Origin of the sequence: Thauera linaloolentis 47Lol = DSM 12138 (genome assembly GCF_000310205.1) — a bacterium.
GTDB classification, from domain to species: domain Bacteria; phylum Pseudomonadota; class Gammaproteobacteria; order Burkholderiales; family Rhodocyclaceae; genus Thauera; species Thauera linaloolentis.
Window position 1 is genome coordinate 1 of sequence record NZ_AMXE01000022.1, and the last position, 47,953, is coordinate 47,953.

At 67.2% G+C, this 47,953-nt stretch carries 39 protein-coding genes; 28 read left to right on the plus strand and 11 right to left on the minus strand.

Annotation, left to right across the window (positions count from 1 at the left end; translation table 11 throughout):
- Positions 1-38: 38 nt before the first annotated feature.
- The 12 genes from C666_RS08020 to C666_RS08075 all read left to right on the plus strand — a co-directional run bounded on the left by C666_RS08020 (position 39) and on the right by C666_RS08075 (position 15,196).
- Positions 39-1,328 carry a YeaH/YhbH family protein gene (locus tag C666_RS08020; RefSeq protein ID WP_004336461.1) on the plus strand — a complete coding sequence of 430 codons (1,290 nt, stop codon included), beginning with the start codon at positions 39-41 and terminating at the stop codon, positions 1,326-1,328.
- Positions 1,325-2,863 (plus strand): SpoVR family protein, encoded by a 1,539-nt coding sequence (locus C666_RS08025; protein ID WP_004336462.1) that lies wholly within the window; start codon positions 1,325-1,327, stop codon positions 2,861-2,863. Before C666_RS08020 ends, C666_RS08025 begins: the two co-directional genes overlap by 4 nt.
- Before the next feature lie 77 nt (positions 2,864-2,940).
- Entirely contained in the window at positions 2,941-3,438 is a 498-nt protein-coding gene (locus C666_RS08030) for a sigma-70 family RNA polymerase sigma factor (RefSeq protein ID WP_004336464.1), read from the plus strand.
- A gap of 12 nt (positions 3,439-3,450) precedes the next feature.
- Complete coding sequence (locus C666_RS08035) at positions 3,451-4,440, plus strand: FecR domain-containing protein (protein WP_004336465.1); 990 nt, start codon at positions 3,451-3,453, stop codon at positions 4,438-4,440.
- 200 nt (positions 4,441-4,640) lie between these two features.
- Complete coding sequence (locus C666_RS08040) at positions 4,641-4,937, plus strand: hypothetical protein (RefSeq protein ID WP_004336466.1); 297 nt, start codon at positions 4,641-4,643, stop codon at positions 4,935-4,937.
- Positions 4,938-5,000: 63 nt separating this feature from the next.
- The gene (gene fumC / locus C666_RS08045; protein ID WP_004336467.1) at positions 5,001-6,383 is read left to right on the plus strand and encodes a class II fumarate hydratase; all 1,383 of its coding nucleotides are present in this window, start codon (positions 5,001-5,003) and stop codon (positions 6,381-6,383) included.
- 158 nt (positions 6,384-6,541) lie between these two features.
- A complete protein-coding gene (locus C666_RS08050; RefSeq protein WP_004336468.1) occupies positions 6,542-9,088 on the plus strand; it encodes a TonB-dependent receptor in 2,547 nt (848 codons plus the stop codon).
- Between the two features lie 10 nt (positions 9,089-9,098).
- A complete protein-coding gene (locus tag C666_RS19310; protein WP_004336469.1) occupies positions 9,099-9,662 on the plus strand; it encodes a hypothetical protein in 564 nt (187 codons plus the stop codon).
- A 13-nt stretch (positions 9,663-9,675) separates the two neighbouring features.
- Positions 9,676-11,187, plus strand: a complete 1,512-nt coding sequence (locus tag C666_RS08060; protein ID WP_004336470.1) for a PepSY-associated TM helix domain-containing protein — start codon at positions 9,676-9,678, stop codon at positions 11,185-11,187.
- Between the two features lie 38 nt (positions 11,188-11,225).
- A complete protein-coding gene (locus C666_RS08065; RefSeq protein WP_004336471.1) occupies positions 11,226-11,735 on the plus strand; it encodes a sigma-70 family RNA polymerase sigma factor in 510 nt (169 codons plus the stop codon).
- Positions 11,728-12,687: a FecR domain-containing protein gene (locus tag C666_RS08070; RefSeq protein WP_004336472.1), complete on the plus strand. Its 960-nt coding sequence runs from the start codon at positions 11,728-11,730 to the stop codon at positions 12,685-12,687. Before C666_RS08065 ends, C666_RS08070 begins: the two co-directional genes overlap by 8 nt.
- A 112-nt stretch (positions 12,688-12,799) precedes the next feature.
- Positions 12,800-15,196, plus strand: a complete 2,397-nt coding sequence (locus tag C666_RS08075; protein ID WP_004336473.1) for a TonB-dependent siderophore receptor — start codon at positions 12,800-12,802, stop codon at positions 15,194-15,196.
- 183 nt (positions 15,197-15,379) lie between these two features.
- Here the strand turns inward: C666_RS08075 and C666_RS08080 are convergent, their stop codons facing one another.
- On the minus strand, positions 15,380-15,769 hold the full coding sequence (locus tag C666_RS08080) for a DUF1090 domain-containing protein (protein ID WP_004336474.1): 390 nt from the start codon (positions 15,767-15,769) through the stop codon (positions 15,380-15,382).
- Between the two features lie 162 nt (positions 15,770-15,931).
- On the opposite strand from C666_RS08080, the gene C666_RS08085 reads away from it, so the two are divergent.
- From C666_RS08085 to C666_RS08095, 3 genes are all read left to right on the plus strand, one after another.
- Positions 15,932-16,522, plus strand: coding sequence for an RNA polymerase sigma factor (locus tag C666_RS08085; protein ID WP_211206727.1), 591 nt, complete (start codon positions 15,932-15,934; stop codon positions 16,520-16,522).
- The gene (locus C666_RS08090; RefSeq protein ID WP_004336478.1) at positions 16,519-17,532 is read left to right on the plus strand and encodes a FecR family protein; all 1,014 of its coding nucleotides are present in this window, start codon (positions 16,519-16,521) and stop codon (positions 17,530-17,532) included. Before C666_RS08085 ends, C666_RS08090 begins: the two co-directional genes overlap by 4 nt.
- Before the next feature lie 123 nt (positions 17,533-17,655).
- The gene (locus C666_RS08095; protein WP_004336480.1) at positions 17,656-20,058 is read left to right on the plus strand and encodes a TonB-dependent siderophore receptor; all 2,403 of its coding nucleotides are present in this window, start codon (positions 17,656-17,658) and stop codon (positions 20,056-20,058) included.
- A 78-nt stretch (positions 20,059-20,136) separates the two neighbouring features.
- On the opposite strand, the gene C666_RS08100 is transcribed toward C666_RS08095, so the two are convergent.
- Positions 20,137-21,945, minus strand: coding sequence for an EAL domain-containing protein (locus tag C666_RS08100; RefSeq protein ID WP_004336481.1), 1,809 nt, complete (start codon positions 21,943-21,945; stop codon positions 20,137-20,139).
- Positions 21,946-22,104: 159 nt separating this feature from the next.
- On the opposite strand from C666_RS08100, the gene C666_RS08105 reads away from it, so the two are divergent.
- Positions 22,105-23,661 (plus strand): bifunctional ADP-dependent NAD(P)H-hydrate dehydratase/NAD(P)H-hydrate epimerase, encoded by a 1,557-nt coding sequence (locus C666_RS08105; protein WP_004336482.1) that lies wholly within the window; start codon positions 22,105-22,107, stop codon positions 23,659-23,661.
- 25 nt (positions 23,662-23,686) lie between these two features.
- On the opposite strand, the gene C666_RS08110 is transcribed toward C666_RS08105, so the two are convergent.
- Positions 23,687-24,577 (minus strand): DMT family transporter, encoded by an 891-nt coding sequence (locus C666_RS08110; RefSeq protein ID WP_004336483.1) that lies wholly within the window; start codon positions 24,575-24,577, stop codon positions 23,687-23,689.
- 199 nt (positions 24,578-24,776) lie between these two features.
- Between C666_RS08110 and nadC the strand changes: the two genes are divergently transcribed.
- Positions 24,777-25,622 (plus strand): carboxylating nicotinate-nucleotide diphosphorylase, encoded by an 846-nt coding sequence (gene nadC / locus C666_RS08115; protein WP_004336484.1) that lies wholly within the window; start codon positions 24,777-24,779, stop codon positions 25,620-25,622.
- An 8-nt stretch (positions 25,623-25,630) separates the two neighbouring features.
- Positions 25,631-26,203 carry a DUF2946 family protein gene (locus C666_RS08120; RefSeq protein WP_004336485.1) on the plus strand — a complete coding sequence of 191 codons (573 nt, stop codon included), beginning with the start codon at positions 25,631-25,633 and terminating at the stop codon, positions 26,201-26,203.
- Positions 26,204-26,289: 86 nt separating this feature from the next.
- Here C666_RS08120 and thrC read toward each other — a convergent pair whose 3' ends face one another.
- Positions 26,290-27,738 (minus strand): threonine synthase, encoded by a 1,449-nt coding sequence (gene thrC / locus C666_RS08125; protein WP_004336486.1) that lies wholly within the window; start codon positions 27,736-27,738, stop codon positions 26,290-26,292.
- Positions 27,739-27,919: 181 nt separating this feature from the next.
- On the opposite strand from thrC, the gene C666_RS08130 reads away from it, so the two are divergent.
- From C666_RS08130 to C666_RS08140, 3 genes are all read left to right on the plus strand, one after another.
- Positions 27,920-28,798 carry a tellurite resistance TerB family protein gene (locus tag C666_RS08130; protein WP_004336487.1) on the plus strand — a complete coding sequence of 293 codons (879 nt, stop codon included), beginning with the start codon at positions 27,920-27,922 and terminating at the stop codon, positions 28,796-28,798.
- A gap of 505 nt (positions 28,799-29,303) precedes the next feature.
- Positions 29,304-32,087 carry an FAD-binding and (Fe-S)-binding domain-containing protein gene (locus tag C666_RS08135; RefSeq protein ID WP_004336488.1) on the plus strand — a complete coding sequence of 928 codons (2,784 nt, stop codon included), beginning with the start codon at positions 29,304-29,306 and terminating at the stop codon, positions 32,085-32,087.
- Positions 32,081-32,482 (plus strand): VOC family protein, encoded by a 402-nt coding sequence (locus C666_RS08140; protein ID WP_028791960.1) that lies wholly within the window; start codon positions 32,081-32,083, stop codon positions 32,480-32,482. Before C666_RS08135 ends, C666_RS08140 begins: the two co-directional genes overlap by 7 nt.
- Before the next feature lie 22 nt (positions 32,483-32,504).
- Here the strand turns inward: C666_RS08140 and C666_RS08145 are convergent, their stop codons facing one another.
- From C666_RS08145 to C666_RS08150, 3 genes are all read right to left on the minus strand, one after another.
- On the minus strand, positions 32,505-32,717 hold the full coding sequence (locus tag C666_RS08145; RefSeq protein WP_004336491.1) for a dodecin: 213 nt from the start codon (positions 32,715-32,717) through the stop codon (positions 32,505-32,507).
- A 39-nt stretch (positions 32,718-32,756) separates the two neighbouring features.
- Positions 32,757-32,894, minus strand: a complete 138-nt coding sequence (locus C666_RS20700; RefSeq protein WP_004336492.1) for a hypothetical protein — start codon at positions 32,892-32,894, stop codon at positions 32,757-32,759.
- 107 nt (positions 32,895-33,001) lie between these two features.
- Positions 33,002-33,664, minus strand: a complete 663-nt coding sequence (locus tag C666_RS08150; protein WP_004336493.1) for an MOSC domain-containing protein — start codon at positions 33,662-33,664, stop codon at positions 33,002-33,004.
- 164 nt (positions 33,665-33,828) lie between these two features.
- On the opposite strand from C666_RS08150, the gene C666_RS08155 reads away from it, so the two are divergent.
- On the plus strand, positions 33,829-35,907 hold the full coding sequence (locus C666_RS08155) for a c-type cytochrome (RefSeq protein WP_004336494.1): 2,079 nt from the start codon (positions 33,829-33,831) through the stop codon (positions 35,905-35,907).
- 65 nt (positions 35,908-35,972) lie between these two features.
- On the opposite strand, the gene C666_RS08160 is transcribed toward C666_RS08155, so the two are convergent.
- The 4 genes from C666_RS08160 to C666_RS08175 all read right to left on the minus strand — a co-directional run bounded on the left by C666_RS08160 (position 35,973) and on the right by C666_RS08175 (position 41,109).
- Entirely contained in the window at positions 35,973-36,614 is a 642-nt protein-coding gene (locus C666_RS08160) for a response regulator transcription factor (RefSeq protein WP_028791961.1), read from the minus strand.
- Positions 36,598-38,415: a sensor histidine kinase gene (locus C666_RS08165; protein WP_245603881.1), complete on the minus strand. Its 1,818-nt coding sequence runs from the start codon at positions 38,413-38,415 to the stop codon at positions 36,598-36,600. The genes C666_RS08160 and C666_RS08165 overlap by 17 nt, the downstream gene beginning before the upstream one ends.
- A gap of 17 nt (positions 38,416-38,432) precedes the next feature.
- Complete coding sequence (locus C666_RS08170) at positions 38,433-39,740, minus strand: homoserine dehydrogenase (protein WP_004336497.1); 1,308 nt, start codon at positions 39,738-39,740, stop codon at positions 38,433-38,435.
- A 64-nt stretch (positions 39,741-39,804) separates the two neighbouring features.
- Positions 39,805-41,109, minus strand: coding sequence for a pyridoxal phosphate-dependent aminotransferase (locus C666_RS08175; protein WP_004336500.1), 1,305 nt, complete (start codon positions 41,107-41,109; stop codon positions 39,805-39,807).
- Positions 41,110-41,243: 134 nt separating this feature from the next.
- Between C666_RS08175 and C666_RS08180 the strand changes: the two genes are divergently transcribed.
- The 6 genes from C666_RS08180 to C666_RS08205 all read left to right on the plus strand — a co-directional run.
- A complete protein-coding gene (locus C666_RS08180; protein WP_004336501.1) occupies positions 41,244-41,633 on the plus strand; it encodes an Mth938-like domain-containing protein in 390 nt (129 codons plus the stop codon).
- A 123-nt stretch (positions 41,634-41,756) separates the two neighbouring features.
- Positions 41,757-42,278 (plus strand): sigma-70 family RNA polymerase sigma factor, encoded by a 522-nt coding sequence (locus tag C666_RS08185; protein WP_004336504.1) that lies wholly within the window; start codon positions 41,757-41,759, stop codon positions 42,276-42,278.
- 2 nt (positions 42,279-42,280) lie between these two features.
- Positions 42,281-43,300: a FecR domain-containing protein gene (locus tag C666_RS08190; RefSeq protein WP_004336506.1), complete on the plus strand. Its 1,020-nt coding sequence runs from the start codon at positions 42,281-42,283 to the stop codon at positions 43,298-43,300.
- Between the two features lie 296 nt (positions 43,301-43,596).
- On the plus strand, positions 43,597-46,140 hold the full coding sequence (locus C666_RS08195) for a TonB-dependent siderophore receptor (RefSeq protein ID WP_245603882.1): 2,544 nt from the start codon (positions 43,597-43,599) through the stop codon (positions 46,138-46,140).
- Positions 46,141-46,340: 200 nt separating this feature from the next.
- Positions 46,341-47,507, plus strand: coding sequence for an efflux RND transporter periplasmic adaptor subunit (locus tag C666_RS08200; RefSeq protein ID WP_004336509.1), 1,167 nt, complete (start codon positions 46,341-46,343; stop codon positions 47,505-47,507).
- Positions 47,504-47,953 (plus strand): ABC transporter ATP-binding protein (locus tag C666_RS08205; RefSeq protein ID WP_004336510.1); only part of this gene is annotated, 450 nt, incomplete at its 3' end. The genes C666_RS08200 and C666_RS08205, both read left to right, overlap by 4 nt.

Consider the following 47,953-nt stretch of genomic DNA (forward strand, 5'->3'; position numbering starts at 1 on the left):
GCCCCCCGCCGTTGCCGGCTTCGGCCTGAGGAGGGGGCATGGTCCGCATCATCGATCGACGCTTCGACAGCAAGAATAAGAGCGCGGTGAATCGCCAGCGTTTCATGCGTCGTTTCAAGCAGCAGATCCGCAAGGCGGTGTCCGGCGCGATCGAGGGGAGATCGATCCGCGACCTGGAAAACGGCGAACAGGTCGCCATCCCCGCACGCGACCTGTCCGAGCCCTCGCTGCATCACGGCCGGGGCGGCATCTGGGAACAGGTGTTCCCGGGCAACGACCAGTTCAGCGCCGGCGACCGCATCAACCGCCCGCTCGGCGGCGGAAGTGAAGGCGCCGGCCAGGGCAAGGCAAGCGACGAAGGAGAGCACGAGGACGACTTCATCTTCCAGCTCTCGCGCGAGGAATTCCTCGACCTGTTCTTCGAGGACCTCGAACTGCCGCACCTCGTGCGCACGCAACTGGCCAGGGTCACCGAATACAAGACGCAGCGCGCCGGCTTCACGTCCGACGGCGTGCCGGCCAACATCAACATCATCCGCTCGATGCGCGGCGCGCTCGGGCGCCGCCTGGCACTCGGCTCACCCTACGTCGGCCGGCTCCGCGAACTGCAGCAATCCCTCGACGAAGCCCTCGCCCGCTGCGGCGAGCCCCCCACCGAGGACTGCGAGGAAACCGAGGAGGTACGCGCACTGCGCCAGGAGATGGCGCTGCTGCGCGAACGGATCGAGCGCATCCCCTTCATCGAGCGCTTCGACCTGCGCTACAACAACCGCGTCAGGATTCCGTGCCCGACCACACAGGCGGTGATGTTCTGCCTGATGGACGTGTCCGGCTCGATGAGCGAAGAGCGCAAATCCACCGCCAAGCGCTTCTTCATGCTGCTCTACCTGTTCCTGACGCGCAGCTACGAACACATCGAAGTCATCTTCATCCGCCATCACACCATCGCCAAGGAGGTCGACGAAGACGAATTCTTCCACTCGCGCGAATCCGGCGGCACGGTCGTGTCGAGCGCACTGGTGCTGATGCGCGACATCCTGCGCGAACGCTACGCCAACGGCCAGTGGAACATCTACGGCGCCCAGGCTTCGGACGGCGACAACTGGGACAACGACTCCCCCGTCTGCGGCCGGCTGCTCGGCGGCGAGATCCTGCCCTGGTGCCAGTACTTCGCCTACATCGAGATCACCGCCGGCGAACCGCAGAACCTGTGGCGCGAGTACGCCAGGATTGCCGGCGAGCATGGCCACTTCGCCATGCAGCGCATCGAATCGCCGGCCGACATCTATCCGGTGTTCCGCGAACTGTTCAAGAAGACGATCACATGAAGCGCACATCCGCCCGCAAGCCCGAACCCCTGCCGCGCGGCTCGGAATGGTCGATCGAGAGCATCGACCGCTACCACACCGAGATCGCCCGCGTCGCCGGCCACTACGGGCTCGACACCTATCCGGTACAGATCGAGATCATCACCGCCGAACAGATGATGGACGCCTATGCCTCGGTCGGCATGCCTGTGAACTACCACCACTGGTCCTTCGGCAAGCATTTCCTCGCCACCGAGAAAGGCTACCGCCGCGGCCAGATGGGGCTGGCCTACGAGATCGTCATCAACTCCAACCCCTGCATCGCCTACCTGATGGAGGAAAACACGCTGCCGATGCAGGGCCTGGTGATCGCCCACGCCGCGTACGGCCACAACAGTTTCTTCAAGGGCAACTACCTGTTCCGCACCTGGACCAACGCCGACGCGATCATCGATTACCTGATCTTCGCGCGGAACTACATCAGCCAATGCGAAGAGCGCCATGGCGAGGAAGAGGTCGAAACCCTGCTCGACGCCTGCCACGCGCTGATGAATCTCGGCGTGGACCGCTACAAGCGTCCGCCCAAGCTCTCGCTCGCCAAGGAAAAGCTGCGCCAGCGCGAACGCGAGGACTATCTCCAGAGCCAGGTCAACGACCTGTGGCGCACCCTGCCCGCGCACGACGTCCGTTCGGGCCCGCACGACGAACCGCGCTTCCCGCCTGAACCCGAGGAGAACCTGCTCTACTTCGTCGAGAAGAACGCCCCGCTGCTCGACCCCTGGCAGCGCGAGGTCGTGCGCATCGTGCGCAAGATCGCGCAGTACTTCTTTCCCCAGCGCCAGACCCAGGTCATGAACGAAGGCTGGGCCACCTTCTGGCACTACACCCTGCTCAACCACCTGTACGACGAGGGCCTGCTCGCCGACAGCTTCATGCTCGAATTCCTGCAGTCGCACACCAACGTGGTCCATCAGCCGCCCTACAACGCGCACTGGTACAACGGCATCAACCCCTACGCGCTCGGTTTCGCGATGTGGCAGGACATCCGCCGCATCTGCCAGGAGCCGGACGACGAGGACCGCCGCTGGTTCCCGGAGATCGCCGGCAGCAACTGGCTGGAAACCTTCGATTTCGCCATGCGCAATTTCAAGGATGAGAGCTTCATCGCGCAATACCTGTCGCCCAAGATCATGCGCAGCTTCCGCATGTTCGCGGTACTCGACGACGACCGCGACGACAAGCTGAAAGTCTCCGCCATCCACGACGAGGCGGGTTTCCGCCGCGTGCGCGACATCCTGTCCGAGCAGTACAACCTCGGCGCGCGCGAGCCCAATGTGCAGGTATGGAACGTCGACCTGCGCGGTGACCGCTCGCTCACATTGCGCCACCAGCGCCACCAGCGCCGCCCGCTGAGCGACGCCACCGCCGAAGTCATGAAGCACCTCGCCCGCCTGTGGGGCTTCACCGTGCGCCTCGAGACGATGGCCGCCGACGGTCCGGTGGAACTGCTCGCCGAGATACGCAACGAAAGGCGGCGCTTCGGCAGTGGAGACTGAGGCCCATTGCGATTAATAATGAGAATGGATAGCATTTGCCAAATCCATCACTTGCACTCCTTGCCGGGCTCTTCCCCATGGCCGACGATGTACTCCGCCGCAGCCTCACCACGCTCTACGACGAACACCATGCCTGGCTGAAGAACTGGCTGCAGCGGCGCCTGCCGTGCGACGACCAGGCGGCCGATCTCGCCCACGACACCTTCCTGCGGGTACTCGCGCAGCGCGAGCCCGTCGCGCCGGACGCCCCGCGCGCGTTTCTCACCACTGTCGCGCAACGCGTGCTCGCCAGCCATTTCCGTCGCCAATACCTGGAACAGGCCTGGCTCGAGACACTTGCCCAGCAGCCGGAACTCGTCGCCGTCTCCGAAGAAACCCGTGCCCTGTGGATGGAGACCCTGTATGAAATCGACCGCCTGCTCGACACCCTGCCGCCGATCACCCGCAGGGCCTTCCTGCTCTCCCAACTCGATGGCGTGGGCCATGCCGGAATCGCCGCCGAACTGGGCATCTCCATCGCCACCGTCAAGCGCCACATCGTCAAGGCCGGCACCCTGCTCTACTTCGCCCGCTGACCCGCCCGCCCGATGAACGCCGCCGCCGAAGACGCCACGCCCCGCATTCCGCCGCACGTCGCCGAAGCCGCGATGGAATGGTGGGTGGAGCTGCAATCAGACCCGGTCACCGACGACATGCGCGCCGCCTGTCTGCGCTGGCGCGGCGCCCGCCCGGAGCACGAGCAGGCCTGGCAGATCATCGCCGCCGGCCACAGCCGGCTGCATGCCAGCGCCCTGCCCCCCGCGCTCGCCCACGCGGCACTGGGCGCTCCGCGCGGCAAGCCGGCACGCCGCAGGGCCATCAAGGCACTCGCCGTACTGGTCTTCGCCGGCGGTGGCGCGTGGGGCATACATCGCCGGGACATCGCTTCGCAGTGGTTTGCCGACTACCGCACGGGCACCGGCGAACGCCGCGACATCGTGCTCGCCGACGGCACCCGCGTCACCCTCGACACCGATACCGCGCTCGACATCCGCTTCGGCGAGCACGAGCGCCGCCTGCATCTGCGCTCGGGGCGCATCCACATCGACACCGCCCCGGATGGAGATTCGCGCCGCCCCTTCTTCGTCGACACGGCCCAGGGCCGTGCCCAGGCGCTGGGCACGCGCTTCACCGTGCGCCAGGACGACGGCGCCAGCCACATCGCGGTGTACGAAGGCTCGGTGGCGCTGATCCCCCGCCACGGCGGCGGCCTCACCCTCGGCCCCAGCGAACAGACACGCCTGCATCCGCACGGAACCGATGCCCCGCGCCCGACCGACGACCGCGACACCGCCTGGCGGCAAGGCATGCTCATCGTCTCCGCGATGCGCCTGGACGATTTCATCGCCGAACTCGGCCGCTACCGCAGCGGCTGGCTGCACTGCGATCCGCAGGTCGCGGCCCTGCGCGTTTCCGGCTCCTTTCCCCTGGCTGACACCGACCGCGCCCTCGACGCGCTGGCCAACACCTTGCCGGTGGACATTGTTCGCCGCACCCGCTACTGGGCGGCAGTCCGCCCCCGTGCGGCGCCGGGCTGAAACGGCGCGAAAGAAAGCCGGCAGGCTGCAAGAAAAAACCGCCGGCGCTTGTCTACTCAAGATTCATTCACAATAATGATTCTCATTTCTAAATCAACCTTCAGCGTGGCTACCGCGTGCCTCCTAACCTCGACCGCAAACAACGCTGGCTCTGGTCCGCAATCCGTATCCGTTGCGCCCTGCAGCCCGACGAACCACGCTTGATTCCGCACCACCTGACCGAAGGCCTGGCTCTGGTCCGCTGGGCCAGGCTATCGGCCTGGGACGCGGCCTGGCGCTCGACCGAACTGCTGGCCTGCACCGCGGCCGACCGCGCCTTGCCCATCCACTGGCGCCATCTGTGCCTCGATCATGTGCACCAACCCCTCGCGCAACTGGCCTGCTGCGCCCGCAGCCCGCAGCAACAGGCCCGGCTGGCCGCGATACGCTGGCGCGTCGCCACCCTCGATCTGTTGCCGTCCATATCGCTGGACGGTCCGGACTCGCCCATCGCCTAGCCGATGGTTCCACCCGGCAGGGTCACCCCCGCCCCTTTCACCCAAGCACAGGAGCCTTTCTCAATGACAACACGCCAGGAATACGACACCTTTGGCGCCATCGACGTCCCTGCCGCCCGCCTGTGGGGCGCGCAAACCCAGCGCTCGCTGATCAACTTCGCCATCTCCACCGAACGCCAGCCCGTGGAGCTCATCCACGCCCTGACCCTGGTCAAGCGTGCCGCGGCGCAGGTCAACCACAACCTGGGCCTGCTGCCGGCCGACAAGACCCAGGCCATCATCGCCGCCGCCGACGAAGTGCTCGCCGGCAAACACCCGGACGAATTCCCGCTCGCCGTATGGCAGACCGGCTCCGGCACGCAGACCAACATGAACGTCAACGAAGTGCTCGCCAACCGCGCCAGCGAGCTGCTGGGCGGCGAACGCGGCGAGAAGCGCGCCGTCCACCCCAACGACGACGTCAACCGCAGCCAGTCGAGCAACGACGTCTTCCCCACCGCGATGCACGTCGCCGCCACGCTTGCCTTCAGCCAGAAGCTGCTGCCGGCCCTGTCCCGCCTGCACGCCACCCTCGAAGAAAAATCCCGCACCTTCGCCGACATCGTCAAGATCGGTCGCACCCACCTGCAGGACGCCACCCCGCTGACGCTCGGACAGGAGATCTCCGGCTGGGCGGCGCAACTCGTGCACGGCGAACGCCACCTGCGCGCCGCGCTGCCGCACCTGGCCGAACTGGCGCTGGGCGGCACCGCCGTCGGCACCGGACTCAACGCCCCCAAGGGCTACGCCGAAACCGTGGCCGCCGAGATCGCCCGCCTGAGCGGGCAGGCATTCGTCACCGCGCCCAGCAAGTTCGAAGCCCTGGCCAGTTGCGATGCCCTGGTGCACGCCCACGGCGCGCTCAAGACACTGGCCGCCAGCCTGATGAAAATCGCCAATGACGTGCGCTGGCTCGCCAGCGGCCCGCGCAGCGGCCTGGGCGAGATCTCCATCCCGGAGAACGAGCCTGGCTCCTCGATCATGCCGGGCAAGGTCAACCCGACGCAGAGCGAAGCCGTCACCATGCTCGCAGCCCAGGTCATGGGCAACGACGTGGCCATCAACATCGGCGGCGCCTCAGGCAACTTCGAGCTGAACGTGTTCCGCCCGATGGTCATTCACAACTTCCTGCAAAGCGTGCGCCTGCTCGCCGACGGCATGAACAGCTTCAACGACCACTGCGCCGCCGGCATCGAGCCCAATCGCGCCCGCATCACCGAGTTGGTCGAACGCTCGCTGATGCTGGTCACCGCGCTCAACCCGCACATCGGCTACGACAAGGCCGCGCAGATCGCCAAGAAGGCGCACAAGGACGGCAGCAGCCTGCGCGAAGCCGCGCTGGCGTTGGGCCACCTGTCGGCCGAGGACTTCGACCGCTGGGTCGATCCGGCCAAGATGGTCGGCTGAAATCCGGCTCCAGCGCCTCGGCCGGCCGCGATGGGGCCGGCCGAGGCGGCTTCGGGCGATTTTCCCGATCCCGTCGATTTTTTTTCACGGCGGATGAGCTGTTTTCGTTTCTCGTGCGACAGACAGGGTGACGCCACCTGTCCAAGGAGAAACCCACGATGCAATCCGCCCGCGAAACGCGCGCCCGGCAAACCGCCCCCCTGCACCGCACGGCCTGCGCCGCCGCAGTGCACACCGCGCTGATCACCCTTTGCCTGGCAGCGCTGCCCTCCGCAACGCCACCGGCATACGCCGCCGACTCCGCGCCGGCCCAACTCCAGAGCTATGCGATCCCCGCCGGCCCGCTCGACGCCGCCCTCGCCCATTTCGGCCATGCCTCCGGCGTGCTGCTCAGCTACCCGCCCGCGCTGGCCGCCGGGCGGCACAGCCCTGGCGTCAGCGGCGAGCACAGCGCCCCCGCCGCGCTCGCTCGCCTGCTCGCCGGCACCGGGCTGGAGGCGGTGCCCCAGTCCAATGGCGGCTACACCTTGCGCGCCGCCTCGCGCCCGACTTCCGGTGAGGCCACCCTGGCACCGATGACGGTGACCGCCACGACCGAGCGCAGCGCCAGCACCGAGGGCAGCGGCCGGTACGGCAGCAACGTCGGCACCACGGCGTTGCCGTTCAACGCCACGCTGCGCGATACGCCGCAATCGATCAGCATCATCAGCAGCCAGATGATCGAGGACCGCAAGATCGACCGCCTGTTCGACGTCATCCAACAGGCGACCGGGCTGGCGGTGAACCGCTACGAGAGCAACCGCGGCAGCCTGTTCGCGCGCGGTTTCAACATCAACAACTACCTGATCGACGGCGCGCCGACCGGCATCAACGAGCAATGGAGCGCCGGCGAAGTATTCAGCAATACGGCGATCTACGACCGCGTCGAGATCCTGCGCGGTTCGGACGGCCTGATGACCGGCGTCGGCAATCCCTCGGCGATCATCAACATGGTGCGCAAGCGGGCCGACAGCAGGGTGTTCAAGGGCTCGATATCGGCCGAGGTCGGGAGCTGGTCGCAACGCGGCCTGACGGCGGACATCAGCACGCCCCTGAACGAAAGCGGCTCGACCCGCGTGCGCGTCGTCGCGGATCACGACGCGGGCAACAGCTACGTCGATCGGCTGAAGAACCGCGAGCAGATCTTCTACGCCACGATCGAGCAGGACATCGGCGACCGCTCGCTGCTCTCGGCCGGCATCAGCCGCCAGGAGAACGACACCAAGAGCCCGACCTGGGGCGGCGTACCCGGCTGGATCGCCAGCAACGCCAACGATGCCGTCCAGTCGGACTGGAGCCGCAGCATGACCACGGCGCCGCACTGGTCGTACTGGGATTCCGACTACACCAACTGGTTCGCCCGCGGCGAGCACGATTTCGGCAACGGCTGGCGGGTCAAGGCCGGCTATACGCGGGGCGACCGCAGTTCGGAAGCGAAGATCGCCAATTTCTACCAGTACGGCTCCCTCCATCCCGTCTTGGGGACCTCCTTCATCCATCAGGAACTGTTCCCCGGCTTCAGTTACAGCCTGCCGATGTCGGGGTATGCGGGGCTTTACTATGTCGACAACACGAAGGAAGACGTCAACATCCAGGTCGAGGGCGAATTCCAATTGTTCGGGCGCGAACACCAGCTCGCCTTCGGCTACGATGATTCCCGCGAGCGCCTGAAGACGATCGGCAATCCGGGCAATACCGGCTCCGCGGTGTTCCCCGCTCCGAGCCTCTACACCTGGGACGGCCATGGCTACGAGCCGGCCTATACCTATCCCGTGGGCAGCGGCGGCATCTACATCAACCAGAAGGTCGTGCAAAAGGCCTGGTTCGTGGCCGGCCGGTTCTCGCTCGCCGAACCGCTCAAGCTGATCCTCGGCACCCGCGTGATCGATTACAGCGTGATCGACTACAAGGACCGCAACAACGATTTCACGTCGGACAACGAGACGATTCCGTACGCCGGTGTGGTCTTCGACCTGACCCGCAACCTGTCGGCCTACGCCAGCTACACCACCATCTTCGAGCCGCAAAGCAAGCGTGATGCGAGCAACAAGCAACTGGCACCGATCGAGGGCAACACGCGCGAAATCGGCCTGAAAGGCGCTTTCTTCGACAATCGCCTGAACGCCAGCCTGTCGGTATTCGAGATGCGGCAGGAGAACGTGGCGCGGGCCAGCGGCCGGATTCCCGGCATGACGCCGCCGCAGACCGCCTATGCCGAAGTGGACGGGGTGGTCAGCGAGGGATTCGAGGTCGAGATCGCCGGTGAAATCCGCCCGGGCTGGAATGCCAGCGTCGGCTATGCCAAGTTCCGCGCCGAGGACGCCAGCGGTACGGAGCTGAATTCGCTGATGCCGCGCCAGCAGTTCAATGCCTTCACCAGCTACCGCCTGCCCGGCGCCTGGAACGGACTCACCGTCGGCGGCGGTGTCCGCTGGCAAAGCAGGACCTACGCGGATGCGTTGTTCCTGCCCGGCAAGAAGCTGGAGCAGAAAGCCTATTCCGTCGTCGACCTGATGGCGCGCTACGAGATCGACAAGCAATTGTCGCTGCAGCTCAACATCGACAACGTACTCGACGAAAAGTACTTTTCGCCCCCCGAAAGCGGCCTCGAGGTCTTCTGGCAGGAGCCGCGCAATGCCCGGTTGAGCCTGAAGTACCAGTTCTGACGGGCTGATCATGGCGCTTCCCGTCGTCGCGGCAGTCGCCGCCGCCGTCGCCTTGTCGCTGGCCGGGCTGCTCATTGCGTGGCGCGCCTGGCGCGGCGGCCGCACACGCGGTCCGGCTGCAGCGGCAGCGCTGTGCGCCTGGGCGGCCTCGACCGGGCTGTGGATCTTGGCCTTCGGCGCCGAAATCGGCATCGCGCTGGCGCTGGAAAGCGGCTCGCTGCTGGCCTTCGTCTTCTTGCTGACGCGGATCGAACACCAGCCGCCGCGCGCCGCCCGGGAGCGCCCTCCCGCCGGCGCGCAGCCGGCCTTTCCGCCAGCGCGGCGAGGTATCGCGTTGGCGTACACCCTGCTCGCCGGCCCGCTGGCCTTCGCCGCGGCACTTTCCCTCGGGCTGCTGATGGCGCTCGAAGCGCCCTTTCACGAACAGACCCGGCTCATCCTCGGCGGCCTGGCGGTGCCCTCGCTATGGGCGGGGATGATCATCGCCGCCGTCGCGCTGCGCCGCCCGGGCGCCACCGCGATGGTGTTCGTCCTGATCATCGGTACGGCCATGGTGGCCGTGCTGGCACGCTGAGGTAGCGTAATCGATGTCGTCACGCAGCCTGATTTCCAACACCTTCACCCGGGCCATGCTGAATGCGCACCAATGGCTGGGCATCCTGTTCTGTACGCTGGTCTGGCTGGTCTGCGTCAGCGGCACACTGGGCGTGCTGCTGGACGAATTCGCGCAATGGGAGGCCCCCTCCGCCCCGCGCGTCGAACAGGCCGACGGCACATTGTTCGCACATGTCGCCACTGCCGCATTTGCCGAGGCGCGCGCCCAAGGCGCCGACCACGACCTTTTCGTGCTCGGCCCAACGCCCGAACTGCCCTGGCTGCGGATATTCGCCCTCGGCGAGCACGAAGGTGCGGCCGAACCGCCTCATCTGGAATGGCTGGCCGACACCGGGGGCACGCTGCACCCGATGCCGCACACGCCATGGACGACCTTCGTGCGCGATCATCATGAACGCCTGCACCTGCCGTCGCCCTATGGCGCCTGGGCGGTGGGTGTCGTCGGCACGCTGCTGCTGGCCAGCCTGTTCTCGGGCCTGCTCGCGCACCGCCGTATCTTCCGCGACGCCTTCCGCCTGCGCCGGGGCGGCTCGCAACGGGTTGCCGATGCCGACCTGCACAACCGCATCGGCGTCTGGGCGCTGCCCTTTCACCTGATCGTGTCGCTGACCGGGTCGCTGCTCGGCTTATCCGGCCTGATCGTGATGCTGCTGGCGCTCGCCGCCTACCAGGGCGATCAGGACAAGGCGATCGCGGCGCTGCTCGGGCCTCAGCCGGGCAGTGACCTGAGCGCGGCGCCATTGCCGGAAATCGCGCCGATGCTGCGTGAAATCGAACGCCTCACACCTGGCGCCACGGTCATGAACCTCATCTACCAGCATGTCGGCACAGCCGGGCAGACCGTCTCGATCAGCACCGCCGAACCGCACCATCTGGCGCGCAACGAAAACTGGACCTTCGACGGCGAAGGCCGCTTTCTGGCCAAGGCCGGGTTCACCGACGGCAGTATCGGCATGCGCATCTACGGCATGATCCAGCCGCTGCATTTCGGCACCTATGGCGGCATTGCCCTCAAGCTCGTGTATGTCGCGCTGGGCATCGGCATGTGCATCGTCGTCGCCACCGGCCCGGCAATGTGGCTCGCGCGCCGGCGCGGCCAGGGGCGCCCCCTGCCGCGGACCGAAAAGCTGTGGGCAGCACTGGTGTGGGGACAGACTGCGGCCTACGCAGCAGCGGCACTGGCGGCGATTGTCGCGGCCGAAACCGGCCCCGCCCTGCCGCTGGGCGTTTACTGGGCAGTGACGCTGGGTTCGGCGCTGGCGTCGCTGCAGCTACGCGATGAACGGCAGGCAGGCCACCTGCTCCAGAGCCTCGGCGGGATTCTGCTGATCGCGCTGGCGCTGTGCCACCTGCTCTACTGGCCGTCGCAAGCGATGGCCGGCCGAGCCATCGATGGAGCGCTGCTTGGCGCGGGTCTCGTGCTGCTCCTGCACGGCCTCCGGCGGCTTCGCCCGGGCCAGATGAATAATGATTCTCGTTTATAATCCAGGCACTTTCCGCCCAATGCCAAGCAAACCATCCGATGGAACCCCGTCCCGCCGAGATCGACGCCCGGTTCGAGCAACTCTACGCAAGTCATCACGGCTGGCTGCGCGCCTGGATTCGCCGCCGCCTGGAATGCGCGGACCAGGCCTGCGATCTGGCGCAAGACGTATTCATCCGCGTGCTGACGCAGCGCCGGCCCGATGAACTGCGCGAACCCAGAGCCTACCTGAGCAGCATTGCGCGCAGCCTGATGGTCGACATGTTCCGCCGGCACAGCATCGAGCAAGCCTACGCCGATGCCCTCGCCGTGCGTGCCGAAGTAACCGAACCGTCGCCGGAAGTCCGCCATCAGGTCATCCAGACCCTGCTCGAAATCGACCGCCTGCTAGACGAACTCGGCGAGCGCCCGCGCGAGATATTCCTGCGCGTGCAGCTCGACGGCCTCAGCCTGGCCGAAGTCGGCCGCCAGATGGGGCTGTCCGCGAACACCGTGCGCAAGCACTTCATCCGCGCCATGGCCCGGTGCCTGGCCCTGATCGATGACTGAAACGCTGGCTCGCCGCCCGGACGCCGCCACGCTGGAACGCGCCGCAGCCTGGTACCTCGACCTGCTCAACGCCGCGCCGGACGCACCGCAACACCAGGAACACGCCCGCTGGCTGGCGCTCGACCCCATGCACCGGCAAGCCTGGGAACGCGTCCAGCGCCTGCAGCACACCTTCGGGCAGTTGCCCGGCGCCATCGGCCGCGACACCTTCCAGTCCGCACGCGCCAGCCGCCGCCAGCTCATCAAGAAGCTCAGCGTGCTGCTGATGGCCGGCGGCGCCGGCACGCTGGCCTGGCGGCAAAAGGAAACCATCCAGGCCCTGGCCGCGACGCACCGCACCGCCACCGGGGAACGCACGGAAATCACCCTGACCGACGGCGGGCATCTGCAACTCAACACCGCCACCGCGCTGGACGTGCGCTACGGCGCCAGCCAGCGTGAAATCCGCCTCCACCACGGCGAAATCCTCGTCACCACCGCGCCCGACCCTCAACGGCGCCCCTTCATCGTCCGCACCCGGCACGGCAGCATCCGCGCCCTGGGCACCCGCTTCGCGGTACGCGCCGATCGCGGCGGCAGCCTCGTCCAGGTGTTCGAACACGCCGTGGAGATCCGCCCGACGGACAGCACCGACGCCCTGCTGCTGGAAGCCGGCCAGCAGGCCCGCTTCTCCGCCACGGCGACACAAGCCACTACAGCGCTCGAAGCCAACGCCGACGCCTGGAGCAAGGGCCTGCTGGCCGTCGACAACTGGCCGCTCGGCCGCGTCATCGACGAACTGGCGCGCCATCACAAGGGCCACCTCGGCTGCGACCCGGCCATCGCCCAGCTCACCCTGTCCGGCGTGTTCCACCTCGACGACATTCCCGGCGTGCTGCAGAACCTGACGGCCACGCTGCCCATCCGGGTCGTCTACCGCAGCCGCTACTGGGTGCGCGTCATCGCCGCCTGAAGGCACGCAAAAATATTATCGGCAGGTGTTGTTGATTCGCGTTTCTCGAACGACTTGAAGGCATGAGCGCCCCATGCGCGCCATGCCATCCACTCTTCGAGGAACCTGCAACATGAGCAAACACCCGCCCAAACTGCTGCGCCCGCTGGCGCTCGCCCTGCATCTCGCCTTCCTCGGCACGGCCGGCGCCACGCTGGCACTGCCCGGCACCGCGCGGGCGCAGGAGGCTGCCTTCGACTTCGCCATCCCCGCCGGCCCGCTGCAGAGCGCGCTGACGGCGTTCTCCGCGCAGACCCGGATCAACGTGTCCTTCACCCCCGAGATCACCGGCGGCGGCAGACACAGCCCCGGTGTGCAAGGCAGCCACACCGCCGCCCAGGCGTTGAGCCGCCTGCTCGCCGGCAGCGGGCTGATCGCGCTGCGGCAGGGCAACGGCTTCACGCTGGAACGGGCGCCGCAGAGCGGCGGTTATGAAACCCAGCTCGTACCGGTCACCGTTACCGCCGGAGCCGATCGCAGCGGCACCACCGAAGGCACCGGCAGCTACACCCAGCGCGGCCCGAGCCGCACCGCCACCGGCCTGTCGCTGAGCCTGCGCGAAACGCCGCAGTCGGTCACCGTGATGACGCATCAGCGCATCGAGGACTTCAAGCTGGAAACGCTCACCGAAGTGCTGGAGCAGACGCCCGGCATTGCCGTGCACCAGTACGGCACGGCCGTCGGTTACCAGGCGCGTGGCGCGGCGGTCAATTTCCAGACCGATGGATTCCGGCAGATCTCCGGCGGCTGGAGCTATTTCGGCGGCATGCACTACGACCTGGACGACCTGACGGACATCGACCGCGTCGAGGTACTCAAGGGCTCTGCCGGCCTGACTGCCGGCTACGGCTACGCCGGCGCCACCGTCAACCGCATCCGCAAGCGGCCGACACAGGAATTCCAGGCGAAAGCCGGCGTTAGCGCAGGGCGCTGGGACAAGCTGCGCGCCGAAGCGGACCTGAGCGGCCCACTGAATGCCGCGGGCACGCTGCGCGGCCGCATCGCGGCGGCCGCGGGCCGGGGAGACACCTTCCGCGACGGCGAAACACAGCGCTTCCGCACCGTGTTCGGCACGCTGGAGGCCGATATCGGCCCCGACACGCTGCTCAGCGGCGGCATCACCTACCGCAAGCGCGAACACCGCGGCATCGCCTTGTACGACGCCATCCCCGCATACCGGGGCGGGCAGCACCTGACACTGGCGCCACGCTCGTTCAACCTGGGAACGCCCTGGTCGGGGTACGAGCAGGAGACGACCAGTCTCTTCGCCCGGCTGGAGCACCGCTTTGCCACCGGCTGGACAGCCAGCCTGCATGTGTCCGACGAGCGCATCGAGACGCCCGAGTTGCTGTTTGGCTACATCAGGTGGCCGGGGACCGCCAACCAGAACCACTACCTGAACGCCGAAAACCGCAATTCGGCCATCGACTTCGAGCTGAAAGGGCCGTTCGAAATGTTCGGCCGCCAGCACGAGTTGCGCATCGCCGCCGGTGCCGCACGTTCGGATTCCGACATGGACCGCGCCAACGGTACCTACGGCGTCCCGCTGGCCGACTTCGGCCTCGATTATGCCCAGGGCGGCTCGGCGTTGCCGAAGTTTGCGGACATGTCCCAGTGGACCTACGACCCCGATCACTTCAGCCACCGCCAGCGCTACGTGTCGGCCGCCGGCCGCTTCTCCCTCGCCGAGCCGCTCAAGCTGATTGCGGGTGTACGCGTCACCGACTATCGGCTGTCGAGCTTCGGCGGCCAATGGATGACCTACGCGTTGAAGGAATCGGGTGTGGTGACGCCGTATGCCGGGCTCGTGCTCGACATCGACGACGACATTTCCGTCTACGGCAGCTATGCCAACATCTTCGAAGCGCAGACCGCGCAGGACGAACAGGGTCACACCTTGCCGCCGCGCGAAGGCCTGACCTACGAGGTGGGCGCCAAAGGCGAATTCTTCGGCAAGCGCCTGAACACCAGCATCAGCCATTTCTGGGTCAGGACCGACAACGAAGCCGAGGCTTCCGGCGGCCGCACACCGGGTGGCGCGACGGCCTACCGCCCCGTCATGGGGGCCTCGCGGCGCGGCTATGAACTGGAACTCTCTGGCGAGCTGGCGCGCGGTTGGCAGGCCCAGGGCAGCTATGTGATGAACGACAGCAGCCTGAGCACCGCCAGCCAGTATCCCAAGCGCCAGCTCAAGCTCGCCACCACCTACCAGCCCTGGCACCGGCTGACCATCGGCGCCTCGACCCGCTGGCAGAGCAAGACCAGCGGCGGGGAGCTCGCGCAAGACAGTTTCTGGCTGCTGGATCTGATGACCCGCTACCAGATCAACGACAAACTCAGCATCAGCGCGAACATCAACAACGCACTGGACAAGGAGTACTTCGGCGGCATCGTCAGCGACTGGCAGGGCGTGGGCTACACCTGGGGCACGCCGCGCAGCTTCAACGCGAGCCTGCGCTACGACTTCTGACCCTCCACCCAACCATAGCTCAGCATGCGCAGGGCGGCTCGAGACCCGCCGCATGCGGACCATCGGAAACAAATGCAACGCCTTCGTCGGCCGAAGCGATCATGCGTTCGTTGCCGACGATGCGCGCCTCCACTTTCTCGGCATCCCCGGGAAGATGGACGATAACCCCACTGTGATCGGCCCCTACCGACCAAGCGCCTCCCTGGCACGGCGCAGTTCGTCGCGCGCTTCGGCAAGCTTGGCCTCGCGCTTGGCGATCTTGTCCGCGTCCTTGCCTTCCGCACGTGTTTCGGCCAGTTCGCGCTCGCGTTCGGCAACCTTCTCCGCCGCTTCGGCCGCATCACGCTCACGCGCCTGCCGCAGCCCTTCCGGTGTGCAGTTGGCCTCTGCCGCAGCCAACGCTCGTTCCAGCCCGGCGAGGCGATCGCGGTTCCCATGCACGCGGGCATGCTCGATCTGGCTTTCGATGTCGCGACGCTTTTCCAGGCATGGATCGCTATCGGCCGCAATCAGCGTCGCAGGTGCAGAAACGGCCGCCACTGCCAGCAGCGTCAGAATGGTTTTTCGTCTCATGGCTTCAACACTCCTGCATTCGGGATCGAGGCTGGAATCGTCGCATGTAACCGGACGGGACGGAAACGCTCCGCACCGTTCTGCGCCCTGGCTTGTTCGGACGAAACACCCATACAATGATAAGAATTATCATTCACAAGCTTGTTTCCCGGCTTTCCGCACGTGTCGTCCTCGATTTCCACCATAGCCGAAGTGCTCACGCACTACCGCGAACTTCAGCGCTTTCTCAGCAACAAGCTGGGGAACCGCTTCGACGCGGAAGACATCGCCCAAAGCAGTTACGAACAACTCTTGTCTTCGCTGCAGGGCAGGCGCGGCGCCAGCATCGAGTCGCCCCGCGCCCTGCTGTTCCGCATTGCCCGCAATCTCTGCGTCGACCACTACCGCAGCCAGCAGACCGCCCGTGACTGGGCAGCCGGGCATGCCGCCGCCCAGGGTCTGCAGGCAGCCCCCGCGTCCGACTACATTGCCGCGCAGCGCCAGATCATCGAACGGGTGGTGGCCCAGTTGATGCGCCTGCCCCGCGCCCGGCGCGAGGTCTTCATCCTGTTCCGCGCCTACGGCATGAGCCGGACCGAAATCGCCACCCGCCTGGGTATCCAGGAGAGCACCGTGGCCAAGCATGTGGTGCGCGCCACGCTCGACTGCGCGCACATCTTCGCCGAACTCCAGGCCAGCTTGCCGGAACACGTCGAACCGGCCAATGGCTACCGGGACGCGGATGACGGGCCCGGCGGGCAGGACAGCCGATGAATGCCCGCATCGACGAACGCCTGGTGGAAAAGGCCCTGCGCCTGATCGCCCGGGCCGCCATCGACACCCCCGAAGCCACCGCCAGAGCCGAAGCCGAACTCGCGCGCTGGCAGGCCCGTTCGCAGGAAAACGCCGCGGCCTGCCATGAAGCCCGGAACCGCTGGCAAATGCTCGGCAACATGGCTCCCGATCTGCGCGAACATTTCGACGCCCCGCCGGCAGGCCTCCCACAGCCAAGGCGCAGGCAGATTCTCGCCCTGCTGCTCACCGGCGGCGCCACGGGCCTGCTCGGCGGCAGCGCATGGTGGTACCGGCAGCACGAAACCCTGCTTGCCCGCGATTATCGCAACAACACTCGCGACCTCCTGTTGGCCGAACTGCCCGACGGCCCTGCCGGCCGGCCCGGCAGCCGCCTCCAGCTCGCGCCCGCCACCCACCTGCGCGCCAGCCTCAGCCGCGCCGCCCGCAGCGTGGCACTGACCGGCGGCGAAGCCTATTTCGCCATTGCCCCCGATGCCGCGCGCCCGTTCCGGGTGCGCACCCGCGCCGGCGACATCGAAGTCGTCGGCACTGCCTTCAGCGTGTCGGACCGCGGCGCCACGGTCGACATCGCCGTCGAACACGGCCACGTCCGCTTCACCCCCCGCGCCGAAGGCTTCGCGCGCCTGCCGCTGTTCGGCCCACCGGCCATCGACCTGCATGGCGGCGAAGCATTGACCCTGCACGATGGCCACCCCGAAACCGTCCGCCCGGTCGCCCCCGGGCAAATCGCCGCCTGGCGTGACGGCTGGCTGGTTTTCGACGACATGCCGCTGGCCGACGCCTTGCCCACCATCAACGCCTACCGGCAGCAGCCCATCGCGCTCGCCGACCCCCGCACCGGCATGCTGCGCCTAAACGGCCGCTTCCGCGCCCAAGACCCGCACAGCCTCGTCCGCGCCCTGCCCGCCATCCTGCCGCTGGACGTGGAAACACTCGACGACGGCAGCGTTCAGCTGACGGCGCGGTGACGCCGAGGCCCGGTGACGAATTGAAAACCGAAAATCCCCTGTCTCCGTTTTTCCCGCCCAAACGTCTTCTGTTCTGAAGCGTGCTTTCCGGTCGAAGCGCGCATAACCCGGACAGGAGCCACCATGCCCCAGCGCAACAAGCCCCGCAGCCGCCTGCTGCCCATCGCCGCCGCCTTGTGCGGCGCTTTCGCCCTGCTTGCCGGCCCGCCCGCGCCGGCCCATGCGCAGACCGGCGCGCAACAGGCGGAACGCAGCGTCGACATCGATCTGCCCGCCCAGCCGCTGGGCAGCGCGCTGAACGAACTCTCGCGCCAGACCGGAGCGCAGATCTTCGCCGACGGCGCATTGCTCAGCGGCCGCCCGGCGCCCGCGGTTTCCGGGCGGATGAGCATCGAACAAGCCCTGAGCCGCATGCTCGCCGGCAGCGGCCTGCGCGCCCAGGCCAGCGGCAGCAACGGCTTCACCATCGCGCCAAGCCCGGAGGCGCCCGCGCCGGAAGCCCTGCTGCCGGCCGTCACCATCTCCGGCAAGGCATCCGGCGCCACCACCGAAGGCACCGGCTCCTACATCACCTGGTCCACCAGCAGTTCGACGCGGCTCAACCTGACGCCGCAGGAGACGCCGCAGGCGGTCACGGTGATGACGCGCCAGCGCATGGACGATCAGAAGCTGGACACGCTGGTCGACGTACTCGACGCCACGCCGGGCATCTACGTTGCCCAAGGCTCGATTGGTCAGGACGCCCCCAACATGTATGCGCGCGGCGCCAGCCTGAGCAACTTCCAGATCGATGGCGTGCCTACCTTTTCGGGCATGAGCCCCTTTCTCGCCAGCACGGCCGCATACGACCGTGTGGAGGTGGTGCGCGGTGCCACGGGCGTCATGAACGGCCTTGGCACGCCCGCGGCCACGGTCAACCTGATTCGCAAGCGGCCGACCGCCGAGCGGCAGTTTTCCTTGACCACCCAGGCCGGCAATTGGGATCGTTACGGCGTCGGCGCCGATGCTTCCGGCGCTGTGAACGAAAGCGGCACGGCGCGCCTGCGGCTGGTGGGCGACTACAAGGACGAAGGTGCCTGGGTGGATCGTTTCCACCAGAAGAAACTCGCGCTCTACGGCATCGGCGAATTCGACCTGAGCGAGAAAACCCTGCTCACACTCGGCTTCAACCACCTGCGCCAGGACACCGATTCCGCCATCGTCGGCCGGCCGCTATACTTCAGCGATGGCCAGCGCATTCCCCTGTCACCCTCGGACAACACCAGCCAGAAATGGCGCTACTACAAGCACGACATGGACGGCATCTTCGCCTCGTTGGAACACCGCTTCAGTTCCGGATGGGTCGGCAAGGTGGAGTACAGCCACACACGCTACGAGTACGACGGTCTGATCGCGAGCATGCTTGGCTCGATTGACCCGGCAACCGGTGCAGGCATGACGATACGCCCGAACCGCTGGGACAGCGAACTGCGGCAGAACAACGTCGACGCCTATGTTTCAGGCGTGTTTCCGCTCTTCGGCCGTGATCACGAACTGATTGCAGGGCTTACCCTCTCAAGACTCGAATCGGACGGTTCTGCCTACACGCTGGATGCAGGATATCCGACTGCCACCACGCTTCAAGACTGGGCCAATGCGCCAGCACCGACATTTGCCAACACCGGCGGCAACAAAAGCGAAGAGCGCAACTACGGCGCATTCGTGAACACCCGCTTTTCACTGACAGACAGCACGAGCCTGCTGCTGGGCGGCCGTACGACGCGCTGGACGCGGGATATCGACGTCACCAGCCTGCTCTGGGGCGACTACTCCCTTCGCGAGCGCAGGAATACCTTCGTTCCCTATGCAGGCATCGTGCATGCGCTCAACGACACCTGGTCGGTCTATGCCAGCTACACCAAGATCTTCCGGCCGCAGGATGACTGGCTCAACGACTACTTCACGGCCTCGCAGTTGCAACCTGAAGAAGGCGTCAGCTACGAAGCAGGCGTCAAGGCCAGTTTTGCCGGCGGCCGCCTCACGGGCAGCTTGTCAGTGTTCCGCAGTGAAGTGGACAATCTTGCAGTATGGAACGCCGACGCATTCACATACGACCTGCTGGGCAACACCCGCGCCCGTGGGATTGAACTGGAACTCAATGGCGAGCTGACCCCTGACTGGCAACTTTCGGCAGGCTATGCCTTTGCGGTCAGCAAGGACGGCAACGGCGAACGCGTGCTCACCTATGTTCCTCGCCAGACGCTGAAGCTGTTCACCAGTTATCGGCTGCCGGGCGAATGGAACAAGCTCACTGTGGGCGGTGGCGTCAACTGGCAGAATGCCAACAACAGCGGAAGCGGCTTCGATCACAGGCAAGGCAGTCTTGCCCTGGTCAGCCTGATGGGGCGTTACCAGATCGATCGGAATCTGTCCGTTTCGCTGAATCTGAACAATGCGCTGGACAAGCGTTATCTGAGCAGCAACGGCGACTACGGCACCTACGGTGCGCCGCGCAACTTCATGGCCTCGCTGAAGTACAGCTTCTGACCCGCAGCCAGAATCACGAACGCCGGGGCGCCCCGGCGTTCGGCGTTTCGGCACCGCATCCGCCCGCAGCGGGCAGCATCAGGAAGCGACCGCGATCGCGACCTCCGGCAGTGTGTGGAGGCATACGGCAGGCGCCACATGTATCCCGTTGCCGGACTGCTTGGCGATCTTCTTCGCGGCGGCGGCGGCCGAGGCCACTTCTTCCGGCGACTGGAACTGCCCCGCGCTCGCATGCACGACGCCGACGGCCATCGTCGTCAGCGGGAAGAACACGCGGAAGCCGCGCCGGTCTTCGCTATCGAAGCCGCCGCGGGCCAGTTCCTCGGCATCGAACAGCGCCCGCGCCCCGGTATTGAAGGTGTGCACCACGCGTTCGCAGCGTTCGCGCCAATCCTCGCTCTGGAACAGCACGACGAAATCGTCGCCGCCCACGTGGCCGACGAAATCCTGCGACGGATCGGTCTGCGCCGCGATCACCCGCGCGGCAAGCTTGATCATCTCGTCGCCGCGCCAGTAGCCATACAGGTCGTTGTACGGCTTGAAGTTGTTGAGATCGAAGTAGCAGGCCGCGAAACGTCCGCCCGCGCCCAGCAGGCGGCCGATGTGCTCGGTGATCGGGATGTTGCCCGGCAGGAAGGTGAGCGGGTTGGCGTGGCGGGCGGCCTCGATGCGCCGCTCGGTGACCGCGCGCACCAGGCTTTCGCCAGTGGCCAGGCCGGCGTAGCGGCCGTTCTCGGTGAGGATGAAGCCGTCGTAGAGGTAGCGCTGGTCATCCCCCGTGAGCACGGTGATCAACGCGTCGATCGGCGTGCTGGCCTCGACGCGCAGCGGCGCGTCATTCATGAACAGCGTGCATGGGCGGCGGCCGTAGAGCTCGTGCGAGTACGGCCGCGCGAAGCGGTCGACGAACTGGCGCCGGTTCATCAGCCCGATGGGGTGCTCGTTGGCCACCACCGCCACGGCCTGCAGGTCGGGATGCTGGGCGAACAGCTGCATCAGTTCGGCGTTGGTGGAGGTCACGGAAATGGTCGGCGCGCGCACTTTCAGGCGCCCCACCGTTTCCACCAGGTCGCCGCGCGGCGCCGCATTGGGCAATACCGCGACCTTGCACGAGTCGAGCACCTTCCTCGCCGGCTCGGCCACCGTGGTGCCGGGGCGCTCCGCCGGGCGGCCGAACAGGTAGCCCTGGCCGAAATGGCAGCCGAGGTCGCGCAGCACGCTCAATTCCTCGGCCTCTTCCACGCCTTCGGCGACGATGGCGGTACCGAAGGCCGTCGACAGGTTGAGGATGGAACGCAGCACTTCGACCTTGCGGCGGTCGTTGTGGATGCCATGCACGAAAAACTTGTCGACCTTGACCACGCGCGGCTTCAACTGCGCCCACAGGCGCAGGCTCGAACGCCCGTCGCCGAAGTCGTCGAGCGCCAGCCCGACCCCATGGCGGGCCAGCGCCACGAACGCCGATTGCAGTGCCTCGGCGTCCTCCACCCGTTCGTGCTCGGTCAGTTCCAGTATCAGCCGGCCCGGCGTCAGGCCGGCTTCGGCCACGTTGCGCAGCAGGTCGCGGCCCTCCGTTTCGCTGAACGCGGCAATGGCCGGGCCGCTCAGGTTGAGGAACAGCTTGCCGGGCAGGTTCTGCGCCGCAAAGGCGTGCATTGCGCCGGTGCACGCAGCCATCTCCAGCTCCCGCACCAGCCCGCAGCGGCGGGCCTCGCCCAGCAGCACCTCGGGCGCGTGCAGCGGCGTGTCGGCCGGCCCGCGCATCAATGCCTCGTAGCCCAGGAGATCGGCCCGGGACAAATCCACGATGGGCTGGAAAACGAACTTCAGCTCACGCCGTTCCAGCACCTGGCGCAGCCGAACCGTGAGTCGCGTGTCGCACAGCATGGAACAAACCCCGGGGTTGGAAAACAAGAACGAGGAATATAACGCGCTTCGCAAAGCATCCTCGTGAAGTGTGTCTCCTGCAAATGAAGCTTCGATGAACGTTCACGCTGCACCGCAGCGAGCCTTACAATTTCACCTTTACCTGACGGCGCGCCCATCATGTTCCTGTCCGCCCTACCGATTTACCCCATTGCCGGCATCCGCGAGATCGAAGGCAAGCTCATTCCCAGCGCTCGGCCGCCGCTGATGGAGCGGGCGGGCCGCGCCGCCGCCGAAGATGCGGTGCGCCTGATCATGGACCGCCCCGGCCCGATCCTGATCGCCTGCGGACCGGGCAACAACGGCGGCGACGGCTTCGTCATGGCCCGCCAGCTCACGCAGGCCGGGCGCGACGTGCAGGTCGCCTTCACCAGCGAGGTTTCCAATCTGCCCGCCGAAGCGGCCAAGGCCTATGCGGACTACCTCGCCGCGGGCGGCCACCTGGTTTCCGATCTGCCCGCGGCGCCGGCGCAAGGCTGGGCGCTGGTGGTGGACGCGCTGTTCGGCATCGGCCTCAAGCGCCGGATCGAAGGACGCTGCGCCGGCTGGATCCAGACCCTGAACGCCCAGCCTTCGCCGCGCATGGCGCTCGACGTCCCCAGCGGGCTCGACGCCGACACCGGCCTGCCCCTCGGGACGACCTTCCGCGCCACCCACACGACCACCTTCATTTCGCTCAAGCCGGGCCTGCTGACCAACGACGGTCCGGACTACTGCGGCGACATCAACGTCCAGCGCCTCGAAATCGACGCGCCGGCGTGGCTGCCCGCGGCCGGCCATGCCGTCACGCCCGCCCTGTTCCACGGCCAGCTCCGCCCCCGCCCGCGCAACAGCCACAAGGGCCTCTACGGCGATGCCGGCATCCTCGGCGGCAATGCGGGCATGGTCGGCGCCGCGCTCCTTGCCGGACGCTCGGCGTTCTGGCTGGGCACCGGCCGGGTCTATGTCGGGCTGCTCGATCCCAATGGACCCGCGGTCGACTTCGCCCATCCCGAACTGATGCTGCGCCAGGCTGCGCGCCTGCCGGAGCGGCTGAGCGCCCTGGCCGTCGGCCCGGGCCTGGGCACCGACATGAACGCCGCCACGCAACTCGCCGCGGCCCTCGGCCGCGAGGTTCCGCTCGTGCTGGATGCAGACGCGCTGAACCTGATCGCTTCCGATGCCACGCTCCGGACCCGGCTCGCTGCCCGCCAGGTACCCAGCATCCTGACCCCGCATCCCGCTGAAGCCGGCCGCCTGCTCGGCATCGGCACCGAGGCAGTCCAGGCCGACCGCCTGCAGGCCGCACTGGACATCGCAGCCCGCCACCGTGCGCTGGTCGTCCTGAAAGGCTGCGGGTCCATCGTCGCCTCACCCGACGGACGCTGGTTCATCAATGGCAGCGGCCACCCCGGCATGGCGAGCGCCGGCATGGGAGACGTGCTCACGGGGCTCGTCGTCGGCCTGCTGGCCCAAGGCTGGCCTGCCGAGTCCGCGCTCATCGCGGCCGTGCATCTGCACGGCGCAGCCGCCGATCGGCTGGCGCGCGAAGGCATCGGCCCGATCGGCCTGAGCGCAAGCGAGACCATCGATGCCGCGCGCGGTGTGTTCAACGGCTGGCTCATCGAGGCGCAGCAAGGCCCGCACCGCGACGGCACGCGCGATGCGCGCCCGCTGATCACGCTCGGCAACCACTGAACGGCGGCCCCGCGCGTTTTTCCGTTCAGCGGGAATCGCGCCCTCTCCGGCGCAGACGGCCCAATGCCCCCGTCGCCAGGCCGGTGCCGAGCAGGATCACGCCACAGCCGAGCAGCATCCGCGGCGTGATCGCCTCGTCCAGCACCAGCGCGCCCCACAGCATGCCGAACGCCGGAATCAGGAAGGTGACCGTGACCGCGCGTGCCGGGCCGACGTTCGCCATCAGGCGGAAGAAGATCACATAGGCGAGCCCGGTGCACACCACCGCCAGCGCCACCACTGCCAGCCACACGCCGGCCCCGGGCGGCTGTCCGGGCCAGCTTGCGAGCGCGGGCGGCAACAGGAGCAGCGCGGCGAACAACTGCGATCCGGTCGCCGTCACCATCGGCGCAACACCCGTCAGGTAGCGCTTGGTCAGCGCCGCGGAAACACCATAGGAAAAAGTCGCCCCGAGGCAGGCCAGCACCGCCAACCCGCTCCCCCCGACCGCAAACGATGCCTGCCCCCAGACCAGCACGACCACGCCGCACAGGCCCACCAGCATGCCGGCGAGCGTCGCCGGGGCAAGCCTGTCCTTCAGCCATACCCAGGCCACCAGCGCGGTGAACAGCGGCGTGGTCGCATTGACGATCGACGCGAAGCCCGCACCGACCGACTGCAGCGCATAGCCATAGAAGACGAAAGGCAAGGCCGAGGCGAAAAAGCCGACGAACAGCAGCGCCTTCCAGCGGCGGAGCAAGGTGCCGATCCCGCCCTGCAGCGCCAGAACCGGCAGCAGGACCAGCGCGGCCAGGCCCACGCGCAATGCCATCAGGGGAAACGCGCCGAAATCCGGCGCCGCGATACGCATCAGCAGGAAGGAGGCGCCCCAGATGGCAGCCAGGGAAAAAAGCTCGATGAAGTCGCGTGGTTTCAAGGCGGATACCGGAAAACGGCGCTCGCCGGCCCGCCCCGATACGGAACGGGCGCCGGCGAGCGCCAGAGCACGGCATTCTCCTCCTCGCCCACGGCGCAAGCAAAGGCCGCAAAGCGGCCCGCCGGCGGCATCCGCCGCCCGTCCGGGTCCGTCCCCGGTGCTAAAATCGCGCCTCCGATGACCCCTGCAGACCATCACCATGCTCTCTGAACAGCTTCGCGTCGAAATCCAGCGCAACATCGCCGCCTCCCTGGCCGAAGACATCGGCACCGGCGACTTGACGGCACGCCTGATTGCGCCCGACACCGAGGCCCGCGGCCGCGTGATCACGCGCGAAGACGCGGTGATCTGCGGCACCGCCTGGTTCAACGCCGCCTTCGCCGCGCTCAGCCCGGCGGCGGTGGTCGACTGGCATGTGCGCGACGGCGACGCGGTGAAAGCCGGCGACGTGCTGTGCGACATCATCGCCCGCGCGCGGGTGCTGCTGACGGCCGAGCGCACCGCGCTCAACTTCCTGCAACTGCTGTCCGGCACGGCGACGGTGACGCGCCGCTTCGTCGACGCGGTGGCCGGCACCAAGGCCAAGATCGTCGATACCCGCAAGACCCTGCCCGGCCTGCGCCTGGCGCAAAAATACGCGGTCGCGGTCGGCGGCGGCACCAACCACCGCGTCGGCCTCTACGACGGCATTCTGATCAAGGAAAACCACATCATCGCCGCCGGCAGCATCCGCGACGTGGTGGACCAGGCGCGCCTCATCGCGCCATCCAACGTCTTCATCGAAGTCGAGGTCGAGAACCTGGACGAACTGAAGGAAGCGCTGGATGCGGGCGTGAAGATGGTGCTGCTCGACAACATGAACCTCGACGACATGCGCGAGGCGGTGGCGATCAACGCCGGCCGCGCCGAGCTCGAAGCCTCCGGCGGCGTCAGCCTGGAGCGCGTGCGCGCCATCGCCGAGACCGGCGTCGACCGCATTTCCATCGGCACGCTGACCAAGGACGTGCACGCGCTCGATCTGTCGCTGCGCCACGTCGAGGCCTGAACGCCCCCATGCCGGACTGCGCCGGTCCGTCCTCGCTGCCGCATTGGCCGACCGTCCCCGCCTGCTACGGCTGGCTGTCGCTCGACGCCCGCGGCCGCTGGCGCCTGAAGGGCGAGGTAATCGCCCATCCCGGGCTGATCGCCTTTCTGAATGCGCGCTACACGCATGACGCCGAAGGCCGCTGGCTGGTGAACAACGGGCCCCAGCGCGTGTATGTGAAGCTGGAAAGCGCGCCCTGGGTGCTGCGCCTGCAGCCCAACGGCGGCTTCGTCACCCACACCGGACGCCGCACCGCCGTGGCCGGCCCGCTGCTGCTCGACGCCGAAGGCCGGGTCTTCCTCGCCACCGGCCTTGGCCCGGCCGCGCTGGACGACCGCGATCTGGCCATGCTGATAGCCGATGTCGGCGATGCATCGGGCAAGGCTGCGGACGATGATGCGCTATGTGCACTGATGTCGGGCGAACGCCCGGTGCATCTGCGCTGGAAAGGCCTGCCGCTTCAGGGCCTGGCCGCCGCTGGACAACGATCCGTGGCCGCTTTTCTCGGCTTCGTCCCCGATCCGCAGCCCGAAGAGGCCTGACCCTCCGTTTCCGCCCACGGCCCGCGCGGGCGTCGCCGGCGCCCTTCCCGCTTCTCCCCGGAATGGCGCCGGCAAGGCCCGCGGTCTCAGATGCGCTCGACGATGAAGCGCTTCACGGCCTCGGCGTCGGGCGCCATCACCTCGACGCGCTGCGGCAGCTTCTCGATGCCTTCCAGGTCGGCGGGGCGCCCGGGCTCTCGGCCCAGCGCCTCGACGATGGTGTCGGCGAACTTGACCGGCAGCGCGGTCTCCAGCACCAGCACCGGCACGCCGGCCGGCACCTCTGCGGCGCGCTCCCAGGCCACCTTGACGCCGTCGGCGGTGTGGGTGTCGATCATCACGCCATACTGTTCGAACACCTTGCGGATGGTCGCCAGCCGGTCGGCGTGGCTGCTCGCGCCCGACACGAAGCCGAAGTCGGCGATGCGCGCGAATTCGGACGACGTGGACAGGTCGAAGGCGCGGCCGGCATCGACCTCGGCCCACAGCGCGGCAACCTTCCGCGGATCGCGCCCCACCAGGTCGAACACGAAGCGCTCAAAGTTGGACGCCTTGGAGATGTCCATCGACGGGCTGGAGGTGACGCGCGTCTCCGCCGCCTTGCGCGGGCGGTAGACACCGCTGCGGAAGAATTCGTCGAGCACGTCGTTCTCGTTGGTGGCGAGAATCAGCTTCGCCACCGGCAGGCCCATCTGGCGGGCGATGTGGCCGGCGCAGATGTTGCCGAAGTTGCCCGAAGGCACGCAGAACGCGACCTGCTCGTCATTGCTCTTCGTCGCGGCGAAATAGCCCTTGAAGTAATACACGATCTGCGCCGCGACACGCGCCCAATTGATCGAATTGACCGCGCCGATCTTGTTCGCAGCCTTGAAGGCATGGTCGTTCGACACCGCCTTCACGATGTCCTGCGCGTCGTCGAACATGCCGGTGACGGCGATGTTGAAGATGTTGTCGTCCTGCAGCGAATACATCTGCGCGCGCTGGAAAGGACTCATCAGGCCGTGCGGCGACAGCATGAAGACGCGCACGCCGTGCTTGCCGCGCATGGCGTATTCCGCCGCCGAGCCGGTGTCGCCCGAGGTGGCGCCGAGGATGTTGATCGTCTCGCCGCGCCTGGCCAGCACATACTCGAACAGGTTGCCGAGCAACTGCATCGCCATGTCCTTGAAGGCCAGCGTCGGGCCGTTGGACAGCTCCAGCAGGCCCAGCCTGCCCTGCTCCAGCCAATGCACCGGTGTGATGTCGCCGGCCTCGTCGCCCTCGCGCACGTGGCGGTACACCTCGGCGGTGTAGGTCTTGTCGCAGATCGCCTTCAGATCCGCCGGCGGGATGTCGGTGATGAACTTCGACAGGATGGCGAAAGCCAGTTCGGCATAGGACAGGCCGCGCCAGGCGTCGAGTTCGGCGCGCGTCACCTGCGGATAGGATTCGGGCAGGTACAACCCGCCGTCGGGTGCGAGGCCGCCCAGCAGGATGTCGCAGAACTCGGGCTTGGCGGACTGGCCGGCATGGCCGCGGGTGGAGATGTATTTCACGGAGGAATCCTCGGAGACTGGGCGGAAAACGGGCCGGCCGGACAACGCATCCGGACGCGAATGCGCGATTTTAACGAATGCCGCAGCGCCCGACACGCCGTTCCCTCATCGCATCGTCACGCCCGCGTCCGCACGGGGCGGCTACAATCCCTCTGCATCACGACAAAAACCGGAGAACACCATGAGTTTCGGCAACATCATCGGCCAGATCCTGCAACAAGGCATGGCCAACCAGAGCCGTTCGCGGCTGGACCACACCCTGGGTCCAGCCGGGCTGGGCGGCGTCGGCGACCTGGGTGATCTGCTCGGCACGGTACTGGGTGCGGGCGGCGGCGGCCGCGGCGGTGCAGGCGGCGGGCTGGGAGACGTGCTGGGCAGCGTGCTCGGGAGCCAGGGTGCATCCCGGGGCGGCGCGGGCAACCTCGGCGACCTGCTAGGCGGCCTGCTCGGCGGGGCCTCCACCGGCCGCAGCGGGGCGGGCGGCGGGCTGGGCGATCTGCTCGGCGGCGTGCTGGGCGGCGGCGGCACCAGCCGGTCCGGCTCCAGCAATCCGCTCGGCGGCACCGGCATGGCCATCCTCGCCACGCTGGCGATGGCGGCGCTGAAGAACTGGCAAGGCTCGCGCAGCGCCGCGGCCGGGTTCGCCAGCGCTCAGGCAAGCGGCGCGTCCGGCCAGATCGAGGCGGCCCAGTTGGCTGCGATGACCTCACCCGAGACGGAAGAGCTCGTGCTGCGCGCGATGATTTCGGCGGCCAAGGCCGACGGCGAGGTGGACGAGGACGAGATCCAGCGCATCGTCGGCAAAATCGGCGAGGACGGCATCACGGCGGAAGAAAAGCAGTTCGTCGCCGCCGAGCTGCGCCGGCCGCTGGACCTGGAATCGTTGATCGCGGCCGTGCCCGACCAGGCGATCGCAGCGCAGGTGTACGGCGCCTCGCTGCTGGCCATCCACCTCGATACCGAGGCCGAACTGGCCTACCTGCGGCAACTGGCGCGCGGGCTGGGACTGGATGCCGACACCGTCGCGCGCCTGCACCAGCTCACCGGCGTGCAGGCCTGAGGCACGAGCCATTACGCGCGGCCCACCGGCCGCAGCCGATGGCAATCCATCGAACGGCCGCCGGACAGCATCCGGCGGCCGTTTCTTTTTGCTCTCGCCCTCCCGTCTGCGGTCGGCGCCCGTGCACACCCGAATCCATCGCGAACACCGATACGCATTCACGATTTTTTGATATTGGTCTTACCAAACAAAAAAGGCGTCACATCCAGCATCGGCGCCATTTCCAGACGTAAGCCCGTGAAAAAAATGAACGATAGAAGTCGATGGTTCGATCATTCACGAAATCGATCATTGACGCCCGAAGAGCTTGCCAGTAGATTTTTCCGCTAGCGCTTAAATTGGTATTACCAATAATCAAACAAGCCCCGCATGCTCGGCGGGCGCTTTCAGGAGGAGACATGAGCAGCCCGTCGAAAGGCGACTCGCGCCTTCATCCGCCTTGTCCGGCGGCCGCCGCTTTCCGCGCCACCCGTCCGGCTTCCATTTCCCGACGGGATGTCCTCTCATGTCCGCACTGATCGAAGCCCTCCGCCGCCGGCTGCCCGCCGAGCGCGTCATCACCGACGAACTGCGCCGCCTCGCCTATGGCACGGACGGCAGCTTCTACCGCCTGATCCCGGAAGTCGTCGCCGTCGTCGATGACGAGGATGAAGTCCGCGACGTGATCGCGCTCGCTCGCAGCCACCAGCGCCCGGTGACCTTCCGCGCGGCCGGCACCAGCCTGTGCGGCCAGGCGGTGACCGACGGCGTGCTGGTGCTGCTCGGTGAAGGGCTGGCGACCTGTCGCATCGCCGCCGACGGCGCCACGGTGGAAGTGGGGCCGGCCATCATCGGCGCCGAGGTCAACCGCCGGCTGGCGCCGCTGGGGTGCAAGATCGGCCCCGACCCGGCATCGATCAACGCCGCCAAGATCGGCGGCATCGCCGCCAACAACAGCAGCGGCATGTGCTGCGGCACCGCGCAGAACAGCTACAACACGCTGGCCGCGATCCGCGTGCTGCTGGCCGACGGCAGCCTGCTCGACACCGCCGACGCCGCCAGCGTGGCCGCCTTCCGCAGCAGCCACGCCGCCTTGCTCGGCCGCCTGGCCGCGCTGTCCGCCGGCATCAAGGCCGACGAGGCGCTGTGCGCGCGCATCCGCAGCAAGTACAAGATCAAGAACACCACCGGCTACAGCCTCAACGCCCTGGTCGATTTCGACGACCCGGTGGACATCCTCGCCCACCTGATGATCGGCTCGGAAGGCACGCTCGGCTTCATCTCCCGCGTCACCTACCGCACCGTGCCGGAATACGCGCACAAAGCCAGCGCGCTGGTGTTCTTCCCCGACATGGACAGCGCCTGCCGGGCGGTGGCCGGGTTGAAATCCGCGCCGGTGGATGCGGTCGAACTGCTCGACCGCGCCTCTCTGCGCGCGGTGGCCGACAAGCCGGGCATGCCGCCGCTGCTGCGCGAACTGGCCGACGGCGCCACCGCGCTGCTGATCGAGACGCGCGGCCCGTCCGCCGCCGCGCTGTCCGAGCGCATGGCGGCGGTACTCGCTGAACTGGCGCGCCATCCGCTGATCGAAGCCCCGGCCTTCACCACCGACGCCGCCGAGATCGACCGCATGTGGAACGTGCGCAAGGGTACCTTCCCCGCGGTGGGCGCGGTGCGCAAGCCGGGTACCACGGTCATCATCGAGGACATCGCGGTGGCGGTGCCCGACCTGGCCGCCTGCTGCCTGGACCTGCAGCACCTGTTTGCCAGACATGGCTACCACGAGGCGATCATCTTCGGCCATGCGCTGGAAGGCAACGTCCATTTCGTGTTCACCCAGGACTTCGGCATCGAGTCCGAAGTCGCCCGCTACGCCGCCTTCATGGACGAGCTCTGTACCCTGCTGGTGGACAAGTACGACGGCTCGCTGAAGGCCGAACACGGCACCGGGCGCAACATGGCGCCCTTCGTCGAGTTGGAATGGGGCGCGCAGGCCTATGCGCTGATGAAGGAAATCAAGCGCCTGTTCGATCCGGAAGAACTGCTCAACCCCGGCGTCATCATCAACGACGACGCCCAGGCTCACCTGAAGCATCTCAAGCCGATGCCCGCCGCGGGCGAGCTGTACGCGCCGGTGGACCGTTGCATCGAATGCGGCTTCTGCGAGCCGCAATGCCCGTCGCACGGCCTCACGCTGTCGCCGCGCCAGCGCATCGTCGGCTGGCGCGAACTGTCACGGCGCAAGGCGGCGGGCGAAGCACCCGGCGAACTCGGGCACGATTATCTCTACATGGGCCTGGACACCTGCGCCACGTGCGGCCTGTGCTCCACCGCCTGCCCGGTGGGCATCGAAACCGGGGCGCTGACACGCGCGGTGCGCGGCGAGAACCTGTCGTCGGTCGCGCGCATGCTGGGCCGCGTCGCGGCCAACAACTTCGGCGCCACGCAAGCACTGGCCCGCGGCGCACTGAAGGCCGGACACCTCGCCGAATCGGTGCTCGGCACGCCGCTGCTCGCCCGCCTCACCGGCGGCGCGTGGAAGGCGGGCATGCCTCGCCCCCAGCCGGCGGGCCGCGCCACGCCCGCCGCCACGGGAGACAAAGTCGTCTACTTCCCGACCTGTGCGGGACGCATGTTCGGCGCCGACACGCCCGAGCATGCACTGTCGGCCACGGTCATCCGCGTACTCGAACGCGCCGGCTACGCCCCCTTCGTCCCCGACGGCATCGACGCCCTGTGCTGCGGCCAGTCCTTCGCCAGCCGTGGGCTGGCCGCCGAAGCCGACGGCAAATCCGCCGAGCTCGAAGCCGTGCTGCGCCACGCGAGCGAAGACGGCCGCTACCCCATCGTGCTCGACGCCAGCGCCTGTTCGCTACGCATGAAGGCTTTCCTCGGCGAGCGCCTGCCGGTCTACGACCTGGTCGAATTCGCCCACGACGCGCTGCTGCCGCGCCTGATGCTGGCGAAGAAAACCGAGCCGGTGCTGATCCACCTGAACTGCAGCGCGCGCCGCATGGATTTCGAACGCAAGCTCACCCAGCTCGCCCGCGCCTGTGCCGAACAAGTGACCCTGCCGGCGGAAGTAAAATGCTGCGGCTTCGGCGGCGACCGCGGTTTCGTCGTGCCCGAACTGAACGCCCACGCCCTGCGCAAGCTGGCCGCCGACATCCCGGCCGGCTGCTGCGGCGGCTACTCCAGCAACCAGACTTGCGAGATCGGCCTCACCGCCGCCACCGGCCTGCCCTACCGCTCCATCGTCCACCTGCTGGACGAATGCAGCCGGGAGGCGATGCGGCAGGCATCTTGCTGAACACCTCTCCCACCATGCTGCGAACCATCGAATCCATCATCCGCTTCGTACCGGACATCGAAGCCGCCGCGGCCTGGTACGCGGATCTGCTGGGTGGCACCGTGCGCCACGAGAACCCGCAGTTCGCTTTCGTTCATGCGGACGGCCTCACGATCGGCTTCCATCCGGCGGATTCGAAGTGCCCGGGCGGCATCGGCGGCACCACCGTGTATTGGGAAGTTCAGGACATCGAAGTCGCGATCCGTCATCTGGAGCACAAGGGCGCCGTCCTGTACCGCAGCCCCATCACCACCGGGTTCGGCGCACGCGCCGCGATACTTGTCGATCCCTTCGGCTGCACCATCGGCCTGAACCAAGGCAACGCCCGCTCGCGCGCCCTGATCCGCGGCGACTGAACGGGCGTGATGACGAGAGGCTTCAGTCGGCTTCGAGCCGGAAGCCGATCTTCAGCGTGACCTGGAAGTGCGCCACCTTGCCATCGACGACATGGCCCCGGGTCTCCACGACCTCGAACCAGTCGATGTGGCGAATGGTTTGCGCAGCCACCTCGATGGCGTTGCGGATGGCGGCATCGCTGCTCTCGCGGGACGAGCCGACGACCTCGACGAGCTTATAGACGTGATCGGACATGTGAGTCTCCTCTGGGTGGTAAAACCGGGGAATCGCCGCTCAGTTCGAATCGCCATCGCAAGGGCCCGAAGACGGCTGCCGTGCCTCGAAACCGCGCACGGAAGACCGGTAGGCACGCACGCCGAGCACGGCCACCGCGATGAGGATACCGATGAAAACGATGAGCTTGAATGCCATGCGAAGCCGTCCCGTTAGCCCCTGAAACACCCTTTTGCGCCAGGCGCCGCCAATGCTCTTCAGTGTAGCCGCACATTGTCGCCTGCGCCTGCCGCCATGTGCCGCGTTCAGCCGGTATTCGCCTCCAGCCAGGCGGCCCTTTCCAGCCAGCGCCGGGCCTTGTCCCCGGCGAGGCCCGGCGCCGACGCGATGCGGCGCAAGGCGGCGGGATCGGGCCGGTGCGCGGTCACCGTATCCCAATACCCGGCCAGGGTCAGCCAGGGATTCGGCCGCTCGAGCAGTTCGACTTCATCCCCGGCGCACAGGCGGCCTTCCCGCAGCACCCGGTAATACCAGCCCGTGACGCCCGCGGCCTCGACGAAGCGCGAGGCGTCCTCTACCTTCAGCCTGCGGTCGATCTTCCAGCACGGCGAACGCGGCTGGCTGACCTGCACATGCGCTTCGCCAATGCGCAGCACGTCGCCGATACAGATCTCGTGCTCGGTCAGGCCGCGCGTGCTGATGTTCTCGCCAAGCACGCCGGGCCCGACCAGCGCCGCACACTGCGGCCATTCCTCGGCCAGCAGCGCGTAGTGTTCCGCGGGGTAATGGTGCAGCGCCTTGTCCGGTCCGCCGTGGTGGCGCAGGTCGGCCTGCTCGTCGCCCTCCAGCCCGGTCGCGCCCAGGCGCACCGGGCCGTCGACCGCCGACTTGAAGATCGCGCTGGCTTCGCCATCGGGCAGCATCAGGCGCACACGTCCGACGAAGACCTGATCGACGGTGCTTTTCATCGCTTTTCCATGCCAGGGAACGAAAGCGGCCAGCTTACCGAGCCTTCCCCTCTCACGCCACCGGACGGCATTCACTAGGGAAATTTTCTAATACCCCTTCTATCGGCAAGGAAATAAGCTCCCAGACAATTCAGATGCCCATAGACAAGAAAGGGAGTGATTCCATGAATACGCGAGCGATCCTGCGAACGGTCGGTATCGGCTGTTCGCTGTTGCTGGCCTCCGCTGCCGCATCGGCCGACACGGCGCAGACCGAGGCCGTCAAGCGCGGCGAATACGTCGCCCGCCTGGGCGACTGCGTCGCCTGTCACACCGCGCCCGGCGGCAAGCCGATGGCTGGCGGGCTGGCGCTGGAGACACCGTTCGGCACGCTCTACTCCACCAACATCACCCCCGATGGCAGCAGCGGCATCGGCCAATACACTTTCGAGCAGTTCGACCGCGCCATGCGCAAAGGCGTGGCTGCCGGCGGGCACAATCTCTACCCCGCCATGCCCTACCCGTCCTATGCCCGGATGACGGAACAGGACATGCGCGACCTGTACGCCTACATGATGAACGGTGTCGAAGCGGTCGCGCAACCGAACAAGGAAAACGACATGGACTGGCCTTTCAGCATGCGCTGGGGCTTGTCGCTGTGGAATGCCGTCTTCCTCGACGACGAGGCGTTCAAGCCCGTCACGGACGAATCGGCGCAATGGAACCGCGGCGCCTACATTGTACAGAGCCTGGGCCATTGCGGCGCCTGCCACACGCCGCGCGGCATCGCCTTCCAGGAAAAGACCATGAGCGACCAGGGGGGCAAGGGCCACCTGTTCCTGGCCGGCGAAACCGTCGAGGGCTGGCGCGCGCTGAGCCTGCGCAACCTGTGGACGCCCGAGGACACCGCCGAGATGCTGAAGACCGGGCGCAACAAGCACGGCACCGTCTCGGGCAACATGGTGGACGTGGTGCAACACAGCACCCAGTACATGACGGACGAGGACCTGCTGGCGCTGGGCATATACCTGAAGGCGCTGCCCCCCGGCAAGGACGACCTGCCGATGCAGGTGGCCCAGGGCCCGGCGCCGGACATCGTCCCGCTGCCGGCGGGCATGGGTGCAGCGCCAGACGAGGACGTGCCGACGAACATTTTCACCACGCGCGGCGGCCTGGGCTATCTGCAGTTCTGCGCCGACTGCCACCGTGCCAACGGCGACGGCGTGCCCGGCGTGTTCCCGCCGCTGACCGGCAACCACACGCTGCAGTCGCAGGACCCGGCCACGCTGGTCCGCATCATGCTTACCGGCTGGCGCACGCCGGTCACGGAGACCCATTCGCGACCGCTGACCATGCCCGCGTTCGCGCAACTGAGCGACACGGAAATCGCCGACATCCTGAACTTCACGCGCCGCAGCTGGGGGCGTCCCGATGCGCGCGAGATCGCGGCGAGCGACGTGGGCGACGCCCGCAAGCACCTCGACGCCAAGGGCATCAACGGCCGGCCGTTCGAGACGCCGCGCTTGGCCGACATGCTCAAGGAACCGAACGCCGAGCAGCTCGTGCTGGGCGCACGCCTGAACATCGACACCGCCCGCATGCTGCCCGATCACGTGGGCGCGGCGATGAACTGCGCCAGTTGCCACCTGAACGCCGGCACCGTGGCCGACGGCTCGCCCTATGTCGGCGTGTCTGCCTTCTTCCCCAGCTATGGCGCCCGCGCCGGCCGCGACATCACGCTTGAAGAGCGCATCAACGGCTGCTTCCAGCGCTCGATGAACGGCAAACCCCTGCCCAAGACATCCGACGAGATGAAAGCGATGGTCGCCTACTTCGACTGGATGAAGCGCGAGACCAAGCCTGAAGACCGCGTGGAAGGACGCGGCATCGGCAAGATCGACCGCAGCATCGTGCCCGACCCCGACAACGGCAAGCTGATCTACGCCGCCCAGTGCGCCATCTGCCACGGCGCCGAAGGTGAAGGCATCAAGGACGCGAAGGGACGCTGGGTCTATCCGCCGCTGGGGGGCGACCACTCCTTCAACATCGGCGCCGGCATGGCCCGCATCTACACCGCGGCGGCCTTCGTCAAGCGCAACATGCCGATCGCCTTCCATGAAAGCTTCCCGCTGGGTCAGGGCGGGCTATCCGACCAGGAGGCGGTGGACGTGGCGGCCTACTTCAGCCACCTGCCGCGCCCGGACTTCGCGCCCAAGCTCAATGACTGGCCCAAGGGCGGCAAGCCGAGCGACGCGCGCTACTGAGCGGCGGCTGGACGCCGTGAAGTGAAACAGGCCGGCGGAAACGCCGGCCTGTTTCACATTGGCCGCTAATCCAGCGCCCCCGGATCGACTCGCAAGAACAGCCTCGCCAGTTCCGCCGCCGAAGATACGCCCGCCTTTTCCATGACGTGCTGGCGATGGATGTGCACGGTCTTTTCGCTGATGCCCAGTTCGGCGGCGATCAGCTTGTTGGGCTGGCCGCGCGCGACCAGATGGGCGACCTCTTGCTCGCGCGGCGACAGGTGGCTGAGCGCGGCGCGGGCGGTATCGCGGCGATGGGCGCCATCGAGCATGTCGGCGCAGCGGCGCACCGCGCCTGCGACGGCGTCGAGCACGGCCTGGTCGTTGAAAGGCTTCTCGATGAAATCGCAGGCCCCGCACTTCATCGCCTGCACGGCCATCGACACGTCGGCATGCCCGGTCATGAACAGGATGGGCGCATCGAAGCCCCGGTTGCGCAATACCTGCTGCAGTTCCAGGCCGCTCATCGCCGGCATGCGGATGTCGAGCAGCAGGCAGCAGGGCTGGCTCGGCGCGGGCTGGGTGCCGAGCGCGTCGAGGAAGGCCTCGGCCGAATCGAACAGGCACACGGGCCAGCCTTCGGTTTCGAGCAGGAAACGCAGCGAGCGGCACAGCGCAGGATCGTCGTCCACCACGTAGACGAGCGCGCTTTCAGTTGGAAACGGCATGGCAGGGCAAGGAAAAGGAAAAGCACATGCCCGACGGTACATTGCTTTGCGCCCACAGGCGACCCCCGTGGGCTTCGATGATGGTCTTGCAGATCGGCAGCCCGAGGCCGAGGCCGTCCGGCTTGGTGGTGAAGAAAGGCTCGAAAAGATGGGCCTGCTGCTCCGGCGACAGGCCGCAGCCCCGATCTGCGACCTGCACTACCAGGCGCTTGTCGGCGAGGTCCAGGCGGACCTCCACCCCCTGGCGTCCGGGCGGCAGGTCGCGGCCTGCGTCGATGGCGTTCTTCATCAAATTGAGCAGCACCTGCTGGATCTGCGGCGCGTCGGCCAACACTTCGCAACCCGGCGGCAGATTGCTTTCGCAGACGATGGGCGGCGCTTGCAGCAGCATGCCCTCGATCAGTTTGCGCGTGCCGTCGATCAGTGCCGGCATGTCCACCGGCTCGCGCACTGCGGTGCGCTTGCGGGCAAAGTCGCGGATGCGGCGCATGATGCCGCCGGCGCGCTCGGCCTCGCTGTCGATCTCGCCGCAGGCCTCGACCACCGCCGCCTCGGTCAGGCGGCCGTCGGCCTGGCGGCGCAGCAGGCTGCGGGCGTAGTTGCCGATGGTGGTCAACGGCTGGTTGATCTCGTGCGCCAGACTGCCCGACAGCTCCCCCAGGATGGACAAGCGGGACAGGTGCTCCATCTGCTCCTGGTGGCTGCGCACCCGCGCCTCGGCTTCGTCGCGTGCGCGCAGCGAGGCACGCAGCTCGGCGGTGCGCCGCTGCACCAGATGCTCGACCCGCACCGTATGCACCCCCCAGGCCGTCAGCACCAGCCCCAGCACCAGCAAGGCCGGCCAGTAGCGGCGCAACAGGCCGGCCGGCGTGATGTCGCGCAGGTAAGCATAGGGGCCGGTGCGCAGTTCGCGGTACAGGTCGCGCACGGGCTGGTAGTCGGCGGGCACCGTCCAGGCCATGCCGCTCTCGCCGCCGGGCATCGCGAGCAGCGCCTGGGCAACCTGCTTCGACAAGCCGCGGTCGGCCGAACGCGTCACCGCGATCGGCCAGTCGGGATACAGCGGCGTCGACAAGCCGCACCGAAAGCCCGCCTCCGGCCCGGCCCCGCCGCGCCGATCGGCCAGCACGCGGAAAGCGCCGAGATCGATTTCCCCGCGGGCGGCGGCCTGCTCCAGGAAACAACTGCGCACGACACCGGCGTCGACCTCGCCGCGCTGCACGGCCTCGACGATCTGCATCATCGGCACGCCGAGGAAACGGACCTCCTTCAGGCGCGATTCCGCATCGATGCCCTGCGCCAGCATCTCGCGCACGACCAGCAGGTAGCCGCCAAAGGCATCCGGTGCGATCGCGGCCAGACGCTGGCCGCGCAGATCCTCGAAACCATGCAGGTCGCCACGATCGCTGCGAACGATGAGCGCGGAGCCGGTCGCCCTCTCCGGCGACAGGGCCTGTGGCGAATCGAGCGTGGCGATCCGGCTGAGGCCGAACTCGTACTCCATCGCCACGTAGTAGCCGGGATTGGTGATGACCAGATCGACACGCCGGTCGCGGATCGCGCTGCGCAGGCTGTCGGCGTCGAAATGCTCGAGATGGAAGCGGTAGCCCGGCAGGCGGGCGTTGAGGAAATGCGTGACCGGCGCCCAGTCGAGCGTCGCCGCCTGCTCGCCCTGGTAGGCGAAGACGCCGATGGCGATGTCACGGACCCCGCCATCGGCGCCGGCCTGCGCCGGCCCGGCCAGCAGCCCGAAGCACAGGGGCAGCAGGCAGTGCCGGACGGCCGCGCGCAAACGTCCCACGCCCCTGCCAGCGGTGCTTACAGGCCTTCCATGCGCAGCTTGGTCACCTTGCCATCGACTACCGCGAGGGCCTCGATCTTGGCGATCGCGGCGTTGGCATTGCGCTCGACGGTACGGTGCGTAAGCATGATGATGTCGGTCTGCGATTCGCCTTCGGCGGCTTCCTTCTGGATCAGGGCCTCGATCGAGATGCCGCTGTCGGCCAGGATGCGCGTGATGTCGGCCAGCACGCCAGGCCTGTCCTCGACACGCATGCGCAGGTAGTAGGAGGTGATGACGTCCTCGATCGGCAGCACCGGCACGTCGCGCACCTGGCCCGGCTGGAAGGCCAGATGCGGCACGCGGTGCTCGGGGTCGGAGGTATGCAGGCGGGTGACGTCGACCAGGTCGGCGATGACGGCCGAGGCGGTTGGCTCGGCGCCCGCGCCCTTGCCGTAGTACAGCGTGGCGCCGACCGCGTCGCCCTGCACCAGCACCGCGTTCATCGCGCCTTCGACATTGGCGATCAGGCGCTTGGCGGGAATCAGCGTGGGATGCACGCGCAGCTCCACGCCCTGCTCGCGGCGGCGGGCGATACCCAGCAGCTTGATGCGGTAGCCGAGCTGTTCGGCATAGGTGATGTCGACCGAATCCAGCCGGGTGATGCCCTCGACGTAGGCCTTGTCGAACTGCATCGGGATGCCGAAGGCGATCGCGCTCATGATGGTCGCCTTGTGCGCGGCATCCACGCCCTCGATGTCGAAGGTCGGGTCGGCCTCGGCATAGCCCAGCGCCTGCGCTTCCTTGAGCACTTCGGCGAAAGGCAGGCCCTTGTCGCGCATTTCGGACAGGATGAAATTGGTGGTGCCGTTGATGATGCCGGCCAGCCATTCGATGCGGTTGGCGGTGAGGCCTTCGCGCAGCGCCTTGATGATGGGAATGCCGCCGGCCACCGCGGCCTCGAAGGCCACCATGACGCCCCTCGATTGCGCGGCGGCGAAGATCTCGTTGCCATGCACGGCCAGCAGCGCCTTGTTGGCGGTGACGACGTGCTTGCCGTTCTCGATCGCCTTCAGCACCAGCTCCTTGGCCACGCCGTAGCCGCCGATCAGCTCGACGACGATGTCGATCTCGGGGTCGGCGACCACCGCGAAGGCGTCGTCGGTCACCCTGGCTTCGCCGCCGGTGACCTTGCGTGCGAGTTCCAGGTTCTTGTCGGCCACGGCGGTGATGCAAATCGGACGGCCGGCGCGGCGGGTGATTTCCTCGGCGTTGCGCTTCAGAACGGTGAAGGTGCCGCCGCCGACGGTACCGATGCCCAGCAGGCCAACATTGATCGGTTTCATGCAGTGTGTTCCGTGGTGTGTGAAGTGTGTCGGATGAATGGCCGGCGCAATGCGCCGCCCGGCATCAGGTGCCGTGGCGCTTGCGGTAGTTCTCGAGGAAGCGGGCCAGGCGGCCGACGGCCTCGCGCAGGTCGTCCTCGTGCGGCAGGAAGACGATGCGGAAATGATGGTTGTCCGGGTAATTGAAGCCCGAGCCCTGCACCAGCATCACGCGCGTGGCGCGCAGCACTTCCATGAAGAACTGGCGGTCGTCCTCGATCGGGTAGACCTTCGGGTCCAGGCGCGGAAACATGTACAGCGCCGCCTGCGGCTTGACGCAGGTGACCCCGGGAATCGCGGTGATCAGTTCATAGGCCAGGTCGCGCTGGCGGCACAGCCGCCCGCCCGGCCGGACCAGGTCGTTGATGCTCTGATAGCCGCCCAGCGCGGTCTGGATGGCCCACTGGCCCGGCACGTTGGAGCCGAGCTTGAGGTTGGCCAGCATGTTCAGGCCTTCGATGTAGTCCTTGGCATCGTCCTTCGGCCCCGAAATCACCATCCAGCCCGCGCGGTAGCCGCAGGAACGATAAGCCTTGGAAAGCGAATTGAAGGTGAGCGTCAGCACGTCGGTGGACAGGCTGGCCATCGACGTGAACTTGACGCCGTCGTACAGCACCTTGTCGTAGACCTCATCGACCATCAGCACCAGGCCGTGCTCGCGCGCAATCTGGACGATGCCTTGCAGCACGTCGTCGGGATAGATCACGCCGGTGGGATTGTTGGGGTTGATGACCACGATGCCGCGCGTGCGCGGCGTGATGCGTGCGCGCATGTCGTCGAGGTCGGGCAGCCAGCCCTTGTCCTCGTCGCAGCGGTAATGCACCGGCGTGCCGCCGGCGAGGCTCGCCGACGCGGTCCACAGCGGGTAGTCCGGCGTCGGCACCAGCAGTTCGTCGCCATCGTTGAGCAGCGCGTTGGTCGCCATCACGATCAGTTCGCTGGCGCCGTTGCCCAGGTAGATGTCGTCGAGCGTCACGCCCTCGATGCCCAGTTGCTGGGTGTAGTGCATCACCGCCTTGCGCGCGGCGAAGATGCCTTTGCTGTCGGAATAGCCCGCGGAATCGGGCAGGTTGCGGATCATGTCCTGCTGGATTTCCTCGGGCGCATCGAAGCCGAACGGCGCCATGTTGCCGATGTTGAGCTTGATGATCTTCTGGCCCTCGTCCTCCATCTGCTTGGCGGCGTCCACGATGGGGCCGCGCACGTCGTACAGGACGTTGTTGAGCTTGGCCGACTTGCGGATCGGACGCGCCGCGGCTGCGCCCGCCTCGGCCTTGGCCGTCGGTTCCGGGGTCAGCGTTGCGAGTTCGAGTGTCTTCACCGCTTTCATGATGGCCTTTCCTGCAGGATGGGAACGGATGGCAAGGACGTGTCCCGGGGGCTTACCCCTTGCCGCAAAAGATTGTTATCTTAGCCGCGCTGCCGCACTGCGGCAATTTCCCGGCATGCACAAGACGACCCGCGATGAAGCTCTACCAGGACAGCAACGACAACCTCAACGTCGTCACCGGCTACGGCGACGACCATGTGATGGTCAACAAGGTGCGCCATGACGGCAACCTGATCGTGACCGCCGACGGCATCCACACCGGCTGGGCGCCCGCCGCCCGTGGCGACCTGGCCGCGCTGACGGCCAACGACCTCGCCGCGCTCGCCGGGCTGCGCCCCGAAATCGTCATCATCGGCACCGGCCGGCGCCAGCGCTTTCCGGCCCCTGCCCTGCTGCGCCCGCTGATCGAGGCACGCATCGGCTTCGAGTTCATGGACCTGCCGGCGGCCTGCCGTACCTACAACATCCTGGTGGGCGAAGGCCGTGCGGTCGCGGTGGCGCTGCTGTTCGAAGCCGCCGGCTGACACGCCCCCGCTCTGCCGCTTCGCCGCGCGGCCTTCCGCCGGAGTTGCCAGCGCGTCGTTCGCCACGGATAATTGAGATTGATTCCCATTTGATCCAGACGAACATTTTCCCCCGAGCTGCCCGTGAATACTTCGGAGTACGCCTCCCCGCCCTCCGTCGAGCATCTGTATCTCGACCACCACGGCTGGCTGCAAGGATGGCTGCGCAGGCGGCTGGGCAACGCGTCCGATGCGGCCGACCTGGCGCATGACGTCTTCCTGCGCCTGCTTGCCGCCCCCAAGCGCTTCGATAGCCCGCCAGAAGCGCGCGGCTACCTGCGCACCATGGCCAACGGCCTGTGCATCGACTTGTGGCGCCGCCGCGAAGTCGAGCAAGCCTGGCTGGACGCCCTGGCGAGCCGGCCCGAAGCGCTCGAACCCTCGCCCGAACACCGCAGCATCATCGTCGAAACGCTGCTGGAAATCGGCGACATGCTCGGCCGCCTGCCGCAAAAAGCAGCCAGCGCCTTCGTCATGGCGCAGCTCGACGGCATGCCGTATCGCGAAATTGCCGCCCGCCTCGGCGTCTCCGACCGCATGGTCAAGAAGTACATTGCCCAAGCCATGCTGCAGTGCGCGCTGATCGAAGCCGGGCTCGAAGCCTGACGATGGCCGCGACCGACGGGGCCATGCCACCGGCCGGCGGCACCGGCGACGAAGCCGTCAAACCGGGGCGCAGAAGCCTCGAAGAAGCCGCCAGCTGGTATGCCGCGCTGTGCAGCGAAGACGTCACCGGCGCCGAGCGCCAGGCCTGGCGGGATTGGCTGGCACGCTCGCCCGAACACGCCAGCGCCTGGGAGCACGTCGAGGCGGTCAGCCGCCGCTTCGCTCCTTTGCACGGCACGGACCCCGATGCCGCCGTCGCCGGTGTCGCGGCGGCCCGGCGCGGACCGGTTAGCCGGCGCCGGATGCTCAGTGGCATGGCCGGCCTGTTCGGACTCGGGCTGGCGGGCTGGCTCGGCTGGCGGCATACCGCCCTGCCGGAAGTCCTCATGGCCTGGAGCGCCGACTACCGCACCGGCATCGGCGAACAACGCGAGATCACGCTCGCCGACGGCACCCAGGTGTGGCTCAACACCGATAGCGCCCTGAGCGTCGAATATCGGGCGGGCGTACGCCTGCTCAGGCTTGCGGCGGGTGAAATCCTGGTCCACACCGCCAGCGACCCCGGCGGCCGGCCGTTCTACGTAGCAACGCGCTACGGCCGCATGCAGGCGCTCGGCACGCGATTCGCCGTCAATCACGACCAACACCGCACGCGCCTCGACGTGTTCGAAAGCGCCGTCGAGATCCGCAATGCGGCCGGTGCCCTGCAACGCGTCGAAGCCGGACAGCGGGCGGACTTCACCGCCGACGGCGTGTCCCCCCTCCAGGCCGCCGAGCGGGCGCGCGAAGCCTGGCATCGCGGCGTGGTCGTGGCCGACGACATCCCGCTCCAGCAACTCATCGAAGAACTCGCCCGCTACCAGCCCGGCCACATCGGCGTGGCGCCAGAAGTCGCGGAACTCAGCGTCATGGGCGTATATCCGGCCGGGGACATCGATCACGCACTCGCCATGCTGGAGAACACCCTGCCGATTCGCATCGAGCGCCCCCTGCCCTGGTGGATCAGCATCGAAGCGAAATAGGCATTCGTACTGGAATTCGGCAAGCGCTGCGGGGACGGCCGAGTGCTCGCCAGGCATGGGCGCCATTGCCCGCGCCATGAAAATTTCTCGGGACCGGGTTCCCTTTTTTGCCCCTCATCCGATTTACCAGGTGAGAGACAGGCCGATCAGGCATCGACAGCCACCCAACGGCGCGTGCGAGCCGGCCCGGACAGCCAGAGCCCACGCCCCCCGTTTGCCACGTGCAACAGGCAGCCAGCGCGACGCCCTGAACGGCCCTCTCACCGACCAAACAATCAATTGAGGGAAACCGTCCCATGTCCAGTCGTCGCGCCATGCCGGCAGCCAGAGCCGGCCGCCACTCCGCTTCCGCCGCTCCGCACGCTCCATCGGCGAGCCTGGCCGCATCCGGGCCCGCCCTGCGGCCGCTCGCCCTTGCACTGCACCTCGCCCTGGCCGGCAGTCTGGCTACCGCCGCAGGCTGGCCTGCGGAAGCCGGGGCGCAGCAACCCGCGGCGCGAACCGTAGTCCCGGCCAAAGCCTACGACATCCCTGCCGGACCACTGGCCGGCGCGCTGAACCGGTTTGCAGAAGAAAGTGGCGTACTGCTGACTGCTCAGGGCACCGCAACGCAAGGCAAGCGCAGCCCAGGTCTGAAAGGCAGCTACACGGTGCAAGGTGGCTTCGCCGCGCTGCTCGCCGGCAGTGGGCTGCAAGCTTTCCGGCAGGACGACGGCAGCTACGGCCTGCGGCCGGTGCCGGTGGACAAGCGCGGCGAAACCACGCTCGCCCCGGTCACCGTCACCGACCGTGCCGGCCTCGGCAGCCTCACCGAAGGCACCGGCGCCTACACCACCGGCAGCACCAGCGCGGCGACCGGGATGAATCTGAAACTGCGCGAGACGCCGCAGTCGGTTTCGGTCATCACCCGCCAGCGCATCGAGGACCAGAATCTGGCTTCGATGGACGACATCATGCAGCAGACAGTGGGCGTCTCAACCGTCCAGACCGGCATGGCCAACGGCACCTATATCCGGGGCTATCAGGTCTCGAACTTCCAGGTCGATGGCGTTTCGACGACCTTTCAAAGCTTTGGCACGCAATCCAACATGGGTTTCGGCTCGATGGACAGCGCGGTTTACGATTCGGTCGCCGTCGTGCGCGGCGCGGCCGGTCTGCTAACCGGCGCTGGCGACCCTTCCGGCAGTGTCAGCCTGATCCGCAAGCGCCCCACGCGCGCGTTCCAGGCCTCGGTCGAAGGCAGCGCGGGCCGTTGGGATCAGTATCGGGCCGTCGGCGATGTGGGCGGCTCCCTGAATGCTGCCGGCACCCTGCGCGGCCGCTTTGTCGGCGCGTACAGCGAAGGAAAGTCCTGGATCGACAACTATCGCGGCGACAAGAACGTGGCCTATGGAATATTTGAAGCCGATCTAGGTGGGCGGACGCTCTTGAGCCTGACTCTGGAACGCGTACAGGAATCCACCAAGGGTGCAAGTGGGAACTATGGCAATGCCCTACCCGTGGTCTACAGTGATGGCTCGCTGACCCTTTTCGATCGCCATAGCAACAAATTACCCGCATGGGCAAGCTGGGACAGCGAGCGCAACACCGTAGCCTTGTCGCTGGAGCATGCCTTCAATGATGACTGGCGTGTCCAGCTGAATTACCGCCACGATGACATTGACGATTGGCACAAAACACTGGAAGCGTATGGAAGTTTCAACCAGAGCAATATCTTTCCCGCTCCTGACGGGTGGATCAACTATTTTGGCTACGAAGGCAAGACGGAAAGCTTCAGCGCAACGCTGAATGGTCGTTACGACCTGTTTGGCAGGCAGCATGAGTTGGTTGCCGGCTTCAACGGTTCTTCCAGCGAGCATCAAACCAAACAAAAGCAGGTGGCCGAATCGCCATGGGTTTTTGCCGGTCTGCCGATTATCGATGGTGTTGCTGTCTATCCGGAACCCGACTGGCACGATACGCCAACGACGAGGCGAAAACCGAGTGAAACCAAGCAATCCGGTTTTTATCTGGCAACTCGGTTCCATGCGACGGAGCGTCTTTCGGCCATCATCGGCGGACGCTGGAGCGATTGGGACTATGAAGATAAAAACCGCGACGAGCATCGCAAATTCAGCGGCGTATTCGTTCCCTACGCCGGTGTGATTTACGACCTGAGCGATCGGATTTCTGCCTACGCCAGCTATACCGAAATCTTCCAGCCGCAAAGCGCAAGAGACGTCAAGGGCAGCCTGCTCGATCCGGAAGAAGGCAAGAACCGCGAGATCGGCCTCAAAGGCGAGTGGTTTGGCGGTCGCCTGAATGCCAGCATCGCCGCTTTCGAAACGCGCAAGGACAATCTGGCCGTCTATGATTGGGGCACCACCAACCCGGTTACCGGTGATGTGGTCGCCCGTGCCGAGGACGGCACCAAAGGCCGTGGTTGGGAATTGGAGGTCTCTGGCGAACCCGCGCCGGGCTGGCAGTTGCAGGGTGGCTATACGCGCTTCGTCCTGCGCGATGGCAAGGATCAACGTATGAACACCGATACGCTACCCGAGCATCTGTTCAAGCTGTTCACCGCTTACACCCCCCAGAATCTGCCCAGGCTGACGCTGGGCGGCGGCATCAATTGGCAAAGCAAGGTATATCGCAGCACTGCCCAGGGCCGCTTGCGCGACATCTACACGCAAGAATCCTATGCCGTGGCCAATCTGATGGCGAGTTACCGCTTCGACGACCGGCTGAGCCTGAACGTGAACCTCAACAACGTCTTCGACAAGGAATACCGCACCCGTGTCCATCTGCACATGTATGGTCCGGAACGCAACCTGTCGGCTTCGTTGAAATACCAGTTCTGACCCGCTGACCGCAGTGTCCTCCCCGGCCTTTCCCCGCGCGCGGAAGAAAGGCCGGGAGGGGCTATGACGCTCGCCGTTGCAGAGCGCCCGCGGAAACACCGGCGGCCGCTTGTGGCCCGGCCCGAGCTAGCTGCCATGCCTGTCGATTCCTGTCATTTACCTTCTGGCGCAGCCCGCCCCGCTCGCCTGACGGAGTGCTCATGATTCACCGCTATCGCCGGTGGCTGCTTGCCGCCCTAGCCCTGGCCGTGCTGGCCGTCACCCTGTGGGGGTTCTTCTGGCGCACCGAGGACGTGATCGAGACCGAACCGCTGCGCCGCGGCCGCATCGAGCACGCCGTGGGCGCGCTGGGCGTGCTCCAGCCACAGCGCTACGTCGATGTCGGCGCCCAGGTCTCGGGCCAGATCCGGCGCATCGCCGTGCAGGCCGGCGACGTGGTCGCGCAGGGCGACCTGCTGCTCGAGATCGACCCTTCGGTGCAGCAGGCCACGGTGCAGGCCGACCGCGCCGCGCTGGACAGCCTGCGCGCCCAGCTGGCCGAGCAGCAGGCCCAGCACGACCTGGCCCGGCTCCAGGCGCAGCGCCAGCTGCGCCTGATCGCACAGGACTCCACCCGCCAGGAGGACGTGGAAACGGCCCAGGCCGAACTGCGCATGGCCGCGGCACGGCTGCTGAGCCTGAAGGCGCGGATCGACGGCGCCCGCTCGACCCTGCAGGGCAACGAAGCACTGCTGGGCTACACCCGCCTCTACGCGCCGATGGCCGGCACCGTGGTGACGCTGGACGCGCGCGAAGGGCAGACGCTCAACGCCACCTACCAGACACCGAAGGTGCTGCGCATCGCCGACCTGTCGGCGATGACGGTGCGGACCGAAGTCTCGGAAGCCGACGTCGGCAAGCTGCGCCCGGGCATGCCGGCCTGGTTCTCCACCCTGGGCCTGGTCGATGGCGCGGGCCGGCCGCGGCGCTGGGCGGGGACGCTGGCGCAGGTGCTGCCGGCGCCGGCGGGCCGTGCCGAGGGCGAGGACGCCCCGGCCAACGCCAGCCGAGTCGTCAGCTACACGGCGCTGTTCGACGTGGACAACGCCGACGGCGCCCTGCTGCCGCAGATGAGCGCGCGGGTGTTCTTCGTCGCGGCGGCGGCCGACGACGTGCTGGCGGTGCCGCTGGGCCTGCTCGAAGCAGTGGAGGGGGCGCCGGAACGGTTCACGGTGCGGGTGCGGACCGCGGGCGGGGTCCAGACGCGGACGGTACGCCTCGGCGTGCGCGACCGGCTGCACGGGGAGGTGCTCGAGGGCCTGGCCGAGGGGGAGTTGCTGGTGACCGGCATCACCCGGGTGAGCGGGGCGCGGAGGCTGCGCTGGTGAGCGGGGCGCTGATCGAGCTGAGCGAGCTGCGCAAATCCTACGGCGGCGGGGAAGGCGAGCCGGCGGTGGAGGTGCTGCAGGGGATTTCGCTGTCGATCCGGGCCGGCGAATTCGTCGCCATCGTCGGCGCCTCGGGCTCGGGCAAATCGACGCTGATGCACCTCCTGGGCTGCCTGGACCGGCCCAGCGCGGGACGCTACCGATTCGCCGGCCGCGATGTCGCCGCCCTCGGCGCCGACGAACTGGCGGCGCTGCGCCGGGAAGCCTTCGGCTTCGTCTTCCAGGGCTATCACCTGATCCCCACCCTCGATGCCGCGCACAACGTGCAACTGCCCGCCGTCCACGCCGGTGTGCCCGCGCCCGAGCGGGCGGCGCGGGCGCGGGCACTGCTCGAGCGCCTCGGCCTGGGCAATCGCGCCGGGCACTGGCCGCGCCAGCTGTCCGGC

Bases quoted from the DNA above. Each gene is read 5' to 3' on its own strand.
- C666_RS08020 (WP_004336461.1), top strand. From the start codon at position 39: ATGGTCCGCATCATCGATCGACGCTTCGACAGCAAGAATAAGAGCGCG.
- C666_RS08025 (WP_004336462.1), top strand. From the start codon at position 1,325: ATGAAGCGCACATCCGCCCGCAAGCCCGAACCCCTGCCGCGCGGCTCG.
- C666_RS08030 (WP_004336464.1), top strand. From the start codon at position 2,941: ATGGCCGACGATGTACTCCGCCGCAGCCTCACCACGCTCTACGACGAA.
- C666_RS08035 (WP_004336465.1), top strand. From the start codon at position 3,451: ATGAACGCCGCCGCCGAAGACGCCACGCCCCGCATTCCGCCGCACGTC.
- fumC (WP_004336467.1), top strand. From the start codon at position 5,001: ATGACAACACGCCAGGAATACGACACCTTTGGCGCCATCGACGTCCCT.
- C666_RS08050 (WP_004336468.1), top strand. From the start codon at position 6,542: ATGCAATCCGCCCGCGAAACGCGCGCCCGGCAAACCGCCCCCCTGCAC.
- C666_RS19310 (WP_004336469.1), top strand. From the start codon at position 9,099: ATGGCGCTTCCCGTCGTCGCGGCAGTCGCCGCCGCCGTCGCCTTGTCG.
- C666_RS08060 (WP_004336470.1), top strand. From the start codon at position 9,676: ATGTCGTCACGCAGCCTGATTTCCAACACCTTCACCCGGGCCATGCTG.
- C666_RS08065 (WP_004336471.1), top strand. From the start codon at position 11,226: ATGGAACCCCGTCCCGCCGAGATCGACGCCCGGTTCGAGCAACTCTAC.
- C666_RS08070 (WP_004336472.1), top strand. From the start codon at position 11,728: ATGACTGAAACGCTGGCTCGCCGCCCGGACGCCGCCACGCTGGAACGC.
- C666_RS08075 (WP_004336473.1), top strand. From the start codon at position 12,800: ATGAGCAAACACCCGCCCAAACTGCTGCGCCCGCTGGCGCTCGCCCTG.
- C666_RS08080 (WP_004336474.1), bottom strand. From the start codon at position 15,769: ATGAGACGAAAAACCATTCTGACGCTGCTGGCAGTGGCGGCCGTTTCT.
- C666_RS08090 (WP_004336478.1), top strand. From the start codon at position 16,519: ATGAATGCCCGCATCGACGAACGCCTGGTGGAAAAGGCCCTGCGCCTG.
- C666_RS08095 (WP_004336480.1), top strand. From the start codon at position 17,656: ATGCCCCAGCGCAACAAGCCCCGCAGCCGCCTGCTGCCCATCGCCGCC.
- C666_RS08100 (WP_004336481.1), bottom strand. From the start codon at position 21,945: ATGCTGTGCGACACGCGACTCACGGTTCGGCTGCGCCAGGTGCTGGAA.
- C666_RS08105 (WP_004336482.1), top strand. From the start codon at position 22,105: ATGTTCCTGTCCGCCCTACCGATTTACCCCATTGCCGGCATCCGCGAG.
- nadC (WP_004336484.1), top strand. From the start codon at position 24,777: ATGCTCTCTGAACAGCTTCGCGTCGAAATCCAGCGCAACATCGCCGCC.
- C666_RS08120 (WP_004336485.1), top strand. From the start codon at position 25,631: ATGCCGGACTGCGCCGGTCCGTCCTCGCTGCCGCATTGGCCGACCGTC.
- C666_RS08130 (WP_004336487.1), top strand. From the start codon at position 27,920: ATGAGTTTCGGCAACATCATCGGCCAGATCCTGCAACAAGGCATGGCC.
- C666_RS08135 (WP_004336488.1), top strand. From the start codon at position 29,304: ATGTCCGCACTGATCGAAGCCCTCCGCCGCCGGCTGCCCGCCGAGCGC.
- C666_RS08145 (WP_004336491.1), bottom strand. From the start codon at position 32,717: ATGTCCGATCACGTCTATAAGCTCGTCGAGGTCGTCGGCTCGTCCCGC.
- C666_RS20700 (WP_004336492.1), bottom strand. From the start codon at position 32,894: ATGGCATTCAAGCTCATCGTTTTCATCGGTATCCTCATCGCGGTGGCC.
- C666_RS08150 (WP_004336493.1), bottom strand. From the start codon at position 33,664: ATGAAAAGCACCGTCGATCAGGTCTTCGTCGGACGTGTGCGCCTGATG.
- C666_RS08155 (WP_004336494.1), top strand. From the start codon at position 33,829: ATGAATACGCGAGCGATCCTGCGAACGGTCGGTATCGGCTGTTCGCTG.
- C666_RS08160 (WP_028791961.1), bottom strand. From the start codon at position 36,614: ATGCCGTTTCCAACTGAAAGCGCGCTCGTCTACGTGGTGGACGACGAT.
- C666_RS08170 (WP_004336497.1), bottom strand. From the start codon at position 39,740: ATGAAACCGATCAATGTTGGCCTGCTGGGCATCGGTACCGTCGGCGGC.
- C666_RS08175 (WP_004336500.1), bottom strand. From the start codon at position 41,109: ATGAAAGCGGTGAAGACACTCGAACTCGCAACGCTGACCCCGGAACCG.
- C666_RS08180 (WP_004336501.1), top strand. From the start codon at position 41,244: ATGAAGCTCTACCAGGACAGCAACGACAACCTCAACGTCGTCACCGGC.
- C666_RS08190 (WP_004336506.1), top strand. From the start codon at position 42,281: ATGGCCGCGACCGACGGGGCCATGCCACCGGCCGGCGGCACCGGCGAC.
- C666_RS08195 (WP_245603882.1), top strand. From the start codon at position 43,597: ATGTCCAGTCGTCGCGCCATGCCGGCAGCCAGAGCCGGCCGCCACTCC.
- C666_RS08200 (WP_004336509.1), top strand. From the start codon at position 46,341: ATGATTCACCGCTATCGCCGGTGGCTGCTTGCCGCCCTAGCCCTGGCC.